Raw genomic sequence first — 44,236 nt, 5'->3', positions numbered from 1 at the left:
CGCCCCCCCCCACCCCCACCCCAACGTCCACCCCCACCGACCGCACCCCCACCGAAACGCCAACAGCCTCCCAACAGTCCGCACCCCCCGAGCCCCCCACCGGCTTCCGCCGCGTAACAGACCCCGCCGGCTTCTCCCTAGCCGTCCCCGACGTCTGGTCCCGTACGAACGCCAACGCCGGCCAGATCACGTACTCCGGCTCCACCGGCATGGAGCACCTCCTCATCGGCGTCGTCCACAACCCCCCGTACGCCACCTCCTACGAGAACTTCCTCAACATCGAACAGAAGGCCAAGGCGAACCAGAAAAACTTCCAGCGCCTGCGCCTTGAGCCCAACACCTTCCAGGGCCGCCCGGGCGCGATCTGGGAGTACACGTTCACGGACAAGCAGACGGGCGAGACCCTCCACGCCATCGACCAGGGCTACATCGCGCCGAACGGCACGGACTACTCGATCTACACCAAGAGCAGGGACCGGGACTGGCAGTATGCCCGCAAGATCTTCGACACCGCACTCTCCACCTGGTCCCTCGGCTGATCGTGGCACGCCCGCACCGCTCCACACACACCCTTCGGACCGGTGGTCACCACGCCCCAATAGACTGCCTCCGACCTGTGCCGCAAGGCACGCGACGCCGAGTCTTACGGGAGATCCCGCCGTGACCGAGCCCCTGTCCGAGCACACCGCAGATGTGATCGTCGTCGGGGCCGGACCCGCCGGCTCCACCACCGCCTACTACCTCGCCAAGGCGGGACTCGACGTACTCCTCCTCGAAAAGACCGCGTTCCCGCGCGAAAAGGTCTGCGGCGACGGTCTGACGCCCCGCGCCACCAAGCAGCTGGTCTCGATGGGCATCGACATCTCCGAAGAGGCGGGCTGGCTCCGCAACAAGGGCCTGCGCATCATCGGCGGCGGCGTCCGCCTCCAGCTCGACTGGCCGGAACTCGCCTCGTACCCCGACTACGGGCTCGTCCGCAAGCGCGACGACTTCGACGAGCAGCTGGCCCGCCAGGCCCAGAAGGCCGGCGCCCGCCTGCACGAGCGCTGCAACGTGGGCGAGCCGATCATCGATGCCCGTACGGGCCGGATCACCGGCGTCAACGCCAAGCTGGGCGAGGAGAAGACCCCGGTCACCTTCCACGCCCCGCTGGTCGTCGCCGCCGACGGCAACTCCACCCGCCTCTCCCTCGCCATGGGCCTGCACCGCCGCGAGGACCGCCCGATGGGCGTCGCGGTCCGTACGTACTTCACTTCCCCCCGCCACGACGACGACTACCTGGAGTCCTGGCTGGAGCTGTGGGACCGCCGCGGCCCGCAGGACCGCCTGCTCCCCGGCTACGGCTGGATCTTCGGCATGGGCGACGGCACCTCCAACGTCGGCCTCGGCATCCTGAACTCCTCCAAGGCGTTCAAGGAGCTGGACTGGCGCGAGGTCCTGAAAGCATGGTGTGCCTCCATGCCGGAGGACTGGGGCTACACCCCCGACAACATGACGATGCCGATCCGCGGCGCCGCGCTCCCCATGGCCTTCAACCGCCAGCCGCACTACACCAAGGGCCTCCTCCTCGTCGGTGACGCGGGCGGCATGGTGAACCCGTTCAACGGCGAGGGCATCGCGTACGCCATGGAGTCGGGCCAGATCGCCGCCGACGTCATCGTCCAGGCCCACGCCCGCGCGACCCCCGCCCAGCGCGAACTGGCCCTGCACGCTTACCCGAAGATCCTCAAGGAGACGTACGGCGGCTACTACACGATGGGCCGCGCCTTCGTGAAGCTCATCGGCAACCCGAAGGTCATGAAGATCGCGACCCAGCGCGGCCTGACCCACCCGGTGCTGATGAAGTTCACTTTGAAGATGCTGGCCAACCTGACCGACCCGACGGGCGGCGACGCGATGGACCGCATCATCAACGGCCTGGCCAAGGTCGCCCCCAATTCATGATCCGCCTTTCGCTGCTCACCGCTTGGCGGTGAGCAAGCCGCTCCCCCTGCCGGCGGCCGGGCTCGGAGCTGGGATTCAGCAGGCATGCGCCGCGACTGGCCCGCGTGAGTCAGGCGCGGGGCAGTTGGTCGTCCTTCACGGCGGATACGAAGGACGACCAGGCGGTCGCGCCGAAGGCGAGGGCAGGGCCGTGGGGGATCTTGCTGTCGCGGACGGGGGTGACGCCGGGCAGGCCTTCGGCGACCTCCAGGCAGTTGCCTTCGCTAGCTCCGCTATAGCTGGACTTCCGCCAACTAACGGTGTGCTCAGTGCTGTTCATGCTCCTCGTATTCCTCTGCAACAGCCTTGATGAGGGCGAGTGACTCCCGGTGTGACAACACGTCGCCCAGGGCGAGGTCGTAGATCGCTTGGCAATGGTGCACTACCGCTGGATCATCGAGGATCGCTCCCGTCTTGACGCCTTCAACGTAGGCGATGGGCGGGGAATCTTCGAGCCATGTCAGAGTCAGACTGCTCTCCATCAAGGCGTGCGCTCCTACGGAGAACGGCAGTACATGGAGGCGAATGCGCTCACGGTCGCCCAGTCGCTGAAGGTGTCGCAGCTGCTCGGCCATGACGCCTGGCCCGCCGACCGGGCGCCGTAGCACGGCCTCGTCCAGCATCGTCCACAGGACGGGCGTCACGGGATTGTCGAGGATACGGGCGCGACCGAGGCGTGTGACGAGAGCGCTGTCACGCTCATCATCGCTCTTGGGCGGAAACGTGAACCGGAACACAGCGCGGGCGTACTCCTCCGTCTGCAATAGCCCCGGCACCAGGGAAGACGCGTACTCGCGGATCATGGTGGCCTGTTGCTCGAACTCGGCTGCCGCCGCGAAGTGGACCGCCACCTTGCGCGAGTCCAGCGTTGGCAGAAAGCGCTCGAACACCCCGCCAGTGTCCAGTACTTGATCGAGGCGTTTCGCGTCATCCAGCGACGGTTTGCGTCGTCCGCCCTCGATATGGGCGATGTGCGTACGCGACATGATCGCCTGCTGGCTCAGCAGCTCCTGCGTGAGTCCCGCATCCTCGCGGCGCTTCCGCAGCTCATCCCCGTAGGGGAATCGTGATTCCGGTACGTCAGTGCCCATGTGCCCAACTCCCTGTGTGACCACGTCGGTGTCACGGGCCACCTACTGGCGAGCCTAAGCGGAGCGCGCTCAAGCTGTAACCAAAAGTAGCGAAACGGTGCGACGGGAGTGACCTGCAATGGCCGACATGGACGAGCCGAAGCGAAGTGAAGCGCGGGCGCGGCTGGCGGAGTTCATTGCCGACTACGGGACGGGCGGGGTGCTGCGGCTCGACGCTGCGGGGGAGCCGATGGAGGGGGTGGAGCTCCCGCCGGGGTCCATGGCGTACCCGCCGTGCCGGTGTCCTCGGTGCCGGGACGGAGCTTGAGCTTCGGGGGGCGAGGGTCGAGATCCTTTTGCTAGGAATGGTGGGTGGGGACTGTTCCCACCCACCCTCCCTGTCAGCGGCGATGACTTTTTGTGATCGGGTCGCGACACAGTGCTGTCGCCGTGTAGCGTGCGGCACGACGAAACGACCCCCATGCGGTGTTAGCAGCACCACACAGGGGTCTGACCAACAAGATCGAAGTGAGCGATCCCATGGCTGTCCAGCAGCTTAGCCGTGCCCTGCACGCCCCCGCCCACCCCATGGCCAAGCCCGGCTTCGGGAAACGGTCCGCGCCCGGCCAAGAGCCCCGCCGGGGTCGGGATTTCGCACATCTGCCCAGGCGTGAAGCCGCCATCGCCGGTTACATCGACCGGCTGCCCGACGGCGCCGACATCTCCATCAAGGCGCTGGCCAGGGAAGTCGAGGGCTTCGGGCAGTGTGCCATCGGCACCATTCTGCGGAAGTTGTCCGAGGCCGGGCATCTGCGGCGCGTACGCCGGGACGTGCAGGACGCCGAGGGGGCGCGGTGGGTCTACCGGACGTTCTTCACGCGTACCGCCCGCTCCGACGCCTGGTGGGCCGAATTCCTCGCCGACAACGTCCCGCAGTCCGGAATGGCCGACCCCGCCCCCGTACAGGAGCCGGAAGCGCGCGGCTACGACGCGCTCGCCCGGCTCGTCCACCGGCACCCGCAGCTCGCCCTGTCCGCCGTGGAATGCGAGGTGTTGGGTGAGCTGGCGGGGGAGTGGTTCCGGCGGGGAGCCAGTGAGGCGCAGCTTGAGCGGGCCGTCGCGTCGATGCTGCCCGACCCCGTGCGGCACCCCTTCGGGTTCGTGCAGAACCGGTTGATCGACCGGCTGCCGCCCGAGGCCCCGGCGCCCGTCCAGGGCCGGTACGTCATGGAATGCACCGACTGCCACGCCCCCGGTACGCCGGAATCCCTGCCCGGCGGCCTCTGCCGGATCTGCCGCAGCGAGCCGCGCGTGCGCCCGGACGACGACCGGCCCCGACTCCCCGCCGACGTCGTACGCGGAAAGGCGGCGCGGCTGCGGGACTCGGTCCGTACGTACAAAATCCGTCCGGCGCCCTGATCGTCGGCGCCGCCCTCGGCGCCGCCCTCAGCGCAGTTGCTCGGGGGTGACCAAGGGGTTGAGCGGCGGCAGCGTGCTGGGCGGCGCCGGCCGCTGGCGGAGGGACGGGGAGGGCTTGGCCGGGTCGCTGAGTGCTCCGTCGACGTACTGGAACAGTGCCGCCCCTATCGGGTCCGGCTTCGGCTTGTTGTTCTCGTCGAAGCGCTCGTACTTCATGAGGTTGTAGCCGATCGCGACCTGTCTGCGGCCGTCCTCGGTGGACAGTGCCCAGGTGCCCGCTCCGAAGACGCCGCCGTCGTGGCCCCAGTACCAGCCGCCGCTGGGCATGCGCAGGGTGTAGATGCCGAGGCCGTACCGCATGGCGACTTCCTGGCCCGGCTCGGGCTCGTAGGACGGGACGGTGGTCTTCATGGCGCGCAGTTCGGCGGGGGCGAGCAGCTTGCCGCCGAGCAGTTGGCGGTAGAAGTCGTTGAGGTCGCGCATGGTCGACACCATCGCGCCCGCCGTACCGGCCCAGGACATGTCGTAGGCGCTGAAGTCGCGGGCCGGCTCTATGTAGCCGTACATCGACTCGTACATCTTGGCGTGCGGTCCGGAAATGTAGGGCGAGCGCGGGAAGTAGGTGTGCCGCAGCCCGGCCTTACGGATGACATTGCGGGTGATGTACGTTTCCGCGTCCTGGCCGGTGACCTTCTGCAACAGCAGCCCGGCGATGACGTAGTTGGTGTTGGCGTACGCGTGCGTGCCGCGCTCGGCGGTGGGCGGGGCCGCGAGTCCGAGGCGGGCGAGGTATTCCGGGTCAAGGCGGCGGAAGCGGTTGTCCTCCAGGACCTTGCCGGGGTTTTCGAGGAGGCCAGGGAAGGCGGGCAGGACGTAATCGGCGATGCCGCTGGTGTGGTTGAGCAGCATGCGGACCGTCACCTGTCGGCCCCGCTCCCCCGGTATCAGTTCGGGCAGGTAGCGTCCGATGGGCGCGTCCAGTTCGATGCGGCCCTTGTGGACCTGCTGGAGGACGGCCACTGCGGTGAAGGTCTTGGTGATGCTGCCGATCCGGTGCTCGAAGTCGGGGCGCATCCGGCGCTCGGTGTCCAGGTCGGCGAATCCGGTGGCTCCGCGCCACTGCTGCGAACCGTCGCGGACGGCGGAATAGGCCCCGTATATACCGGCCTTGTGAATCGCCGCGAGGGAGTCGCGGAGAGCCGGCCGGTCGAGACGGAGGTCTGGTCCGGCTAAGGGCGCGGCGGAGGAATCGGACCAGGCGGTGGTGGGGGTGGCTGACGCGGGCAACGCCGCGTGCGCCGGCGCGACTCCCGCCGCAAGCGACAGAACGGCGACCGAGGCCACCGCCGCCAGGCGACCTCTCCGGTGCTTCGGGTGGCGGCGATTGTTCGGGTGGGCGAGGCGCATGGTGGCTCCTTTTTCGTCACTCGTTCACGGCGCGTGTTCGATTCCTCCATCCTCATGGCGCCGCTGAGAGCAGCCCTCCACCCGCAGAACGACCTTTTGCACGGGAGCAGATGACAAATGTCAGGCTTCCGCGATTCACCCGAACGAGGAAGTGACGTTGAGCACATCGCTGGTAACTTAGAGTGAGTTCTTGACCGTCTCATATGCCAGTGGGGGTTGCCGTGGCCGCGAGTCCGATCGAAGTGGGTTCCAAGGACGCGCGCTATGAGGCTCTGCGCCGGGGGTTCAACCAGCGCTGGATCGCCAAGCCGGACTTCGTGGTGGTGGCTACGACGGCGGACGACGTGGTGTCGGCGCTCAGCAAGTTCTGCGGCAACCCGGCGAATTCCGAGCGCCGGATCACGGTGCGCTCGGGCGGTCACTGCTACGAGAACTTCGTCTCTTCCGGGGACGTCGGGGTCATCATCGACGTGAGCCAGATGAACCGCGTCTACTTCGACCCGGAGATGGACGCGTACTGCATCGAGGCGGGCGCGACGAACTGGCACAGCACCACCCAGCTCTACCGGTCGACCGGCCTGGCCCTGCCCGGCGGCTCCTGCTACTCGGTGGGGCTCGGCGGCCACATCTCGGGCGGCGGCTATGGGCTGCTCTCCAGGGACTTCGGCCTGACGGTGGACTACCTGTACGCCGTCGAGGTGGTCACCGTCGCCGACGGTAAAACCCCCAAGAAGACGGTGGCCTGCAAAGACTCGACCGACGCTTCGCTGCGCGACCTGTGGTGGGCGCACACCGGCGGTGGCGGCGGCAACTTCGGTGTCATCACGCGCTATTGGTTCCGCGGCCTGCGGCAGCCGCCCGCCCAGGTGCTGGCCAGGTCCGTCGCCTGGGAGTGGAAGGACTTCCTCGCGCGCCCCGACCTCTTCAAGTCGCTCGTCCGCCGGTACGGGCAATTCTTCGAGTACGAGAACAACGGAACGCTCCCGGCCGCCTCCTTCGGCACCTACAAGTACCGGGACTTGTTCACCCTGCTGAAGCTCACCCACATGAGCAGCGGCAAGGTCGGTCTGATCATTCAGCTCGACGGCGTGAAGAAGGACTCGGTGCAGCGCCTCGAGGCATTCATGAATTGGATCACCGCGGATTTCAAGACCGGCGACACGTACCACGTCGAAGAGACACCACTGGACCAGGCGATCGGCGAGCATCCCGCGATGGGCTCGCTGTTCATCCCCACCCGGCTCCCTTGGCTCACCGCCACGCAGAGCATCAACGACTCGGGCAGCCCCAACCGCTGCGGCAAGTACAAGTCGGCGTACATGACGAAGGGATTCACCGAGCACCAGATCGACGCGATCCACCGCCATCTCACCGACGCCAGCTACTCCAACCCCGACGCCTTGGTTCAGGTCGATTCCTACGGCGGCGCGATCAACGACATGGGCACGGAGGAGACGGCTGTGCCGCAGCGCTCCTCGGTCATGAAGCTCCAGTACCAGGCGTACTGGACCTGGGGCACGGACGCCGACAAGAACGGGGTCTACGACTACGTGGACGCCGAGCAGGACCCGGAAATCGCCGGGCCTCATCTGCGCTGGATCAGGAACTTCTACCAGGACGTCTACCGGCCCACCGGTGGAGTGCCGGCGGTGGTCGATCCGGCGTACCCCGCGACCAAGGACGCGAACACGGACGGCTGCTACATCAACTACCCCGACGTCGACATCTCGGACACGAAACTCAACACGCTGGGCCAGCCCTGGCACCAGCTGTACTACAAGAGCAGCTACGAGCGCCTGCAACGGGCCAAAAAGCTCTGGGACCCGCACAACATCTTCCGCTACGCCCAGTCCATCGCCGTGCCCAAAACCACATAGGCGCGCGGTCAGGTCAGGGGCTGCGGCAACCGCGTGCGCGGGGCGGCGAAATTGCGTCTGTATTCGCTGGGGGAGACGCCGACCTGGAGTGTGAAGTGGCGGCGGAGGTTGGCTGCCGTACCGAGGCCGCTTTCCTCGCTGATGCGGTCGACCGGCAGGTCGGTCGTTTCGAGGAGCGACTGGGCGTGGGCCAGCCGTCGGCCCAGCAGCCACTGGAGCGGGGTGGTGCCGGTGGACTCCTGGAGGCGGCGGTAGAAGGTGCGCGGGCTCAGGCGGGCGCGGCGGGCCATGTCCTCGACGGTGAGCGGTTCATGGAGGTGGGCGGTGGCCCACTGGAGGGCGGGGCCGAGGTTGTCGTCGTCCGTCTCTGGAACGGGCAGGTCGATGAACTGGGCCTGCCCGCCGGTGCGGTGGGCGGGTACGACCAGGCGGCGGGCCAGCTGGTTGGCGACTCGCGCGCCGAGGTCGCGGCGGACGAGGTGCAGGCAGAGATCGAGGCCGGCGGCGGCGCCCGCGCTGGTCAGGACGTTGCCGTCGTCGGTGTAGAGGACGGAGTCGTCGACCAGGACCTTCGGGTAGCGCTCGGCGAGCGCCGCGGTGTGCTGCCAGTGGGCGGTGGCGCGGCGGCCGTCGAGCAGTCCGGCCGCGGCGAGCGCGAAAGCGCCGGTGCACAGGGACACCATGCGGGCCCCGGAGTCCGCGGCCGCGCGCAGCGCGTCGACGAGATCGGGCGGTACGTCCTCGCCGTCCTCGGCGCACGCCGCCGGCACAGAGGGCACGATCACGGTGTCCGCCCCTGCGAGCGCGTCCAGGCCGTGGGGGGTGGAGAGGGAGAAGCCGACGGCGGGCGCGCCCTTGTTGGAACCGCACAGGCGCATTTCGTACCAGGGATCGGCCAGGTCGGGCTGCGGGTTACCGAAGACCGTGCAGGCGATCGACAGTTCGTACAGGTCGTAGAGGGAGATGCCGGAGTCCTCGACGACGGCTACCGCGACGGTATGCATGCGTGCGAGCGTACGGCAGTCGGCAGGAATTTTGCGGAGGTGGGCAGGCCTGCCACTGTCGGCGGGTGGCGGGCGCTGCGAGGGTTGATCTCGCCAAGAACACACGCACACCGCGCATTTGGGGAGTACACCCATGAATAACCGCGAAAACGTCACGGTCCTCGGCCTGGGACAGATGGGGACGGCCCTCGCCGGTGCCTTCCTCGCCGCAGGTCACCCCACCACCGTCTGGAACCGCACGCCGGCGAAGGCGGAACCCCTCGTCGCCCGGGGCGCCGTGCGTGCGGCGGCGCCCGGCGACGCGGTCGCGGCCGCCGGAGTCGTGGTCGTCTGCGTGCTGGACTACGACGCCGTACGGGAACTCCTGGAGCCGGTGGCCGAGTCGCTCGCCGGCCGTACGGTCGTCAACCTCAGCACCGGCTCACCCGAGCAGGCCAGACAGACAGCGGCCTGGGCGGCCGGGCACGGCTTCGGCTACCTCGACGGCGCCATCATGACGACGCCGCCCGGCGTGGGCAGCCCCGAGAGCATGTTCTTCTACAGCGGCTCGTCCGCCGCCTTCGCCGCCCACCGGGACACTCTGGCCGCGCTGGGCGACCCTATCGACCTCGGAGACGACCCTGGCGTCGCCTCGCTCTACGACCTGGCGCTGCTCGACATGATGTGGGCGACGCTGAGCGGCTGGCTGCACGCCACGGCGCTGGTGGGCGCCGACGGCGTGGCGGCGACGGCCTTCACTCCGGTCGCCATCCGGGGGCTGAGCGGTGCGGTGGCGGGCTTCATGGGGACGTACGCCGAGCAGGTGGACGCCGGTCACTACCCGGGCGACGACGCCACCCTCGACGTACACCGCGCGGCGATCGGGCACCTGGTCCACGCGGGAAGGGACCGGGGCATCGACGGGCGGCTGCCCGAGCTGTCGCAGGCGCTGATCGAGCGGGCGGTCGCCGGGGGGAACGGCCAGGACAGCTATGCGCGCCTTGTTGAGTTGTTCCGCAAGGGGTGAGCCGTACTGCTTGAACGCATGACGGAGGGCCGTCGTTCCCGGATCCGGGAACGACGGCCCTCCGTCGTACAGAAAGATTCGTAAGAAAGATCAGAGGACGCGGACCGCGCCGTCCGCGGGGTAGCCCGACAGGTCCTGGATGACTACGCCCTTGCTGGGGTTGGCGGCGTCGAGGTACTGGCCGTCGCCGATGTAGACACCGGTGTGGTACGCCGATCCGGCGCCGCCCCAGTACAGGATGTCGCCGACCTGGAGGTTGGACGTACCCACCTGGGTACCGGCCACCGACTGGTCCTGCGAGACGCGCGGGAGGTCGATGCCGACCGTCCGGTACGCGGCCTGTACGAGGCTGGAGCAGTCCCAGGCGTTGGGGCCCGAGGCGCCCATGACGTACGCGTCACCGAGCTGCGCCTTGAGGAAGGAGACGACGGTCGCGGCGCTGCCGGTGCCCGTGGAGGAACCGACGGAGACGCCGGAGCCGCCGGTGGAGGCGCTGAGCGTCGTACGCTCGGCGCTGCGCGAGGCGCGCTCCTGCTGCTCGGCCTTCTCGGCCGCTGCCTCAGCGGCCTTCTTCTCGGCGGCCTCTTCTGCCTTGCGCTTGGCCTCGGCCTTGCGTTCGGCCTCCGCCTTGTCCTTCTTTGCGGCCTTCGCGGCCTTGGCGGCGGCTTCGTCCTGCTGGGCCTGGAGGTTGTAGGCGTACGCGACCTGCTGAGTGGCCTCGGCGGAGACGGCGACGGTGTTCGCCAGGTCCGTGGTGATCGTGGGCATCTCGATGGTCGCGGTCACCGGCTCGGCATTCGCCGGTCCGGCAGCACCTGCCACCCCGAGGGTGCTGAGGACGCCACCGGCAACTCCGGCACGGAGCGCCACCTTGGAGGCGCTGCGACGGGGTTTCCGGTGGCTGGGTATGTGAGCGGTGAGGGACATGGGACAACCGCTATCAGGCCTTCGCGGTTCCCTTCAAGAAACGTGGGCTGCGCCACAGTTGTGTCATGTCGGCCCGAATCGGGCTTCTGCCGGGCTTTATTGACGCCGTAACGGGCAATACGGGCACACGCGATCATGCCTGTGATCATGGGCTTTCCGCATTACGTCCCAATTGCCCGGCGCCTACCATCCGTTCACACCAATGGCCAAGCCCGCTTTTATCGGCAGCGCGCGAGAGTGGTGCAGGTCACAGATCGGCAACCCTTTGTGGCCTCCGGCGCTCGTGAACGCGTGCACGCGTCCACATTCGTCCGCGAGGCTCCCCCGGAGTGATGAGGCGGCGTTCTCTTACCACCCGAGGGCCGCCCATTGCCAATTTGCCTGTACGGGCCAACGCTTGATAGCGCGCACCCCTTGCGACCAGCGGTAACACCATCGCTTGTCACGTCTGGTAGTCACTCGTGCACTTCGCGTATGAAGATCACCGCTCACCCGAGTTGATGATCGTTCGTCGGGTGGTGGAGATCACAAAGACGTTGTCGCAACCCGTGTCGCAGATCACAGACCAGCAGGCATAGGATGCGAAGCAGCCGGGCTTGTGAACTGCCTCACATATACATGATCTTCGCGTGGCGAAGATCGTGGAGGCGGCGTGAAGCGCAAGCTCCGGTGCGGTCCACGGTCAAGGACGACTGGAAGGAGCGAGGAGCGTGAATGCGTACGCGCCCATCCTCGTGCTCGGCGCACTCGGGGCAGGGTTTGCGATCTTCTCCGTGGTCATGGCCACGCTTATCGGCCCAAAGCGCTACAACCGGGCAAAGCTTGAAGCGTACGAGTGCGGCATCGAGCCGACACCCACGCCCGCCGGAGGCGGCCGCTTCCCCATCAAGTACTACCTGACGGCGATGCTCTTCATCGTCTTCGACATCGAGATCGTCTTCCTCTATCCCTGGGCCGTCTCCTTCGACGCCCTGGGGCTTTTCGGGCTCGTCGAGATGCTGCTCTTCGTGCTCACCGTCTTCGTTGCCTACGCGTACGTATGGCGGCGCGGCGGCCTGGAATGGGACTGAGGGGCTGAGGGGTCACCAATGGGACTCGAAGAGAAGCTGCCCAGCGGCTTTCTGCTGACCACCGTCGAACAGGCCGCGGGCTGGGTACGGAAGTCCTCCGTCTTCCCCGCGACCTTCGGCCTCGCCTGCTGCGCCATCGAGATGATGACGACGGGTGCCGGCCGTTACGACCTGGCTCGCTTCGGCATGGAGGTCTTCCGCGGCTCGCCGCGGCAGGCCGACCTCATGATCGTGGCGGGCCGGGTCAGCCAGAAGATGGCGCCGGTGCTGCGGCAGGTCTATGACCAGATGCCGAACCCCAAGTGGGTTATCTCCATGGGTGTTTGCGCCTCTTCAGGCGGAATGTTCAACAATTACGCAATTGTGCAGGGTGTTGATCATATTGTTCCTGTTGACATCTATTTGCCCGGTTGCCCGCCTCGCCCCGAGATGCTGATCGACGCGATTCTGAAGCTCCACCAGAAGATTCAGAACTCCAAGCTCGGCGTGAACCAGGAAGAGGCGGCCCGCGAGGCGGAGGAAGCGGCTTTGAAGGCGCTCCCCACCATTGAGATGAAGGGGCTGCTCCGGTGAGCGAGATCAACGAGCCGAACCCCGACAAGGAACTCAGCGCGCAGAATCTGCCCGGCCAGCGCGGTGACCACGGCGAAGAGATCCGCGTCCAGCGCGGCATGTTCGGCGCGAAGAACGGCGGCGACACCTCCGGCTACGGCGGTCTCGTACGCTCCGTACGCCTGCCGGGGCCCGCGATCCGCCCGTACGGAGGCTGGTTCGACGAGGTCGCGGACGAGCTCGAAGGCGCCCTGGAGGAGCAGGACCTCCTCCCGGACAACGCCATCGAGAAGACGGTCGTCGACCGCGGCGAGATCACCTTCCACATCGCCCGCGAGCACCTGGTGCAGGTCGCCAGGACACTGCGCGACGACCCGGCCCTGCGCTTCGAGCTCTGCACGGGCGTGAGCGGCGTCCACTACCCGGAAGACAAGGGCCGCGAACTGCACGCCGTCTACCACCTGCGCTCGCTCACCCACGGCCGGCTGATCCGCCTCGAAGTGAGCGCCCCGGACAGCGACCCGCACGTCCCCTCGCTGGTCACGGTCTACCCGACCAACGACTGGCACGAGCGTGAGACGTACGACTTCTTCGGCCTCGTCTTCGACGGGCACCCCGCCCTCACCCGGATCATGATGCCGGACGACTGGCAGGGCTTCCCGCAGCGCAAGGACTACCCCCTCGGCGGCATCCCCGTCGAGTACAAGGGCGCCCAGATCCCGGCTCCGGACCAGCGGAGGTCGTACTCGTGACCACCCCACCCGCATCAGCACGTGAGACCACCGAAGGTCCCGTATACACGGTCACCGGCGGCGACTGGGACGAGGTCGTCCAGGCCGCCACCAAGGCCGACGACGAGCGCATCGTCGTCAACATGGGCCCGCAGCACCCGTCGACGCACGGCGTGCTCCGGCTCATCCTCGAAATCGACGGCGAGACGGTCACCGAGGCCCGCTGCGGCATCGGCTACCTGCACACCGGCATCGAGAAGAACATCGAATTCCGGAACTGGACGCAGGGCACGACCTTCGTCACGCGCATGGATTACCTCATGCCGTTCTTCAACGAGACGGCGTACTGCCTGGGCGTCGAGAAGCTGCTCGGCATCGAGGAGCGGATCCCGGACCGGGCGACGGTCACCCGCGTGATGCTGATGGAGCTCAACCGGCTCGCCTCCCACCTGGTGGCCATCGCCACCGGCGGCATGGAGCTGGGCGCGACGACGATCATGATCTACGGATTCCGCGATCGTGAACTGATTCTCGATGCCTTCGAGCTCATCACCGGCCTGCGCATGAACCACGCGTTCATCCGGCCCGGCGGACTGGCCCAGGACCTGCCCCCGGGCGCGATGGACCAGCTGCGCGAGCTTGTGAAGACCATGAAGAAGAACCTGCCGGAGTACGACAAGCTCGCCACCGGCAACCCGGTCTTCAAGGCCCGCATGCAGGACGTCGGCTACCTCGACCTCACCGGCTGCATGGCGCTCGGCGCGACCGGCCCGATCCTGCGCTCGGCCGGGCTGCCGCACGACCTGCGCAAGACCGACCCCTACTGCGGTTACGAGACGTACGACTTCGACGTACCGACCGCCGACACCTGCGACGCCTACGGCCGCTTCCTGATCCGGCTCGAAGAGATGCGGCAGTCGCTGCGCATCGTGGAGCAGTGCCTGGACCGGCTCAGGGAGCCGGGCCCCGTGATGGTCGCCGACAAGAAGATCGCCTGGCCCGCGCAGCTCGCGCTCGGTCCCGACGGCCTCGGCAACTCGCTCGACCACATCAAGAAGATCATGGGCACCTCCATGGAGGCCCTGATCCACCACTTCAAGCTGGTGACCGAGGGCTTCCGGGTGCCGGCCGGGCAGGCGTACACGGCGATCGAGTCGCCCAAGGGCGAGCTTGGTGTGCACGTGGTCTCCGACGGCGGCACCCGCCCCTACCGGGTCCACTTCCGTGACCCGTCCTTCACCAATCTGCAGGCCATGGCGGCGATGTGCGAGGGCGGAATGTTCGCCGACGTCATCGTCGCCGTCGCATCCATCGACCCCGTGATGGGAGGCGTCGACCGGTGACTGATGTGTCTTTGGGGATGCCGCAGCTCCCCGCCCCCGACTACCCGGCCGACGTACGCGCCCGGCTCGACGCGGACGCGAAGGAGGTGGTCGCCCGCTACCCCGACAGCCGGTCCGCGCTGCTGCCCCTGCTGCACCTCGTGCAGTCGGAAGAGGGCCATGTCACCCGAACCGGCGTCCGTTTCTGCGCGGAAACGCTCGGCCTGACCACCGCCGAGGTCACCGCGGTGTCGACGTTCTACTCGATGTACCGGCGCAAGCCGAGCGGCGATTACCAGGTGGGCGTCTGCACCAACACGCTGTGCGCGGTGATGGGCGGCGACGCCATCTTCGACGAGCTCAAGCAGTACCTCGGCGTCGGCAACAACGAGACGACCGAGGACGGCAAGGTCACCCTCGAACACATCGAGTGCAACGCGGCCTGCGACTTCGCGCCCGTGGTGATGGTCAACTGGGAGTTCTTCGACGACCAGACGCCCGAATCCGCCAAGCGCCTCGTCGACGACCTGCGGGCCGGACGGCCCGTCCAGCCCACCCGCGGCGCACCCCTGTGCACGTACAAGGAGACCGCCCGCATTCTGGCCGGCTTCCCCGACGAGCGCCCCGGCGCCGTCGAGGCGACCGGTGGCGCCGGACCCGCCTCGCTCATCGGCCTCAAGCTCGCCAAGGGCGAGGCTCCGCAGCACCGCGTGGTCCACCCGCGCGGGGAGGCGCAGCAGGACAAGGGCGGGCACGACCGGCCCCCGCACGATCCTTCGCCGTCCGAGCACCTCAGCTCGCACGACGCTCCGCAGCAGACCTCGGCGTCCGACCCCGCGAACCCGGCCGGACCGGAAACCGAGGAGGGGGAGTGATGACCTTGGCAGCCGAGATCAACGAGACCAGCCCTGAAAAGCTGCTCTCACCCGTCCTGTCGGCGTTCTGGGACGAGCCCGAGTCCTGGACCCTGGACACGTACCGGCGGCACGAGGGATACGAAGGCCTGCGCAAGGCCCTCGCCATGTCGCCGGACGACCTCATCGCGTACGTCAAGGACTCCGGTCTGCGCGGGCGCGGCGGCGCCGGCTTCCCCACCGGCATGAAGTGGCAGTTCATCCCGCAGGGCGATGGCAAGCCGCACTATCTGGTTGTCAACGCCGACGAATCGGAGCCCGGGACCTGCAAGGACATCCCGCTCCTCTTCGCGAACCCGCATTCCCTCATCGAGGGGATCGTGATCGCCTGTTACGCGATCCGGTCGAATCACGCCTTCATCTACCTGCGCGGCGAAGTCGTCCCCGTACTGCGCAGGCTGCACGAGGCCGTACGTGAGGCATACGCGGCGGGCTTCCTGGGCGAGAACATCCTCGGCAGCGGTCTCGACCTCGAACTCACCGTGCACGCGGGTGCGGGCGCGTACATCTGCGGTGAAGAGACCGCGCTGCTCGACTCGCTCGAAGGCCGGCGCGGCCAGCCCCGGCTCCGTCCCCCCTTCCCTGCCGTCGCGGGTCTTTACGCGTGTCCGACTGTTGTTAACAACGTCGAGTCCATCGCGTCCGTTCCCGCGATTCTCAACAGGGGCAAGGAATGGTTCCGTTCGATGGGCAGCGAGAAGTCCCCGGGCTTCACGCTGTACTCGCTGAGCGGCCACGTCACCAACCCCGGCCAGTACGAGGCCCCCCTCGGCATCACGCTGCGCCAGCTGCTCGACATGAGCGGCGGCATCCGCGCCGGACACCGGCTGAAGTTCTGGACGCCGGGCGGCTCTTCGACCCCGATGTTCACCGACGAGCACCTCGACGTCCCGCTGGACTACGAGGGTGTCGGCGCCGCCGGCTCCATGCTCGGCACCAAGGCGCTCCAGTGCTTCGACGAGACGACGTGCGTCGTGCGGGCCGTGACCCGCTGGACCGAGTTCTACGCCCACGAGTCCTGCGGCAAGTGCACGCCCTGCCGCGAAGGGACGTACTGGCTCGTGCAGCTGCTGCGCGACATCGAGGCGGGCAAGGGCCACATGAGCGACCTCGACAAGCTCAACGACATCGCCGACAACATCAACGGCAAGTCGTTCTGCGCGCTCGGCGACGGCGCCGCGTCCCCGATCTTCTCCTCGCTCAAGTACTTCCGCGCGGAGTACGAGCAGCACATCACCGGCAAGGGCTGCCCCTTCGACCCGGCCAAGTCGACCGTATGGGCCGACAAGCCCGCCCACCCCACGGAGGTGAACGCATGACCGTCACGACAAGTGCTCCCTCCGGAGGCGGCGAGGCGGCGGTCCCGCCGCCCGAGGATCTCGTCTCGCTCACGATCGACGGCATCGAGATCTCCGTCCCCAAGGGGACGCTGGTCATCCGGGCCGCCGAGCTGCTCGGCATCGAGATCCCGCGCTTCTGCGACCACCCCCTCCTCGACCCGGCCGGCGCCTGCCGGCAGTGCATCGTCGAGGTCGAGGGCCAGCGCAAGCCCATGGCGTCGTGCACGATCACCTGCACCGACGGCATGGTCGTCAAGTCCCAGCTCACCTCGCCGGTCGCCGACAAGGCCCAGCGCGGTGTGATGGAACTGCTGCTGATCAACCACCCGCTGGACTGCCCGGTCTGCGACAAGGGCGGCGAGTGCCCGCTCCAGAACCAGGCCATGTCGCACGGCGACGCGGAGTCCCGCTTCGAGGGCAAGAAGCGGACGTTCGAGAAGCCGGTCCCCCTCTCCCCGCAGGTGCTGCTCGACCGCGAGCGGTGCGTGCTGTGCGCGCGCTGCACCCGCTTCTCCAACCAGGTCGCGGGCGACCCGATGATCGAGCTGCTGGAGCGTGGTGCGCTCCAGCAGGTGGGTACGGGTGAAGGCGACCCCTTCGAGTCGTACTTCTCCGGGAACACCATCCAGATCTGCCCGGTGGGCGCGCTGACTTCGGCGGCGTACCGCTTCCGGGCCCGCCCCTTCGACCTCGTGTCGTCGCCGTCCGTGTGCGAGCACTGCGCGGGCGGCTGCGCGACCCGGACGGATCACCGGCGCGGCAAGGTCATGCGGCGTATGGCGGCCAACGACCCCGAGGTCAACGAGGAGTGGATCTGCGACAAGGGGCGCTTCGGCTTCCGCTACGCGCAGCGTCCCGACCGGCTCACCACTCCGCTCGTACGCAATGAGGCGGGCGTACTGGAGCCGGCGAGCTGGCCCGAGGCGCTGGAAGTGGCGGCCAAGGGGCTTTCGGCGGCGCGCGGTCGGGCCGGTGTCCTGACCGGCGGCCGGCTCACCGTCGAAGACGCGTACGCGTACGCCAAGTTCGCCCGTATCGCACTGGACACGAACGACATCGACTTCCGCGCGCGCGTGCACAGCAGCGAGGAGGCCGACTTCCTGGCCTCCCGCGTCGCGGGGCGCGGACGTGATCTCGACGGTACGGGCGTGACGTACACGGCGCTGGAGAAGGCGCCCGCCGTACTGCTCGTCGGCATCGAGTCCGAGGAGGAGGCGCCCGGCGTCTTCCTGCGGCTGCGCAAGGCCAATCGCAAGCACGGCCAGCGCACCTTCGCCGTCGCGACGCACGAGACCCGCGGCCTGACGAAGGCGGGCGGCACGCTGCTTCCCGCCGCGCCCGGCACCGAACCCGAGTGGCTCGACGCCATCGCCGGCCGCACCGAGCTCGGCGCCGACGGCAACGCCGCCGCCGAAGCGCTGCGCGGCGAGGGTGCCGTGATCGTCGTCGGGGAGCGGCTGGCCGCCGTGCCCGGTGCGTACACAGCGGCGGTACGGGCCGCCACCGCGACCGGTGCGTCCCTGGTGTGGATCCCGCGCCGGGCAGGTGAGCGCGGCGCCGTCGAGGCGGGCGCGCTGCCCTCGCTGCTGCCCGGCGGCCGCCCGGCCACCGACCCGCGCGCGCGGGACGAGGTGGCGGCGGTCTGGGGCGTGGCCGAACTGCCGCTCCGTTACGGGCGCGACACCGGCCAGATCATCGAGGCCGCGGCCACCGGTGAACTGGCCGCCCTGCTGGTCGGTGGCGTGGAGGTCGCGGACCTTCCCGACCCGGTACGCGCGCGTGAAGCCCTCGATCAGGCCGGTTTCATCGTCTCCCTGGAGCTTCGTCCCAGCGAGGTGACGGACCGGGCGGACGTCGTCCTTCCGGTCGCCGCCGTCGCCGAGAAGCCCGGCACCTTCCTGAACTGGGAGGGCAGGGCCCGGATGTTCGAGGCGGCGCTCAAGCCGGACCAGATGACGCGCCCGCTCGCCCCCGACGACGCGCGCGTCCTGCACATGCTGGCGGACGCACTGGCCCGCGCCGGAGGCGCTGACAAGTACAGCCATTTCGCGCTGCCTGATGTACGGGCCGTACGCCGCGAGATGGACCGGCTCGGCGCATGGGGCGGCGAGCACGCCGCGGACACCACCGAGTCCGCCCGCCCCCTGCCCGAACCGGCCGAGGGCGAAGCCGTCCTCGCCGGCCACCGGCTCCTCCTCGACCAGGGACGCCTCCAGGACGGCGACGAGGCCCTGGCGGGCACCCGCCACGCGGCGGTGGCCCGGCTCTCCGCCGCCACGGCGGAGAGGACAGGGGTCAAGGACGGCGACCTGCTGGCGGTCACCGGCCCGTCGGGCACGGTTCAGCTCCCGCTGGAGGTGACGCCGATGCCGGACCGGGTGGTGTGGCTCCCGCTGAACTCCGTGGGAGGCGGTGTCGCGGCGGACACCGGTGCCCAGCCGGGAAAGGTCGTTCGTATCGGCCCGGCGGCGGCCCCCGCCTCAGCCACCGACGCACCGGAGGTGCTCGCGTGAACCCGATGTACCTCGCGGCCGAGGACCTGTCCATGTTCGGGCACGACCCGTGGTGGCTCGTCGCCATCAAGGCCGTCTTCTGCTTCGCCTTCCTGATGATCACCGTGCTCTTCTCCATCGTGTGGGAGCGCAAGGTCGTCGCCTGGATGCAGCTGCGCATCGGCCCCAACCGGCACGGTCCCTGGGGCCTCCTCCAGTCCCTCGCGGACGGCATCAAGCTGATGCTCAAGGAGGACGTGATCGTCAAACGGGCGGACAAGGTCGTCTACATCCTTGCTCCGGTCGTCGCGGCGATCCCGGCCTTCATGGCGATCGCGGTCATCCCGTTCGGCCCGGCCGGCAACGAAGTGTCGATCTTCGGACAGCGCACCACGATGCAGCTGACCGACCTGCCGATCGCGATGCTCTACATCCTCGCGGTGGCCTCGGTCGGCATCTACGGCATCGTGCTCGCGGGCTGGTCGTCCGGATCGACGTATCCGCTGCTCGGCGGTCTTCGCTCCTGCGCGCAGATGATCTCGTACGAGATCGCGATGGGCGCGGCCTTCGCCTCGGTGTTCCTCTACTCGGGGTCGATGTCGACCTCGGCGATCGTCGAGGCGCAGGAGGACCGCTGGTTCATCGTCCTGCTGCCGGTGTCCTTCCTCATCTACGTCGTCACGATGGTGGGCGAGACGAACCGCGCCCCCTTCGACATGCCGGAGTCCGAGGGCGACCTCGTCGGCGGCTTCAACACCGAGTACTCGTCGATCAAGTTCGCGCTGTTCATGCTGGCGGAGTACGTCAACATGGTCACCGTCTCGGCGGTCACGGTCACCCTCTTCCTGGGCGGCTGGCGGGCCCCGTACCCCATCTCGGCCTTCTGGGAGGGGGCGAACCACGGCTGGTGGCCGATGCTCTGGTTCGTCGTCAAGGTCCAGCTGCTGCTGTTCATCTTCATCTGGCTGCGCGGCACGCTGCCACGCGTGCGCTACGACCAGCTGATGAAGCTGGGCTGGAAGGTCCTGATCCCGGTCTCGGTGGTCTGGCTGATGCTGGTCGCCACGGTGCGCGCGATGCGCAACGAGAACATGGACTTCCAGAACATCGTGCTGTACGTCGCCGGGGCGATCATCTCGATCCTGCTCCTCTCCTTCGTCGCCGACATCTTCCGCGACAAGAAGGAGAAGGAGCAGGCGGCGGCGAAGGACGGTGCGAAACCGCCCGCGTTCGACCCGATGGCGGGCGGATTCCCGGTGCCCCCGCTGCCCGGGCAGGAGTTGCCACCGGTGCCCCGCAGGCGGCCGCGCCACGAGCGCGAGCTGATTGTCAGTGGTGGGCCGGACACTATGAGTGACGGGAAGGAGGCCGACGATGCCTGACACCTCAAAGCCGGGGGAAGCCCCCCGGACGCCCTGGCAGAATCCGGTGGCCGGCTTCGGCGTGACCTTCAAGGCCATGTTCAAGAAGCGGCTGACCGAGCAGTACCCGGAGCAGCAGAAGACGACGGCGCCGCGCTTCCACGGCCGGCACCAGCTCAATCGCCATCCGGACGGTCTGGAGAAGTGCATCGGGTGCGAGCTGTGCGCCTGGGCCTGTCCGGCCGACGCGATCTACGTGGAGGGCGCGGAAAACACGGAGGAGGAGCGTTACTCCCCGGGCGAGCGTTACGGCCGCGTCTACCAGATCAATTACGCCCGCTGTATTTTCTGCGGCCTGTGCATCGAGGCGTGCCCCACGCGCGCGCTGACGATGACCAACGAGTTCGAACTGGCCGACGTCAGCCGTGAGTCGCTGATCTTCACGAAGGAGCAGCTGCTCGCCGGCCTGGAGGAAGGAATGGTCGAGTCGCCGCACTCGATCTTCCCCGGCATGGACGAGCAGGACTACTACCGGGGTCTGGTGACCGAGGCGGCGCCGGGCACGGAGCGGCAGGTGGCGCTGGCCAAGGGAGAGCGGCCGCAGGAGGCCGCGTCGACCTTCGGCGAGGACGAGCCGACGTCGAAGAAGGTGGTCGGGGCATGAACGCTCTTGCCGCCTCGGCCACTTCGACCGGCGAGGCCGTGCAGTTCTGGGTGCTCGGTACGGTCGCCGTCATCGGCGCCCTGTGCACCATCTTGATGAAGAAGGCCGTGCACAGCGCGCTGTGCCTGGCCGGGACCATGATCGTGCTGGCGGTCTTCTACCTCGCCAACGGCGCGTACTTCCTCGGCGTCGTCCAGATCATCGTCTACACCGGCGCCATCGTGATGCTGTTCCTCTTCGTGGTCATGCTGGTCGGTGTCACGGCCGCCGACTCCCTGAAGGAGACGCTCAAGGGCCAGCGCTGGCTGGCCGCGGGCTGCGGCCTCGGCTTCGGCGTCCTGCTGACCGCGGGCATCGGCAGCGCCTCGCTGAGCACCTTCAACGGACTCGGCAGGGCCAACGCCGCGAGCGGCGGCAACGTCGAGGGTCTGGCCGAGCTCATCTTCACCAAGTACGTCTTCGCCTTCGAGCTCACCGGCGCCCTGCTCATCACGGCGACCGTCGGCGCGATGGTCCTCACGCACCGCGAGCGCACCGAGCGCGCGAAGACGCAGCGCGAGATGTCCGAGGAGCGCGTACGCGGCAAGCACCTCCCGCCGCTGCCCGCACCCGGTGTGTACGCCCGGCACAACGGGGTGGACATCGCCGGTCTGCTGCCGGACGGCACGCCGTCCGAACTCACGGTCAACAAGACGCTGCGCGGGCGCGGCCAGATCCGTGACGTGTCGAGCGAGGCCATGGCCGACCTCAAGGCGCTGGAGCAGCGCTCCGAGGAGCGGCTCGGCCGTGACCAGGACGAATCGGAGGCCGCGAAGTGAACCCGGTCAACTACCTGTATCTCGCGGCGCTGTTGTTCACCATCGGCGCCGCGGGTGTGCTGATCCGGCGGAACGCGATCGTCGTCTTCATGTGCGTCGAGCTGATGCTCAACGCCTGCAACCTCGCGTTCGTCACCTTCTCCCGGATGCACGGCAATCTCGACGGCCAGATCATCGCGTTCTTCACGATGGTCGTCGCCGCCGCGGAGGTCGTGGTGGGTCTCGCGATCATCGTGTCGCTGTTCCGGTCCCGCCACTCGGCCTCGGTCGACGACGCCAGCCTGATGAAGCTGTAAGGGGTCGGAAGAAATCGTGGAGAACTTGATTGCGCTGCTCGTCGCAGCGCCTTTGCTCGGAGCGGCGGTTCTGCTGTGCGGCGGGCGGCGGCTCGACCGCGTCGGCCACTGGATCGGCACACTGCTCGCGGCGGTCTCGTTCGTGCTCGGCGTGGTGCTGTTCGGCGCGATGCTCGGGTACGACGTCGAGGCGCGGACCATGCGCCAGCACCTGTACAGCTGGATTCCCGTCGAGGGCTTCCAGGGTGACGTCGCCTTCCAGCTCGACCAGTTGTCGATGACGTTCGTGCTGCTGATCACCGGTGTGGGCACGCTGATCCACATCTATTCGATCGGCTACATGGAGCACGACGAGCGGCGGCGCCGCTTCTTCGGCTACCTGAACCTCTTCCTCGCGGCGATGCTCCTGCTGGTCGTCGCCGACAACTACCTGCTGCTGTACTTCGGGTGGGAGGGCGTCGGCCTGGCGTCGTACCTGCTCATCGGCTTCTGGCAGCACAAGCCCAGCGCGGCGACGGCGGCCAAGAAGGCCTTCATCGTCAACCGCGTCGGTGACATCGGTCTGTCCATCGCGATCATGCTGATGTTCACCACCTTCGGGACCTTCGCCTTCGGGCCGGTGCTGGGGGCCACGGGGGACACCAGCGAGGGCAAGATGACGGCCATCGGCCTGATGCTGCTGCTGGCCGCGTGCGGCAAGTCGGCGCAGGTGCCGCTCCAGTCGTGGCTCGGTGACGCGATGGAGGGCCCGACCCCGGTCTCGGCCCTCATCCACGCCGCCACCATGGTGACCGCCGGCGTCTACCTGATCACCCGGTCCGGCGCGATCTTCAACGCCGCCCCGGACGCGCAGTTGGCGGTCGTGGTGGTCGGTGCGGTCACGCTCCTCTTCGGTGCGATCGTCGGTTGCGCGAAGGACGACATCAAGAAGGCGCTGGCCGGCTCCACGATGTCGCAGATCGGCTACATGATCCTGGCGGCGGGCCTCGGCCCGATCGGCTACGCCTTCGCGATCATGCACCTGGTGACGCACGGTTTCTTCAAGGCGGGCCTCTTCCTCGGCGCCGGATCGGTCATGCACGGCATGAACGACGAGGTCGACATGAGGAAATACGGCGGCCTGCGGAAGTACATGCCGGTGACGTTCGTGACGTTCGGGCTCGGATACCTCGCGATCATCGGCTTCCCCGGGCTGTCCGGCTTCTTCTCCAAGGACAAGATCATCGAGGCGGCGTTCGCCTCGGGCGGCACCCAGGGCTGGATCCTCGGGACCGTGACCCTGCTGGGCGCGGGCATCACGGCGTACTACATGACGCGCGTGATGATCCTGACGTTCTTCGGCGAGAAGCGCTGGCAGCCCGCCCCCGACCCGGACAAGGCGCCCAGCGTCGAGCCCGGCATCGAGGTGCACCCCGGTGAGATGCCGCATCCGCACGAGTCGCCGAAGTCGATGACGATCCCCATGATCGTGCTCGCATTCGGGTCGGTCTTCGCGGGAGGGTTCTTCAGCATCGGCGACCGGTTCGTGAACTGGCTGGAGCCGGTGACGCAGTTCGAGCACCCGCACCCGCCGATCAGCGTCCCGGTGATCACCGGCCTGACGGTCGCCGTCCTGCTGGCCGGCGTCGCGATCGCGTACCTCCAGTACGGCCGGGGGCCCGTCCCGGTCGTCGCCCCGCGCGGCTCGTTCGTGACCCGCGCCGCCCGGCGCGATCTCCTCCAGGACGACTTCAACCACGTGGTCCTGGTGCGCGGTGGCGAACACCTCACCCGCTCGCTCGTGTACGTCGACCACACCCTCGTCGACGGGGTGGTCAACGGAACGGCCGCCACGGTCGGCGGGCTCTCCGGCCGGCTGCGCAAGCTGCAGAACGGCTACGCCCGCTCGTACGCGGTCTCGATGTTCGGCGGTACGGCGATCCTCATCGCCGCGACCCTGCTGATGAGGGCGGTCTGATCACGATGTCATTTCCCCTTCTGACGGTTACGGCGGCGCTCCCGGCGGTCGGTGCGGTCCTGACCGCCGCCGTGCCCGCCGCGCGCCGCACCGCCGCCAAGTGGCTGGCGCTGTCCTTCTCGCTCGCCACGCTGGTGCTGGCGGCCCTAGTGGTCGTCCGCTTCGAGCCGGGCGGCGACCGCTACCAGCTCAATGAATCGCACGCCTGGATCCCGGACTTCGGGGTCAGGTACGAGCTGGGCGTGGACGGCATCGCGGTCGCGCTGATCGCGCTCACGGCGCTGCTGATCCCCTTCATCATCCTGGCGGGCTGGCACGACGCCGACCCCCTGGAGACCAAGAGCTCCCGCTGGCGCCCGACCCAGGGCTTCTTCGCGCTGATCCTGATGGTCGAAGCGATGGTGATCCTCTCCTTCGAGGCCACCGACGTCTTCCTCTTCTACATCTTCTTCGAAGCCATGCTCATTCCGATGTACTTCCTCATCGGCGGCTTCGGGGACCGGGCACATGCCGGTGGCGACGAGGCGGCGGCCACGCAGCGCTCGTACGCCGCCGTCAAGTTCCTCCTCTACAACCTGGCCGGCGGGCTCATCATGCTGGCCGCCGTCGTCGGGCTGTACGTGGTCGCCGGAAGCTTCTCGCTCGCGGAGATCGCCGAGGCGCGCGCCAGCGGCGAGCTGGAGATGGCGACCAACACGGAGCGGCTGCTCTTCCTCGGCTTCTTCTTCGCGTTCGCCATCAAGGCGCCGCTGTGGCCGCTGCACACCTGGCTGCCGAATGCCATGGGTGAGGCGACCGCCCCGGTCGCCGTGCTGATCACCGCGGTCGTCGACAAGGTCGGCACCTTCGCGATGCTGCGCTTCTGCCTCCAGCTCTTCCCGGAGGCCAGCATGTGGGCCACGCCCGTCATCATCGTGCTGGCGCTGGTCAGCATCATCTACGGAGCGCTCCTCGCGGTCGGCCAGCGCGACATCAAGCGGCTGATCGCGTACGCGTCGATCTCGCACTTCGGCTTCATCGTGCTCGGCATCTTCGCGATGACGAGCCAGGGCCAGTCGGGCGCGACGCTCTACATGGTCAACCACGGGATCTCGACCGCCGCGCTGATGCTGGTGGCCGGCTTCCTGATCTCGCGGCGCGGGTCGCGGCTCATCGCCGACTACGGCGGGGTGCAGAAGGTCGCGCCGGTGCTCGCCGGGACGTTCCTGGTCGGCAGCCTCGCGACGCTCTCGCTGCCGGGTCTCGCGCCGTTCGTGAGTGAATTCCTGGTGCTGGTCGGCGCGTTCGCGGCGTATCCGGCGGCCGGGGTCATCGCGACCGTGGGCATCGTCCTTGCCGCGCTCTACACGCTCGTCCTCTACCAGCGGACGATGACGGGCCCGGTCAGGGCCGAGGTGCGGACCATGCCCGACCTCAAGGCCCGCGAGCTCGTGGTCGTCACCCCGCTGATCGCCCTGCTGCTGCTCCTCGGCGTCTTTCCCAAGCCGCTGACGGACATCGTCAACCCGGCCGTGAAGCACACCATGTCCGACGTCCGGAAGACGGACCCCAAGCCCGAGATTGAGGCGGAGGCGGCCAAGTGAGCGCATCAGCTGTCCACAGCCTGTGGACGACGGTCGCGGCGCCCAGCGCCGAGGGCGGTTTCACGGCCCCGCACATCGAGTACGCCCAGCTGTCGCCGACGCTCATTGTCGTCGGCGCGGCGGTTCTGGGCGTACTCGTCGAGGGGTTCGTGCCGCGCAAGGCCCGGTACTACACGCAGCTGTTCCTGTCGGTCGTCGCCATCACCGCCGCCTTCGCGGCGATCGTGGCGCTCGCGGCCGGCGGGTACGGCACGACAAAGGCGCAGATCGCGGCGGAGGGCGCCATCGCGGTCGACGGCCCGGCGCTGTTCCTCCAGGGCACGATCCTGCTGGCCTCGCTGATCGCCGTGTTCACCTTCGCGGAGCGCAGGCTCGACCCGGACGCGCACGGCAACCGCGTCGACTCGTTCGCCGCGCAGGCCGCGTCCGTACCGGGAAGCGACAGTGAGAAGGCAGCGGTCAAGGCCGGCTTCACCACCACTGAGGTCTTTCCGCTCGCGCTGTTCGCGATCGGCGGGATGCTTGTCTTCCCGGCGGCGAACGACCTGCTGACGCTGTTCGTGGCGCTGGAAGTCTTCTCGCTCCCGCTGTACCTGCTGTGCGCCGTCGCCCGCCGCAAGCGGCTCATGTCGCAGGAGGCCGCGGTGAAGTACTTCCTCCTCGGCGCCTTCTCTTCGGCGTTCCTGCTCTTCGGCATCGCGTTGATGTACGGGTACGCGGGCTCGGTCTCGTACGCCAGGATCGCGAGCGTCGTCGACGGCACGGTCAAGCAGATCGACCCGGCGCTCGCCGACACCATGGGCAGCGACGCGCTGCTGCTGATCGGTGGCGCGATGATCCTGATGGGCCTGCTCTTCAAGGTCGGCGCGATTCCCTTCCACATGTGGACACCGGACGTCTACCAGGGCGCTCCGACGCCGGTCACCGGTTTCATGGCCGCCGCGACCAAGGTGGCGGCCTTCGGCGCCATGCTGCGGCTGCTGTACGTCGTACTGCCGGGCCTGCGGTGGGACTGGCGTCCCGTGATGTGGGCCATCGCGATCGTCACGATGCTGGGCGGCGCGATCGTCGCGGTCACCCAGACCGACATCAAGCGGCTGCTGGCGTACTCGTCGATCGCGCACGCCGGATTCATCCTGGCCGGTGTGATCGCGACGACGCCCGACGGGATCTCTTCCGTCCTCTTCTACCTGCTGGCGTACTCCTTCGTGACGATCGGCGCCTTCGCGGTGGTCACGCTGGTGCGCGACGCGGGGGGCGAGGCGACGCATCTGTCGAAGTGGGCGGGGCTGGGGCGGCGCTCGCCGCTGGTGGCCGCGGTCTTCGCGGTGTTCCTGCTCGCCTTCGCCGGAATTCCGCTGACGTCGGGCTTCGCGGGCAAGTTCGCGGTGTTCAAGGCGGCGGCCGAGGGTGGCGCCGGGGCGCTGGTCGTGGTCGGTGTGATCTCGTCGGCGATCGCCGCGTTCTTCTACATCCGGGTGATCGTCCTGATGTTCTTCAGCGAGCCGAAGCCGGAGGGCCCGACGGTCGCCGTGCCGTCGCCGCTGACGACGGTGGCGATCGGGGTGGGCGTGGCGGTGACGCTGGTGCTGGGCGTCGCGCCGCAGTACTTCCTGGATCTGGCCGGCCAGGCGGGAGTCTTCGTCCGCTGACCGTATGGGCGCTGACGTATGGGCATGATCGCCGCCCGGTGTCCCTCCTCGTAGGGGTGCCGGGCGGCAGCTTTTGGGCGGTGGTGTCAGTGGGTGCCCCTATCGTGGAGGGCCGGGCACGGTACGTACGGGGGAGAGAGCGATGGACGGGACAGGTGGCATGGTCGAGGCGGTCGAGGCCGGCGAGGTGACGCGGAGCGACGCCCTGGAGACGCTGCACCGCGTTTTCGGGTACGACGCGTTCCGCGGTGAGCAGGCCGCGGTCATCGAGCATGTGGTGGCCGGCGGGGACGCGGTCGTACTGATGCCGACCGGCGGCGGAAAGTCGCTGTGCTACCAGATCCCGGCGCTGGTCAGACCGGGTACGGGCATTGTGATCTCCCCTCTCATCGCGCTGATGCAGGACCAGGTCGACGCGCTGCGGGCGCTCGGTGTGCGGGCCGGGTTCATCAACTCCACGCAGGACTTCGGCGAGCGACGGGCGATGGAGGCGGAGTTCCTGGCCGGGGAACTGGACCTGCTGTACCTGGCGCCGGAGCGGCTGCGGCTGGACTCGACGCTGGACCTGCTGGGCCGGGGCAAGGTCTCCGTGTTCGCGATCGATGAGGCGCACTGTGTCGCGCAGTGGGGCCACGACTTCCGGCCGGACTACCTGAGCCTGTCGGTGCTGGGGCAGCGGTGGCCGGAGGTGCCGCGGATCGCGCTGACGGCGACCGCGACGCACGCCACGCACCAGGAGATCACCCAGCGGCTCGGGATGCCCGACGCGCGGCATTTCGTGGCGAGCTTCGACCGCCCGAACATTCAGTACCGGATCGTGGGGAAGGCCGACCCCAAGAAGCAGCTGCTCTCCTTCCTGCGGGAGGAGCACGCCGGGGACGCGGGCATCGTCTACTGCCTCTCGCGCAATTCCGTGGACAAGACGGCGGAGTTCCTCTGCCGCAACGGGATCGAGGCCGTGCCGTATCACGCGGGGCTCGACGGGGGGACGCGTGCGGCGCACCAGTCGCGGTTCCTGCGGGAGGAGGGGCTGGTCGTCGTGGCGACCATCGCCTTCGGTATGGGCATCGACAAGCCGGACGTGCGTTTCGTCGCGCACTTGGACCTTCCGAAATCGGTGGAGGGCTACTACCAGGAGACGGGGCGCGCCGGGCGTGACGGGATGCCGTCCACGGCGTGGATGGCGTACGGACTCCAGGACGTGGTGCAGCAGCGCAAAATGATCCAGAGCGGGGAGGGCGACGAGGCGTTCCGGCGACGTGCGGCGTCCCATCTCGACGCGATGCTCGCGCTCTGCGAGACCGCGCAGTGCCGGCGGGCGCAGTTGCTGGCGTACTTCGGGCAGGAGCCCGGGGCGTCCGCCTGCGGCAACTGCGATACGTGTCTGACCCCGCCCGAGACGTGGGACGGGACGGTGCCGGCGCAGAAGCTCCTGTCAACGGTGGTGCGGTTGCAGCGGGAGCGCAGGCAGAAGTTCGGGGCGGGGCAGATCATCGACATCCTGCTGGGCCGCAAGACCGCCAAGGTGATCCAGTTCGATCACGACCAGCTGTCGGTCTTCGGCATCGGCGAGGAGCTGTCGGAGACGGAATGGCGCGGTGTGGTGCGGCAGCTGCTGGCGCAGGGGCTGCTGGCGGTCGAGGGTGAGTTCGGCACGCTGGTGATGACGGAGGAGAGCGCGGCGGTGCTGAGCCGGGAGCGTGAGGTGCGGCTCCGAAAGGAGGCGAAGCCTGTGCCGGGTGCCCGGACCGCCGCCAAGGGCGAGCGGAAGGTGAAGGCGGCTGCCGCCAAGGCGGACCTGCCGGCGGAGGCGGTGCCGGTCTTCGAAGCGCTGCGCGCGTGGCGGGCGGAGCAGGCGCGGGAGCAGGGCGTACCGGCGTACGTCATCTTCCACGACGCGACGCTGCGGGAGATCGCTACGGTGCGGCCGGGGTCGGTGGCGGAGCTGGGTGGCATCGCCGGGCTCGGCGAGAAGAAGCTGGCCACTTATGGGGAGGGTGTGCTGGGGGTGCTGGGGGTGCTGGGGTCGCTGGGCGTCGCGGGCGTGCCTGTTGCGGTGGCTCAGGCGGGTCCGGTGGCTCCGGCGGGTCCTGCGGCGGCGGCCCCGGCCCCGGCGGGGCGGGTTGCTGACGCCGGGGCGGAATAGGACTGGGACGCGGAGCCGGACTGGGACGAGCCGGAGTAGGTCGGCTCGGGCCGCTGCGCGGGGCCTTTCCCCCACCCCGCCCCTTCCCGAACTGGGGCGCTGCCCCAGACCCCGCTCCTCAATCGCCGGACGGGCTGAGATTGCCGCAAGCGGCAAATCCAGCCCGTCCGGCGATTGAGGACACGCCCGAAGGGCGTCCCGGGGCGCAGCGGGATCCCCGGTGGGGGCTAGACCGCAGGGGCGATTCGGCCTGTTACCTCGCCGAGGCCCAGCCTCGTGCCGTGGGGGCCCGGGGCCCAGGCCGTCATCGTTACCTCGTCGCCGTCCTCCAGGAACGTGCGCTTGCCGGTGGGCAGTTCCAGCGGGTCGCGGCCGTTCCAGGTCAGTTCGAGGAGGGAGCCTCGCTGGTTCACTTCGGGGCCGCTGACCGTGCCGGAGCCGAAGAGGTCACCCGTGCGGAGCGACGCGCCGTTCGCCGTCATCTGGGCCAGCTGCTGTGCCGCCGTCCAGTACATGGTGGCGAAGGGGGGAGTGGAGACCACCTCGCCGTTGATCTTCACCTCGATGCGGATGTCGTAGCCGCCGGGCTCCTCCTCGGCCGAGTCGTCGAGGTAAGGGAGAAGGGGGACGTCGCGGGGCGGGGGCGACACGTGGGCCGCGTCCAGGGCCTCCAGAGGGGTCACCCACGCTGACACGGAAGTGGCGAAGGACTTGCCGAGGAAGGGGCCGAGCGGCACGTACTCCCAGGCCTGGATGTCCCGCGCCGACCAGTCGTTGAGGAGGAACAGGCCGAAGACGTGGTCCCGGAAGTCCGCGAGCGGGACCGGGGTGCCGTGGGCGGAAGGGGTGCCGACGACGAAGCCGACCTCCGCCTCGATGTCGAGCTTGACCGAAGGGCCGAAGACCGGGGCCGGGTCCGCCGGGGCCTTGCGCTGGCCGCTGGGGCGCACCACATCCGTACCGGACACCACAACCGTGCCGGCCCGGCCGTGGTAACCGATCGGCAGGTGCTTCCAGTTGGGGGTGAGCGCTTCGCCGTCCGGGCGGAAGATCTTGCCGACGTTCGTGGCGTGGTGCTCGCTCGCGTAGAAGTCGACGTAGTCGGCCACGTCGTAGGGGAGGTGGAGAGTGACCGCCGTGACGGGGTGCAGCAGGGGCTCAATTTCGGCGCGGTGCGCGGGGCTTGTGACCCATGCGGTGAGCGCCCGGCGTACGTCGCGCCATGCGGTGCGCCCCGCCGCGAGCAGCGGATTGAGCGACGGCTGGGCGAGCAGCGCGGCGTACGGAGAGCCCAGGGTGAGAGCGGCCGCCCCCGCGTCCAGCACATGGCCGCCGATGCGGACACCGACCCGGCGGCGCTCGGGCTCCTCCGCGGTGGAGAAGACGCCGTAAGGGAGGTTGTGCGGGCCGAAGGGGTCGCCTTCGGCAAGGTCGAGCGGGCTCTGCTCGGGCATCGGTGCTGCCTCGCTTTCCAGGTCGTGAGGAGAACACGTTACGTGGGTGTTGCCCGTGACGGCAGTGCCTAAAGAGTTCGCAATGTCCGAAAACGCCTTCCTGGAGTGGGGATCCGGCCTCACTTCGCCGGGGTTCCTCGGGCGGCACATATCAGGCGCATCGGACAGTGCGGGAGGCGACGGGAAGGCGCTCACTGTGATCGAAAGGGGACCGGATACGCTGACTTGAGTGAAGACAGCGACACATCGACAATCCGTGTGATCGTCAGCAGACAGGAGTGACCCTCGTGACCGTCGTCGGGCCGTTCGGACTGAGCGTGCGGGACCAGGCTCTTGAGACCGATGTCCAGACCGGATTGGCAGCCGTCGAGGAAGGACTGCTCGACGCTACCAAGAGCGAGGTTCCCTTCATCACGGAGGCCGCGCGGCACCTGGTCCGGGCCGGGGGCAAGCGGTTCCGGCCGCTGCTGGTCATGCTGGCAGCGCAGTTCGGTGACCCTTACGCGCCGGGCATCGTGCCCTCCGCCGTGGTCGTCGAGCTGACGCATCTGGCGACGCTGTACCACGACGACGTGATGGACGAGGCGGACGTACGCCGCGGGGTCGCCAGCGCCAACGCCCGCTGGGGCAACTCGGTCGCGGTCCTCACCGGCGACTTCCTCTTCGCGCGCGCTTCGCACATCCTGGCGGACCTCGGGCCCGAAGCCGTACGGATCCAGGCGGAGGCGTTCGAACGCCTCGTCACCGGCCAGATCCTGGAGACGGCCGGACCGCGCGAGGGCCAGGAGCCCGTCGAGCACTACCTGGACGTCATCGCGGGCAAGACCGGCTCGCTGATCGCCGTCTCGGGGCGCTTCGGCGCGATGATGTCGGGCGCCGACGAGCGCGTCGTCGACATCCTCACCCAGTACGGCGAGCGCCTCGGCACCGCCTTCCAGCTGGCCGACGACGTACTCGACATCGCGAGCGACAGCCACGAGTCCGGCAAGACGCCGGGCACGGACCTGCGTGAAGGCATCCCCACGCTGCCGGTGCTGCTGCTGCGCGCGCAGGCCGCCGAGCACGGGCGCCCGGAAGACGTCGAGCTGTGCGAGCTGCTGGACGGCGACCTCACCGACGACGCCCGGCTCGCCGAGGTGCTGCGCCGGCTGCGCGCGCACCCGGCGCTTGAGCAGGCGCGACGCGACACCATCCGGTACGCCGAGGAGGCGCGGGCCTCGCTGGCGCCCCTGCCCGAGTGCTACGCGAAGTCGGCTCTGGAGGAGCTGTGTGACGCGGTGGTGCACCGCGCGGGCTAGTGCGGTGACAGGCGTGATGTGACTCGAATCACATTGTCGCGCTGAGTCCAGGTCTGGATTCGCTCCGTATTCATGCCCAGAAGTCGTCGCAGGGGACGGCGGCACTGGAACGGGGAGATGTCCGGCTGTGGGTCGTATCGCGAAGCTTCGTACATCCAAGCGCGTCATCAGCACCACCGCGGTCGCGGCAGCGGCGGGCGTTATGCTCGCCGCGATTCCGGCCGTCGCATCCGAGAGGGACAGCGGCGACGCGTCGTACTTCGTGGCCAGTCTGAGGGGTGCGAACGAGGTGCCTGTCCAGGGCGGTCCCGCCACCGGCGACAGGGACGGCGCCGCGCTGGAGTTCGTCAAGGTCCAGGGCCGCACGGTGTCGTTCGCCGTGACGTGGCGCGGTACCGACAAGCCGACCGCGCTCCACGTCCACCAGGGCGGCAAGGGCGTCAACGGTGGCCTCAAGATCGACTTCACCGAGCAGCTCGGGAAAGGCAAGGCGCGGACCGCGACCGGGTCGGTCCAGGTCGCGGACACGGACGCGGCGGTGCTGAAGGCCTTCACGTCCGACCCCGCGGGTTTCTACGCCAATCTGCACACCGCCGAGTTCCCGGGTGGTGCGGTGCGCGGTCAGTTCCACAGGGTCACCAACGGCTTCCACTTCGACCGCGCGTTGAGCAACTTCCAGGCGCCGGTCGTCAAGGGCGAGCAGATCTACGAGTGCAAGACGGGGACGGACGGCAAGAGTTCGTTCCAGCAGCGTGACGTACGGGCCGTGCTCGCCGGCGGTATCGCGCATTCCTTCGTACGGCCGAACTCCGGTACGCCGCAGTGGATCGCCCATGACCGTAGCGCGGTCACCGGCTCGCTCATCAGCAAGAGTGCGAACGGTGCCGGCAACATCCCGGAACTCGACCTCCAGGCCAAGCGGTCCGGCAAGAAGCACGGGCTCTTCGCGCACACGACCGAGATCCTGCGGCTCAACACGGTGGGTGGCGTGGCGCCGGCCGGCGACTGCGAGGCGGGCTCCCTGGCGGCCGTTCCGTACCAGGCGGACTACGTCTTCATCCAGCGCTGACTTCCGCTCCCCGCCCCTACGCGGCTCAGGAGGCCCGGGTGTGGTGGTCCAGCAGGCGAGTGAGCAACTGCGTGAACTGGTCGCGTTCGGCCGGACTCAGCGGCGTGAGCAGTTCGTCGTGGAGGTCGTCCAGGACCTTGTCGAGGAGGCGTAGGTGACGGCGGCCCTGGGCGGAGATCGTGATGATGTTGCGGCGCCGGTCGTCGGGATCCGGTGCCCGCTCGACGAGGTCACGCTCGGCCAGTTCGTTGAGCACGCCGACCATGTCGCTGCGGTAGATGCCGGAGCGCCTGCTCAGCTCCGCCTGGCTGCCCGGCCCGTACTCCTGCAGTGAGGCGAGCACGGCGTAGTGCCACTTGCGGGCGTCGGCCCGGGCCAGTCCCTCGGCGATCAGCCGATCGGACCGCATGGTCAGCTGCGACAACAGTCGGCTCGCCCGCCGACGCAGCCTGTCGGGCGTCTTGGGCTCGCCGTCGCCAGGCATGTCCGCGGCTTCGGTTCTGGTCATGGAGCCCATCCTATCCGTTGCGTTAGTCCCACTAACGATGTACGGTCACTCGCGCCGAAAACGTTAGTGAGATAAACGTTTATCGAGTGAACTCCAAGGAAGGAAGACCTTGCCCACCAGGACACTGCGGATCCCCACCACGGACGGCCAGGCGGACGCTTTCGCCGCCTATCCCGACCACGGCGAGCAGCACCCGGGAGTGCTGCTGTACGCGGACGCCTTCGGCGTGCGGCCCGTGCTGAAGGAAATGGCCCGCGAACTGGCCGGGCACGGGTACTACGTGCTCGTCCCCAACCTCTACTACCGGCACGGCCCGGCACCAGTGATCGAACTTCCCGCGCACATCGGAAAAGAGATCCGCCCCGCGGTCATCGCCCAGCTGATGCCCTTGATCGAGGCGCACACCACCGAACGGGTCCTGCGCGACGCCGGCGCCTACATCGGCTTCCTCACCACCCAGCCCGCGGTCGGCGCCGGACCGGTAGCCGCGATCGGCTACTGCATGGGCGGAGGCCTGGCGATGCGCACCGCAGCGGCCCACCCCGACCAGGTGGCCGCCGTCGCCGGATTCCATCCCAGCCCCCTGGTCACCGACGCGCCCGACAGCCCGCACCGCCTCTTCCTCAAGCTCACCGCCGAGGTCCACCTGGGCCTAGCCGAAGGCGACATGACGTCCGAGACCATCAGCGAGCTCAACCAGGCCCTGGATGCCGCAGGGGTCGACCACACCTCCGAGATCTACCCCGGCACCGTCCACGGCTTCACCATGTCCGACACCGACGCCCTCAACCCCTCCGCACTGCAGCGCCACTGGGACCGCCTGCTCGCCCTCCTCGACCGCACCCTGGGCAACAGCTGAGGCTCCGCCAGGATGGCAACTGGATGCAAGGGGCAATCGGCGTCTCCTCTCCCTCGCGGGGTAGGCGCCGACGCCGTGTGTCATCCCTTAGCAGTACAGGAGTTGAGCCCGGGGTCTGACGCTTCCTGGCCGCCGTTTTGGTCAGATTGGGACCACCACTCCCCACCAATTCGGGTGAGAATGGCGGCGCGGGGTGGACGAGTGCAATGGACGGCGGCCGCCAACCACGGAGGTAGAGCACACATGGCACCGAACGACAGCGCACAGACCACCGAGGGCAGGAACACCTTTGCCGCGGGCCGCCGGAGGGCCGCGCGCTACATCGTTCCCGTCGCGGTGGCGGGGGTGGCGGCGGCGACCATCGGGCTCGTCCCGGCGCTCGCCGACTCCGGCGATCCGGAACTGCCGAAGATCACTGCTCAGCAGCTGATCGAGAAGATCGCGGCGTCGGACACCCAGCAGCTCTCCGGAACGGTGAAGATCAACAACGACCTGGGCATTCCGTCGCTCGGCGGCCTCGCCGGAAGTCTGGCGCCGAAGGGCGAGACCGACGGTGCGGGTTCGTCGGCCGATCCGCAGGCCAAGCTGATGGAACTCGCCTCCGGTACGCACACCCTGCGCGTCGCGGCCGACGGCCCCGACAAGCAGCGGGTGTCGATCCTGGACGACACCGCGGAGTACAGCCTGATTCACAACGCCGGCGAGGTCTGGGCGTACGACAGTGCCTCGAACGAGGCGTTCCACACGAAGGCGCCCGCTGACTCCCAGGACCTGGGGAAGCACGAGAAGGCCCCTGAGGCGGTTCCGGCGACCCCTAAGGGTCTGGCCGAGGAAGCGCTGAAGGCCGCGGACGACACCACATCGGTGACGGTCGACGGTACGGCGCAGGTCGCGGGCCGGGACGCGTACCAGCTGCTCATCAAGCCCAAGCAGTCCGGTTCGACCATCGGGTCCATACGGGTCGCGGTCGACGCGCAGAACGGCGTACCGCTCAAGTTCACGCTCACGCCGAGCAGCGGCGGCAAGGCCGTGATCGACGCGGGCTTCACGAAGGTCGACTTCGCGAAGCCGTCCGCGGACACCTTCACGTTCAGCCCGCCCAAGGGCGCGAAGGTGACCGAGGGGGACGACGAGCTGAAGTCCCAAGAGAAGGACTTCGAGAAGGAGTTCAAGGGTGACGCCGACCTGAAGGACTTCGGAGGGCTCAACGTCATCGGCAAGGGCTGGACCTCGGTCGCCGAGATCTCGTCCCCCGGCGGCGAAGCAGGTGACGGCGCCGGCTCCAAGGCGCCCGAGAAGGGCGACGTACCGCCGGAGGCGCAGCAGTTCCTGGACGCGCTGGGTGACAAGGTGTCCGGCAAGTTCGGCTCGGGCACGGTCTTCAAGACCCGTCTCGTCAACGCCCTGATGACGGACGACGGCAAGGTGTACGTCGGCGCCGTCACCCCCGACGCGCTGGTCCAGGCCGCCAACGCGGCCAAGTAGGCGGAGCCGGGACGCAGGGGCTGTCCGCCGTGGGTGGTGAGGCCGTGATCGGCACACGTGGGCTCACGAAACGTATCCGCGGCGGGCAGCTTGCGCCGTCGACGGCCCAATGGCTCGGGGAAGACGGCCCGGCCCCCCGCCGGGGCCGGGCCGTACAGGAAGCGGCCTGGATCAGAAGGTGAGCTTCCAGCTGTCGATGTAGCCCGTGTCCTGCGCGGCGATGTCCTGGACCCTGAGCTTCCAGCTGCCGTTGGCCGGCTCGCTCGACGCGTCCACCGTGTAGGTGGCGATCACGTTGTCCGCCGAGTCGCTGCTGCTGGAGCTCTTCAGCCGGTACGCCGTCCCGTCGGGCGCGAGCAGGTCCACCACCAGGTCACCGCGCCAGGTGTGCTTGATGTCCACGCCCACCTTGAGCGCGGCCGGGGCATTGCCCGTACGGCCGGAGACGGTGACGGAGGAGGTGACGGGCGCGCCGTTGTCCGGGACGGCGACGTCGGTGGTGTTCTCGTGTACGTCGCCGGGCGGGACGGTCGGCCCGGTGCCCAGCGTCCAGATGGCGTGGGCGATCGCGTCGCTGTTGCGGTCCAGGGCGGTGTCGTTGATGTTCGCCGTGGTGTCGCAGGAGGAGTGGTAGCAGCGGTCGAAGGCCGTACCGGCGGTGCCGCCCCACTTCTGGGCCTGGGCGCTCGTCTTCGTACGGCTGGCGCCGGTGAAGAGGCCGCCGACCGGTATGCCCACGTTCTTGAAGTTCGCGTGGTCGGAGCGGCCGTCGCCCTCGGTCTCGATCTCGGTCGGGACGCCGAGGCCCGCGTAGTAGTCCTTGAAGGTCTTCTCGATGGCGGGGTCGTCGTCGTAGACGAAGTAGCCGGGGTTCGGCGAGCCGATCATGTCGAAGTTGAGGTAGCCGGAGAACTTCGAACGCTCTGTGGTGGGCAGGCTGTTGACGTACGCCTTTGAGCCGACGAGGCCGAGTTCCTCCGCGCCCCACCAGCCGAACCGCAGGTGCTTTGTGGGCTTGAGCTGGGCGCGGGAGACGGCCAGCGCGGTCTCCAGGACGGCGGCGGAGCCCGACCCGTTGTCGTTGATGCCGGGGCCCGAACTGACCGAGTCGAGGTGCGCGCCGGCCATCAGGATCTGGTTCGGGTCGCCGCCCGGCCAGTCGGCGATCAGGTTGTAGCCGGTCGCGCCGCTGGAGGTGAACGTCGTGACGGAGGTGGTGAATCCGGCGGCGTCCAGCTTCGCCTTCAGGTAGTCGACGGAGGCCTTGTAGCCGGGGCGGCCGTGTGCGCGGTTGCCGCCGTTGGCGGTGGCTATCGACTGGAGCTGGGTGAGGTGGGCCTTGACGTTGGCCACGGGTATGTCGGGGACGGCGAGCGCCGCGGCCGGGGTGGCGGCGGAGGAGGGCGCGGTGGCGGCGACCAGACCGGTGAGGGCGAGGGCGACGGCTGCGGCGGTGGCTCTGGCTGTGCGTCTGGGGCTGGAGAGGTTCATGTGGGGGCTCCGGATTCCGTACGGGGACAGACGGAACGTGCGAGACGCCCCTCGACGCGGGTGGCGGCGCGGGGCGTTGGAGCTGTTGGAGCTGTTCGTGCATGCGCTGTGCGTGAGCTACGCGTGAGCTGTGCGTGCTGAATGTTCAGGGAGAGCTTGACTCTGCGTCAAGAGCGGAAACCGGTCATCGACGTTCGGATACCGGACGGCGCGCGAGGTGGAGAGACCGCCGCGCCCTGGTCGGTCAGGGCGGCAGCCGCGGACGCGGTGAGTCGGTGCTCGGGAGGGGGCGGCGGCGTGGTGCAGGCCCCCGCGCCGGCGAGAAAGGCGAACGCGGCGAGTGCCGCGGCGGCCGGGCGTATGACGTCCTTCATCAGGTCCCCCGTCGGTCGGTCGAACTGGTCAATCGACCATGCCGCCCGGCGGGGTAGGCCAACCCCGACTTGAGCCAAGTCAGAGCTTTCTCGTACGTGTCGTGCGGGGCGTACGCGTCGTCCGGATGCCGGACGGCGACCGGATCCCGCCATGCGCGGCGGGTTAGTAAGTCGGCCTAGACGCACGGGAGTTGGCGACGACGCGAGCATCCCGACACGGTGTCATGCTAACCAGTTATAGTGGTTATGTGATGGAGCCCGCGACGGACATGCCCGGACTGATCCTGCGCACGCCGGAGGGTCGCCCGTTCCTCTTCGATCCGGGCGCCCTCTGCCTTGAGTTGCTGCCGACCGGAGGCCCTGGGCTGCTTGCCCGCTACGAGGTGCTGCACAAGCCGGCCGATCTGGTGCGCTGGGCGGAGCGGAGCAGGCTCCCGGACGCCCTCTGCCCGGCCGTGAGCGCGAGCGAGCTCGCGGACGCGCGCGCCCTGCGCGACGCGCTCCACCGGCTGGCCGCCGACCGCGCCCACGGCCGGGCGCTGGCCGCCGCCGACCTCGACGTGGTCAACGAGCGGGCGGCGCGGGAGCCGTTGGCCGCCCGTATCGACATCGGTACGGGCGTGGGCGCCGTACGCGCGTGGGTGCCCGGCGCCACGGGGACCCAGCTGCTGTCGACGGTGGCCCGCGACGCGATCGACCTGTTCACCGGTCCGTACGCCCACCGCATCCGCGAATGCGGCTCGCACGACTGCTACTTGCTCTTCGTCGACACCTCGCGCCCCGGCCGCCGCCGCTGGTGCGCGATGGAACGCTGCGGAAACCGCAACAAGGCGCGTGCCCACCGGGCCCGCCGGAGCGACGTCGGCCGAGTCGCGCTCGCTGAGTGAATCAGTTCGCGGCCGTGGCGGCGGCGGGCGCCGCTTCCTCGTCGGCCGCCGTACGGGCGTCGTAGTCCGCGCGGGCAGCCGCGATCTCGTTCTGGTGCTGCTCGGTCCACGTGACCAGTGAGCGGATCGTCGTGTGCAACGTGGCCCCGAGCGGAGTGAGTTCGTACTCCACGCGCGGCGGCACCACCGGATGGACCGTGCGCTTGACGAGCCCGTCGCGCTCCAGCTGGCGCAACGTCACCGTCAGCATGCGCTGACTGATGCCGTCGATCTTGCGCCGCAGCTCGGTGAAGCGCAGCACGTGGCTGTCGAGCAGCGCGATGACCAGCAGCGACCACTTGTCGGCCACGCGGTCGAGGATCTGGCGGACCTCGCAGTCCTCGCGGGTGTCCCACTGGAAGGGGTCGGTGTCGCCGTACGCCCCCTGGGAGTCGGTGACTTCGCAGTAACTCGGTGACTTCAAAGTGCCTTCTTCCATAGGTCGTGATGCTGCCTCAGGATGCCAATGGTTACAAGAGAGAACTGACCGGCATTCCGATAACTGACTTGATGTGAGGGGTCACCACCCATGACTCGACGCGCCTGGGCACTGCTACTCGTACTCTGCGGCACCATCTTCCTCGAAGGCATCGACGTCGCCATGCTGTCGGTGGCCGTGCCGTCCATCAGATCCGACCTGGAGCTGCCGACCGGCACCGCGGTGTGGGTGATGAGCGCGTACGTCCTCGGATACGCCGGATTCACCCTGCTCGGCGGGCGCGCGGCGGACCTGTTCGGCAGACGGCGGATGTTCCTCACCTGGCTCACGGTCTTCCTCGGCTTCTCCACGCTGGGCGGGTTCGCGACCGAGGGCTGGATGCTGATCGTCGCCCGCTTCGTGACGGGCGTGGCGGCGGCCTTCATGACTCCGGCCGCGATGTCGATCATCACCACGTCGTACGAGGAGGGTCCGCAGCGCAACAAGGCCCTGCTCGTCTTCGCCGGCACGGCCGCAGGCGGGTTCACGCTCGGCCTGGTCATCGGCGGGCTGCTGACCCAGCTCGGCTGGCGGTGGGTGTTCTTCGCACCGGTGCTGCTGGGCGGGCTCATCCTGATCGCGGCGCTGCGGCTGCTCCCGGCGGAGGCGCGGCCGGCCCGCCGCAGCGGCGCCTTCGACCTGGCCGGTGCGGCGACGGCCGCCGGGGCGATGCTGCTGCTGGCGTACGCGATCGTACGGCTGGAGCACGGCTTCGACGGCTGGTGGTTCACGGCCTGCGCGGTGGCCGCGGGGCTGCTGCTCGCGGCGGCGTTCGTCGCGATCGAGCGCCGCTCGGCCGCGCCGCTCGTACGGCTCGGCATTCTGCGCAAGGCGTCGATGGTCCGCGCCGACCTGGGGGCGCTGCTCTTCGTCGGCTCCTTCTTCGGCTTCCAGTTCATGGTCACCCTCTACCTGCAGGAACTGCGCGGCTGGTCCTCGCTGGAGACGGCGCTGGCCCTGGTGGTCATGGGCACGGACGCGGTGCTGGCGCCGACGCTGACGCCGCGCCTGGTCAACCGGTTCGGCAACGCGCGGGTGATCTTCGGTGGCTTCCTGCTGGCGATCGTGTCGTACGTGCTGTTCCTGCCGGTGGGGCTGCACTGGTCGTACGCCGCGATGCTGCCGACGCTGTTCCTGACGGGCACGGCGTTCGCCCTGGCGTACGGGCCGCTCACGATCGCCGCGACGGACGGCATCGAAGAGAGCGAGCAGGGTGTCGCGGGCGGACTGCTCGCAACCGCGACGCAGTTCGGCTCCGCGGTCGGGATCTCGGCGGTGACGGCGGTGTACGGCCTGGTGGCGGCGGGCGGTGACGGCTCGCCGGAGTCGACTCTCAGCGCGTTCCGGGCGGCGCTGACGGTTCCGGTGGCGATGGTGGTGGTGGGCGCGGCGATCACGGCGTTCGGCTTGCGGGGGCGGCGGGGTGGGCGACTGGTGGAGCCCGTTGATCTCGGCACCGCCGCCCAGGCCCGGCCCGGGTCGGTTCCGGTGGCGTAGGGCGGGGCCCTGCCGGGGGCTTTCCGGACTGGGGCTCCGCCCCAGACCCCGCTCCTCAAACGCCGGAGGGGCTGGAGGGTGCCGCTGAGCGGCAACTTTCAGCCCGTCCGGCGTTTGAGGACACGCCCGAAGGGCGTCTGTGTGGTCTGGGGGCTGGGGCTTGCCCCGGTTCGGGAAGGGGCGGGGTGGGGAACAGCCCCGCAGGGCCGCCCCCGCCTCAGCGGGCCGACTTGGCCGCCGGCGCGGGTTCAGACGCCGGGCCCGCAGCGCTGGGCAAGCCACCCGCACCCGCGCCGGTCAACGCGACGGCAGCCAACCGGCCCGCCTCCCACCGCCCCCGCCGAGCCGTCCGCAGCGCATCCCACGTGAGCAGTGCCAGCGCCGCCCAGACGAGCGAGAAGCCCGCCCACCGCTCCGGCGGCATCGCCTCGTGGAAGTACAGGACACCCAGCCCGAACTGGAACATCGGTGCGAGGTACTGCAACAGCCCCAGCGTCGACAGCGGCACCCGTATCGCCGCCGCGCCGAAGCACACCAGCGGCGCGGCGGTCACGATGCCGGTGGCGGCGAGCAGCGCCGCATGGCCCGCCCCCTGTGCACCGAAGGTGGCACCCCCGTGCGAGCCGATCCACAGCAGATAGCCGAGCGCGGGCAGGAACTGGATGGCGGTCTCGGCGGCCAGCGATTCCACGCCGCCGAGGTTGACCTTCTTCTTGATCAGGCCGTACGTCGCGAACGAGAACGCCAGGATCAGGGAGATCCACGGCGGCTGCCCGTATCCGATGGCCAGTACGAGCACCGCCGCGAAGCCGATCCCGACCGCCGCCCACTGCGCCGGCCGCAGACGCTCCTTCAGCAGCAGGACACCCATGGCGATGGTGACCAGCGGATTGATGAAGTAGCCGAGGGACGCTTCGACGACCTGGCCGTTGTTGACGGCCCAGATGTACAGGCCCCAGTTGACGGTTATGACGGTCGCGGCGACGGCGATGAGCCCCAGCCTGCGAGGCTGACGGACCAGCTCCCCGATCCACGCCCACCGGCGTACCGCCACCAGCACGACGCCGACGACAGCCAGCGACCAGACCATCCGGTGCGCCAGGATCTCCATCGCGCCGGCGGGCTTGAGGAGGGGCCAGAACAGGGGCACGAGGCCCCACATCCCATAGGCGCCGATGCCGTACAGCAACCCCGACCGCTGTTCGTTGACCGACTTCACTGGCCCTCCCGACCCGCACACATCATCGTGCTGACGGTAGCGCCGACCCGGCCCATGTGTCATGCCCATATTTCAATACGGTCATTACATCTCGCGCAGAGAGACAAAAGCAGGGAGACACAAAAGGAGGGGCGCCCGGTCCCTCAGGACCGGGCGCCCCTCCTGTCGGCAACAGCGCCGTGTCAGCCGACGACGGTCCACGTGTCATTGCCCGCCAGCAGCGCACTCAGATCGCCCTTGCCGTTCTGCTCGATCGCGGTGTCGAGCTGGTCGGCCATCAGCGTGTCGTAGACCGGCCGCTCGACGCTGCGCAGCACCCCGATGGGCGTGTGGTGCAGCGTGTCCGGGTCGGCGAGGCGCGAGAGCGCGAACGCCGTCGTGGGCGACGCGGCGTGCGCGTCGTGGACCAGGATCTGCGACTCGTTGTCGGCGGTCACCGCGACGACCTTCAGATCGCCGGTGGCCGCATCCCGTACGACACCCCTCGATCCCTCGGCCCCGAAGCGGATCGGCTGCCCGTGCTCCAGCCGGATCACGGCTTCCTCGGCCTGCTCCTTGTCCTTGAGGACCTCGAACGCGCCGTCGTTGAAGATGTTGCAGTTCTGGTAGATCTCCACCAGCGCGGTGCCGGGGTGGTCGGCGGCCTGCCGCAGCACCTCGGTGAGGTGCTTGCGGTCGGAGTCGACCGTACGGGCGACGAAGCTGGCCTCCGCGCCGATCGCCAGCGACACCGGATTGAAGGGCGCGTCGAGCGAGCCCATCGGCGTCGACTTGGTGATCTTCCCGAGCTCGGACGTCGGGCTGTACTGGCCCTTGGTCAGCCCGTAGATCCGGTTGTTGAACAGCAGGATCTTCAGGTTGACGTTGCGCCGCAGGGCGTGGATCAGATGGTTGCCGCCGATCGACAGCGCATCACCGTCACCCGTCACCACCCACACGCTCAGGTCACGCCGCGACGAGGCGAGGCCGGTCGCGATCGCCGGGGCGCGGCCGTGGATCGAGTGCATCCCGTACGTGTTCATGTAGTACGGGAAGCGGGACGAGCAGCCGATCCCGGAGACGAAGACGATGTTCTCCTTCGCCAGCCCGAGCTCGGGCATAAAGCCCTGCACGGCGGCGAGGACCGCGTAGTCACCGCAACCAGGGCACCAGCGCACTTCCTGGTCGGACTTGAAGTCCTTCATCGACTGCTTGGCCTCGGCCTTGGGGACCAGCGAAAGCGTCTCGTTCGCCTTAGGCATCGTTGGCCTCCTTGAGAGCCGTGGCGAGCTGCTCGGCCTTGAACGGCATTCCGTTGACCTGGTTGTACGAGTGGGCGTCGACCAGGTATCTGGCTCTGAGCAGGGTGGCCAGCTGTCCGAGGTTCATCTCGGGCACGACCACTTTCTCGTAACGCCCCAGGACCTCACCGAGATTCCGGGGGAACGGGTTGAGGTGGCGCAGGTGAGCCTGCGCGACGGTCGTCCCGGCCGCGCGCAGCCGTCGTACGGCGGCCGTGATCGGCCCGTACGTCGAGCCCCAGCCCAGCACCAGCGTCCTGGCGCCGTCGGGATCGTCGACCTCCAGGTCCGGGACCTCGATGCCGTCGATCTTGGCCTGGCGGGTGCGGACCATGAAGTCGTGGTTGGCCGGGTCGTACGAGATGTTGCCGGTGCCGTCCTGCTTCTCGATGCCGCCGATACGGTGCTCCAGGCCCGGCGTGCCGGGCACCGCCCACGGACGCGCCAGCGTCCGCGGGTCGCGCTTGTAGGGCCAGAAGACCTCGGTGCCGTCGGCGAGCTCGTGGTTCGGGCCGGTCGCGAACTGCACGCGCAGGTCCGGCAGCTCGTCGATCTCCGGGATCCGCCACGGCTCGCTGCCGTTGGCCAGGTAGCCGTCGGAGAGCAGGAACACCGGCGTCCGGTACGTCAGCGCGATCCGGGCCGCGTCCATGGCCGCGTCGAAGCAGTCGGCGGGGGTCCTCGGCGCCACGATCGGCACCGGGGCC

At 68.8% G+C, this 44,236-nt stretch carries 37 protein-coding genes and 2 pseudogenes; 26 read left to right on the top strand and 13 right to left on the bottom strand.

Annotated features, from left to right (window positions below; translation table 11 throughout):
- Both J7E96_RS28090 and J7E96_RS28085 read left to right on the top strand, forming a co-directional pair.
- Positions 1–539 (top strand): annotated as a pseudogene (locus tag J7E96_RS28090) (hypothetical protein); the annotation flags it as partial.
- A gap of 121 nt (positions 540–660) precedes the next feature.
- On the top strand, positions 661–1,944 hold the full coding sequence (locus tag J7E96_RS28085; protein WP_215135136.1) for a geranylgeranyl reductase family protein: 1,284 nt from the start codon (positions 661–663) through the stop codon (positions 1,942–1,944).
- A gap of 109 nt (positions 1,945–2,053) precedes the next feature.
- Here the strand turns inward: J7E96_RS28085 and J7E96_RS28080 are convergent, their stop codons facing one another.
- Both J7E96_RS28080 and J7E96_RS28075 read right to left on the bottom strand, forming a co-directional pair.
- A complete protein-coding gene (locus J7E96_RS28080) occupies positions 2,054–2,263 on the bottom strand; it encodes a DUF397 domain-containing protein (RefSeq protein WP_215135134.1) in 210 nt (69 codons plus the stop codon).
- Positions 2,250–3,074: a helix-turn-helix transcriptional regulator gene (locus J7E96_RS28075; RefSeq protein WP_215135132.1), complete on the bottom strand. Its 825-nt coding sequence runs from the start codon at positions 3,072–3,074 to the stop codon at positions 2,250–2,252. The genes J7E96_RS28080 and J7E96_RS28075 overlap by 14 nt, the downstream gene beginning before the upstream one ends.
- A gap of 519 nt (positions 3,075–3,593) precedes the next feature.
- Between J7E96_RS28075 and J7E96_RS28070 the strand changes: the two genes are divergently transcribed.
- Complete coding sequence (locus J7E96_RS28070; protein ID WP_215135129.1) at positions 3,594–4,472, top strand: hypothetical protein; 879 nt, start codon at positions 3,594–3,596, stop codon at positions 4,470–4,472.
- A gap of 27 nt (positions 4,473–4,499) precedes the next feature.
- Here J7E96_RS28070 and J7E96_RS28065 read toward each other — a convergent pair whose 3' ends face one another.
- The gene (locus tag J7E96_RS28065; protein WP_215135127.1) at positions 4,500–5,879 is read right to left on the bottom strand and encodes a serine hydrolase; all 1,380 of its coding nucleotides are present in this window, start codon (positions 5,877–5,879) and stop codon (positions 4,500–4,502) included.
- Positions 5,880–6,100: 221 nt separating this feature from the next.
- Between J7E96_RS28065 and J7E96_RS28060 the strand changes: the two genes are divergently transcribed.
- The gene (locus J7E96_RS28060) at positions 6,101–7,756 is read left to right on the top strand and encodes an FAD-dependent oxidoreductase (RefSeq protein ID WP_215135125.1); all 1,656 of its coding nucleotides are present in this window, start codon (positions 6,101–6,103) and stop codon (positions 7,754–7,756) included.
- Between the two features lie 8 nt (positions 7,757–7,764).
- On the opposite strand, the gene J7E96_RS28055 is transcribed toward J7E96_RS28060, so the two are convergent.
- Positions 7,765–8,760 (bottom strand): helix-turn-helix domain-containing protein, encoded by a 996-nt coding sequence (locus J7E96_RS28055; protein WP_215135123.1) that lies wholly within the window; start codon positions 8,758–8,760, stop codon positions 7,765–7,767.
- Positions 8,761–8,893: 133 nt separating this feature from the next.
- On the opposite strand from J7E96_RS28055, the gene J7E96_RS28050 reads away from it, so the two are divergent.
- Positions 8,894–9,766, top strand: a complete 873-nt coding sequence (locus tag J7E96_RS28050; RefSeq protein WP_215135121.1) for an NAD(P)-dependent oxidoreductase — start codon at positions 8,894–8,896, stop codon at positions 9,764–9,766.
- Between the two features lie 90 nt (positions 9,767–9,856).
- On the opposite strand, the gene J7E96_RS28045 is transcribed toward J7E96_RS28050, so the two are convergent.
- Positions 9,857–10,693 (bottom strand): C40 family peptidase, encoded by an 837-nt coding sequence (locus J7E96_RS28045; RefSeq protein ID WP_215135119.1) that lies wholly within the window; start codon positions 10,691–10,693, stop codon positions 9,857–9,859.
- Positions 10,694–11,403: 710 nt separating this feature from the next.
- On the opposite strand from J7E96_RS28045, the gene J7E96_RS28040 reads away from it, so the two are divergent.
- From J7E96_RS28040 to recQ, 15 genes are all read left to right on the top strand, one after another.
- Entirely contained in the window at positions 11,404–11,763 is a 360-nt protein-coding gene (locus tag J7E96_RS28040) for an NADH-quinone oxidoreductase subunit A (RefSeq protein ID WP_003956195.1), read from the top strand.
- An 18-nt stretch (positions 11,764–11,781) separates the two neighbouring features.
- On the top strand, positions 11,782–12,336 hold the full coding sequence (locus J7E96_RS28035; protein WP_215135117.1) for an NADH-quinone oxidoreductase subunit B family protein: 555 nt from the start codon (positions 11,782–11,784) through the stop codon (positions 12,334–12,336).
- Positions 12,333–13,067, top strand: a complete 735-nt coding sequence (locus tag J7E96_RS28030) for an NADH-quinone oxidoreductase subunit C (protein WP_215135115.1) — start codon at positions 12,333–12,335, stop codon at positions 13,065–13,067. The genes J7E96_RS28035 and J7E96_RS28030 overlap by 4 nt, the downstream gene beginning before the upstream one ends.
- The gene (locus J7E96_RS28025) at positions 13,064–14,389 is read left to right on the top strand and encodes an NADH-quinone oxidoreductase subunit D (protein WP_215135113.1); all 1,326 of its coding nucleotides are present in this window, start codon (positions 13,064–13,066) and stop codon (positions 14,387–14,389) included. Before J7E96_RS28030 ends, J7E96_RS28025 begins: the two co-directional genes overlap by 4 nt.
- A 17-nt stretch (positions 14,390–14,406) precedes the next feature.
- On the top strand, positions 14,407–15,243 hold the full coding sequence (gene nuoE, locus J7E96_RS28020) for an NADH-quinone oxidoreductase subunit NuoE (RefSeq protein ID WP_215135142.1): 837 nt from the start codon (positions 14,407–14,409) through the stop codon (positions 15,241–15,243).
- Positions 15,240–16,601: an NADH-quinone oxidoreductase subunit NuoF gene (nuoF, locus tag J7E96_RS28015; RefSeq protein ID WP_215135111.1), complete on the top strand. Its 1,362-nt coding sequence runs from the start codon at positions 15,240–15,242 to the stop codon at positions 16,599–16,601. The genes nuoE and nuoF overlap by 4 nt, the downstream gene beginning before the upstream one ends.
- Complete coding sequence (locus tag J7E96_RS28010) at positions 16,598–19,135, top strand: NADH-quinone oxidoreductase subunit G (protein WP_215135109.1); 2,538 nt, start codon at positions 16,598–16,600, stop codon at positions 19,133–19,135. Before nuoF ends, J7E96_RS28010 begins: the two co-directional genes overlap by 4 nt.
- A gap of 5 nt (positions 19,136–19,140) precedes the next feature.
- Entirely contained in the window at positions 19,141–20,496 is a 1,356-nt protein-coding gene (gene nuoH / locus J7E96_RS28005; protein WP_215135140.1) for an NADH-quinone oxidoreductase subunit NuoH, read from the top strand.
- Entirely contained in the window at positions 20,489–21,139 is a 651-nt protein-coding gene (gene nuoI / locus J7E96_RS28000) for an NADH-quinone oxidoreductase subunit NuoI (protein ID WP_215135107.1), read from the top strand. Before nuoH ends, nuoI begins: the two co-directional genes overlap by 8 nt.
- Positions 21,136–21,957, top strand: a complete 822-nt coding sequence (locus tag J7E96_RS27995; protein ID WP_215135105.1) for an NADH-quinone oxidoreductase subunit J — start codon at positions 21,136–21,138, stop codon at positions 21,955–21,957. The genes nuoI and J7E96_RS27995 overlap by 4 nt, the downstream gene beginning before the upstream one ends.
- Complete coding sequence (gene nuoK / locus J7E96_RS27990) at positions 21,954–22,253, top strand: NADH-quinone oxidoreductase subunit NuoK (RefSeq protein ID WP_018101339.1); 300 nt, start codon at positions 21,954–21,956, stop codon at positions 22,251–22,253. The genes J7E96_RS27995 and nuoK overlap by 4 nt, the downstream gene beginning before the upstream one ends.
- Positions 22,254–22,269: 16 nt before the next feature.
- Positions 22,270–24,210: an NADH-quinone oxidoreductase subunit L gene (gene nuoL, locus J7E96_RS27985; RefSeq protein WP_215135103.1), complete on the top strand. Its 1,941-nt coding sequence runs from the start codon at positions 22,270–22,272 to the stop codon at positions 24,208–24,210.
- Positions 24,211–24,215: 5 nt separating this feature from the next.
- A complete protein-coding gene (locus tag J7E96_RS27980; RefSeq protein ID WP_215135101.1) occupies positions 24,216–25,793 on the top strand; it encodes an NADH-quinone oxidoreductase subunit M in 1,578 nt (525 codons plus the stop codon).
- Positions 25,790–27,445 (top strand): NADH-quinone oxidoreductase subunit NuoN, encoded by a 1,656-nt coding sequence (gene nuoN / locus J7E96_RS27975; RefSeq protein ID WP_215135099.1) that lies wholly within the window; start codon positions 25,790–25,792, stop codon positions 27,443–27,445. The genes J7E96_RS27980 and nuoN overlap by 4 nt, the downstream gene beginning before the upstream one ends.
- Positions 27,446–27,587: 142 nt before the next feature.
- Positions 27,588–29,591, top strand: a complete 2,004-nt coding sequence (gene recQ / locus J7E96_RS27970; protein ID WP_215135097.1) for a DNA helicase RecQ — start codon at positions 27,588–27,590, stop codon at positions 29,589–29,591.
- A 227-nt stretch (positions 29,592–29,818) separates the two neighbouring features.
- On the opposite strand, the gene fahA is transcribed toward recQ, so the two are convergent.
- Positions 29,819–31,045 (bottom strand): fumarylacetoacetase, encoded by a 1,227-nt coding sequence (fahA, locus tag J7E96_RS27965; RefSeq protein ID WP_215135095.1) that lies wholly within the window; start codon positions 31,043–31,045, stop codon positions 29,819–29,821.
- Positions 31,046–31,332: 287 nt separating this feature from the next.
- Between fahA and J7E96_RS27960 the strand changes: the two genes are divergently transcribed.
- Together J7E96_RS27960 and J7E96_RS27955 are read left to right on the top strand one after the other, a co-directional pair.
- Positions 31,333–32,343 (top strand): polyprenyl synthetase family protein, encoded by a 1,011-nt coding sequence (locus tag J7E96_RS27960; protein WP_215135093.1) that lies wholly within the window; start codon positions 31,333–31,335, stop codon positions 32,341–32,343.
- A 127-nt stretch (positions 32,344–32,470) separates the two neighbouring features.
- A complete protein-coding gene (locus J7E96_RS27955) occupies positions 32,471–33,412 on the top strand; it encodes a CHRD domain-containing protein (RefSeq protein ID WP_308296173.1) in 942 nt (313 codons plus the stop codon).
- A gap of 25 nt (positions 33,413–33,437) precedes the next feature.
- On the opposite strand, the gene J7E96_RS27950 is transcribed toward J7E96_RS27955, so the two are convergent.
- Entirely contained in the window at positions 33,438–33,920 is a 483-nt protein-coding gene (locus J7E96_RS27950) for a MarR family winged helix-turn-helix transcriptional regulator (protein WP_215135091.1), read from the bottom strand.
- Positions 33,921–34,029: 109 nt separating this feature from the next.
- Here J7E96_RS27950 and J7E96_RS27945 point away from each other — a divergent pair, with 109 nt between their 5' ends.
- Together J7E96_RS27945 and J7E96_RS27940 are read left to right on the top strand one after the other, a co-directional pair.
- Complete coding sequence (locus J7E96_RS27945) at positions 34,030–34,779, top strand: dienelactone hydrolase family protein (protein ID WP_215135089.1); 750 nt, start codon at positions 34,030–34,032, stop codon at positions 34,777–34,779.
- Positions 34,780–35,022: 243 nt separating this feature from the next.
- Positions 35,023–36,264, top strand: a complete 1,242-nt coding sequence (locus tag J7E96_RS27940; protein WP_215135087.1) for a DUF2092 domain-containing protein — start codon at positions 35,023–35,025, stop codon at positions 36,262–36,264.
- Between the two features lie 171 nt (positions 36,265–36,435).
- Here J7E96_RS27940 and J7E96_RS27935 read toward each other — a convergent pair whose 3' ends face one another.
- Positions 36,436–37,755 (bottom strand): M28 family peptidase, encoded by a 1,320-nt coding sequence (locus tag J7E96_RS27935; RefSeq protein WP_215135085.1) that lies wholly within the window; start codon positions 37,753–37,755, stop codon positions 36,436–36,438.
- Between the two features lie 167 nt (positions 37,756–37,922).
- The gene (locus J7E96_RS27930) at positions 37,923–38,129 is read right to left on the bottom strand and encodes a hypothetical protein (RefSeq protein WP_215135083.1); all 207 of its coding nucleotides are present in this window, start codon (positions 38,127–38,129) and stop codon (positions 37,923–37,925) included.
- A gap of 251 nt (positions 38,130–38,380) precedes the next feature.
- On the opposite strand from J7E96_RS27930, the gene J7E96_RS27925 reads away from it, so the two are divergent.
- The gene (locus J7E96_RS27925; RefSeq protein WP_251070551.1) at positions 38,381–39,016 is read left to right on the top strand and encodes an ABATE domain-containing protein; all 636 of its coding nucleotides are present in this window, start codon (positions 38,381–38,383) and stop codon (positions 39,014–39,016) included.
- Position 39,017: 1 nt separating this feature from the next.
- Here the strand turns inward: J7E96_RS27925 and J7E96_RS27920 are convergent, their stop codons facing one another.
- Positions 39,018–39,494: a helix-turn-helix domain-containing protein gene (locus J7E96_RS27920; RefSeq protein WP_215135079.1), complete on the bottom strand. Its 477-nt coding sequence runs from the start codon at positions 39,492–39,494 to the stop codon at positions 39,018–39,020.
- 90 nt (positions 39,495–39,584) lie between these two features.
- Here J7E96_RS27920 and J7E96_RS27915 point away from each other — a divergent pair, with 90 nt between their 5' ends.
- The gene (locus J7E96_RS27915) at positions 39,585–41,030 is read left to right on the top strand and encodes an MFS transporter (RefSeq protein ID WP_215135077.1); all 1,446 of its coding nucleotides are present in this window, start codon (positions 39,585–39,587) and stop codon (positions 41,028–41,030) included.
- Between the two features lie 217 nt (positions 41,031–41,247).
- Here J7E96_RS27915 and rarD read toward each other — a convergent pair whose 3' ends face one another.
- The 3 genes and pseudogenes from rarD to J7E96_RS27900 form a co-directional block, all read right to left on the bottom strand.
- Positions 41,248–42,249, bottom strand: a complete 1,002-nt coding sequence (gene rarD / locus J7E96_RS27910) for an EamA family transporter RarD (protein ID WP_215135074.1) — start codon at positions 42,247–42,249, stop codon at positions 41,248–41,250.
- A 182-nt stretch (positions 42,250–42,431) separates the two neighbouring features.
- The gene (locus J7E96_RS27905; protein WP_215135072.1) at positions 42,432–43,490 is read right to left on the bottom strand and encodes a 2-oxoacid:ferredoxin oxidoreductase subunit beta; all 1,059 of its coding nucleotides are present in this window, start codon (positions 43,488–43,490) and stop codon (positions 42,432–42,434) included.
- A pseudogene (locus J7E96_RS27900) lies at positions 43,483–44,236 on the bottom strand (2-oxoglutarate ferredoxin oxidoreductase subunit alpha); the annotation flags it as partial. The gene J7E96_RS27905 and the pseudogene J7E96_RS27900, both read right to left, overlap by 8 nt.

The sequence above is a fragment of the Streptomyces sp. ISL-96 genome (genome assembly GCF_018614035.1).
In the GTDB taxonomy this organism is placed as follows: Bacteria; Actinomycetota; Actinomycetes; order Streptomycetales; family Streptomycetaceae; genus Streptomyces.
The sequence above is the reverse complement of the archived record's forward strand: the minus strand, read 5'-3'. Positions and strand labels throughout refer to the sequence as shown.

Bases quoted from the DNA above. Each gene is read 5' to 3' on its own strand.
- J7E96_RS28045 (WP_215135119.1), bottom strand. From the start codon at position 10,693: ATGTCCCTCACCGCTCACATACCCAGCCACCGGAAACCCCGTCGCAGC.
- nuoE (WP_215135142.1), top strand. From the start codon at position 14,407: ATGCCGCAGCTCCCCGCCCCCGACTACCCGGCCGACGTACGCGCCCGG.
- J7E96_RS27915 (WP_215135077.1), top strand. From the start codon at position 39,585: ATGACTCGACGCGCCTGGGCACTGCTACTCGTACTCTGCGGCACCATC.
- J7E96_RS27950 (WP_215135091.1), bottom strand. From the start codon at position 33,920: ATGACCAGAACCGAAGCCGCGGACATGCCTGGCGACGGCGAGCCCAAG.
- J7E96_RS28080 (WP_215135134.1), bottom strand. From the start codon at position 2,263: ATGAACAGCACTGAGCACACCGTTAGTTGGCGGAAGTCCAGCTATAGC.
- J7E96_RS28065 (WP_215135127.1), bottom strand. From the start codon at position 5,879: ATGCGCCTCGCCCACCCGAACAATCGCCGCCACCCGAAGCACCGGAGA.
- J7E96_RS28070 (WP_215135129.1), top strand. From the start codon at position 3,594: ATGGCTGTCCAGCAGCTTAGCCGTGCCCTGCACGCCCCCGCCCACCCC.
- nuoI (WP_215135107.1), top strand. From the start codon at position 20,489: ATGCCTGACACCTCAAAGCCGGGGGAAGCCCCCCGGACGCCCTGGCAG.
- nuoH (WP_215135140.1), top strand. From the start codon at position 19,141: ATGTACCTCGCGGCCGAGGACCTGTCCATGTTCGGGCACGACCCGTGG.
- J7E96_RS27930 (WP_215135083.1), bottom strand. From the start codon at position 38,129: ATGAAGGACGTCATACGCCCGGCCGCCGCGGCACTCGCCGCGTTCGCC.
- J7E96_RS27925 (WP_251070551.1), top strand. From the start codon at position 38,381: ATGGAGCCCGCGACGGACATGCCCGGACTGATCCTGCGCACGCCGGAG.
- J7E96_RS28075 (WP_215135132.1), bottom strand. From the start codon at position 3,074: ATGGGCACTGACGTACCGGAATCACGATTCCCCTACGGGGATGAGCTG.
- J7E96_RS27940 (WP_215135087.1), top strand. From the start codon at position 35,023: ATGGCACCGAACGACAGCGCACAGACCACCGAGGGCAGGAACACCTTT.
- J7E96_RS27995 (WP_215135105.1), top strand. From the start codon at position 21,136: ATGAACGCTCTTGCCGCCTCGGCCACTTCGACCGGCGAGGCCGTGCAG.
- fahA (WP_215135095.1), bottom strand. From the start codon at position 31,045: ATGCCCGAGCAGAGCCCGCTCGACCTTGCCGAAGGCGACCCCTTCGGC.
- J7E96_RS27980 (WP_215135101.1), top strand. From the start codon at position 24,216: ATGTCATTTCCCCTTCTGACGGTTACGGCGGCGCTCCCGGCGGTCGGT.
- J7E96_RS27920 (WP_215135079.1), bottom strand. From the start codon at position 39,494: ATGGAAGAAGGCACTTTGAAGTCACCGAGTTACTGCGAAGTCACCGAC.
- J7E96_RS28050 (WP_215135121.1), top strand. From the start codon at position 8,894: ATGAATAACCGCGAAAACGTCACGGTCCTCGGCCTGGGACAGATGGGG.
- J7E96_RS28055 (WP_215135123.1), bottom strand. From the start codon at position 8,760: ATGCATACCGTCGCGGTAGCCGTCGTCGAGGACTCCGGCATCTCCCTC.
- J7E96_RS28010 (WP_215135109.1), top strand. From the start codon at position 16,598: ATGACCGTCACGACAAGTGCTCCCTCCGGAGGCGGCGAGGCGGCGGTC.
- J7E96_RS27905 (WP_215135072.1), bottom strand. From the start codon at position 43,490: ATGCCTAAGGCGAACGAGACGCTTTCGCTGGTCCCCAAGGCCGAGGCC.
- recQ (WP_215135097.1), top strand. From the start codon at position 27,588: ATGGACGGGACAGGTGGCATGGTCGAGGCGGTCGAGGCCGGCGAGGTG.
- J7E96_RS27935 (WP_215135085.1), bottom strand. From the start codon at position 37,755: ATGAACCTCTCCAGCCCCAGACGCACAGCCAGAGCCACCGCCGCAGCC.
- J7E96_RS28035 (WP_215135117.1), top strand. From the start codon at position 11,782: ATGGGACTCGAAGAGAAGCTGCCCAGCGGCTTTCTGCTGACCACCGTC.